This is a genomic window from Sphingomonas sp. Leaf37 (assembly GCF_920939475.1).
Lineage (GTDB): Bacteria > Pseudomonadota > Alphaproteobacteria > Sphingomonadales > Sphingomonadaceae > Sphingomonas.
Window position 1 is genome coordinate 113,500 of the sequence record NZ_CAKLAX010000005.1, and the last position, 57,380, is coordinate 170,879.

At 60.2% G+C, this 57,380-nt stretch carries 50 protein-coding genes and 8 pseudogenes (2 of these 58 only partly in view); 27 read left to right on the top strand and 31 right to left on the bottom strand.

Annotation, left to right across the window (positions count from 1 at the left end):
• The 8 genes from LRA87_RS16765 to LRA87_RS16800 all read right to left on the bottom strand — a co-directional run.
• Positions 1-2,783, bottom strand: the 5' portion of a protein-coding gene (locus tag LRA87_RS16765; RefSeq protein WP_230781750.1) for a strawberry notch-like NTP hydrolase domain-containing protein. Its footprint begins 1,438 nt before the window's first position; 2,783 of the gene's 4,221 nt are visible here — the first part of the coding sequence; it begins with the start codon at positions 2,781-2,783; the stop codon falls past the left edge of the window.
• 173 nt (positions 2,784-2,956) lie between these two features.
• A complete protein-coding gene (locus tag LRA87_RS16770; RefSeq protein ID WP_230781751.1) occupies positions 2,957-3,883 on the bottom strand; it encodes a replication initiator protein A in 927 nt (308 codons plus the stop codon).
• Positions 3,884-4,124: 241 nt separating this feature from the next.
• Positions 4,125-5,459: a plasmid replication protein RepC gene (gene repC / locus LRA87_RS16775; protein WP_230781752.1), complete on the bottom strand. Its 1,335-nt coding sequence runs from the start codon at positions 5,457-5,459 to the stop codon at positions 4,125-4,127.
• Positions 5,460-6,143: 684 nt separating this feature from the next.
• Complete coding sequence (locus tag LRA87_RS16780; RefSeq protein ID WP_230781753.1) at positions 6,144-6,614, bottom strand: MarR family transcriptional regulator; 471 nt, start codon at positions 6,612-6,614, stop codon at positions 6,144-6,146.
• Positions 6,584-7,066: a hypothetical protein gene (locus tag LRA87_RS16785; protein WP_230781754.1), complete on the bottom strand. Its 483-nt coding sequence runs from the start codon at positions 7,064-7,066 to the stop codon at positions 6,584-6,586. Before LRA87_RS16785 ends, LRA87_RS16780 begins: the two co-directional genes overlap by 31 nt.
• A 25-nt stretch (positions 7,067-7,091) precedes the next feature.
• Complete coding sequence (locus tag LRA87_RS16790) at positions 7,092-7,457, bottom strand: hypothetical protein (RefSeq protein ID WP_230781755.1); 366 nt, start codon at positions 7,455-7,457, stop codon at positions 7,092-7,094.
• 27 nt (positions 7,458-7,484) lie between these two features.
• Positions 7,485-7,976: an RNA polymerase subunit sigma-70 gene (locus LRA87_RS16795; protein ID WP_230781756.1), complete on the bottom strand. Its 492-nt coding sequence runs from the start codon at positions 7,974-7,976 to the stop codon at positions 7,485-7,487.
• Between the two features lie 227 nt (positions 7,977-8,203).
• Complete coding sequence (locus LRA87_RS16800) at positions 8,204-8,515, bottom strand: hypothetical protein (RefSeq protein WP_230781757.1); 312 nt, start codon at positions 8,513-8,515, stop codon at positions 8,204-8,206.
• Between the two features lie 1,421 nt (positions 8,516-9,936).
• On the opposite strand from LRA87_RS16800, the gene LRA87_RS16805 reads away from it, so the two are divergent.
• The 13 genes and pseudogenes from LRA87_RS16805 (at position 9,937) to LRA87_RS16865 (ending at position 26,121) form a co-directional block, all read left to right on the top strand.
• Positions 9,937-14,196: an RHS repeat domain-containing protein gene (locus LRA87_RS16805; RefSeq protein WP_230781758.1), complete on the top strand. Its 4,260-nt coding sequence runs from the start codon at positions 9,937-9,939 to the stop codon at positions 14,194-14,196.
• A 1-nt stretch (position 14,197) separates the two neighbouring features.
• Complete coding sequence (locus tag LRA87_RS16810; RefSeq protein WP_230781759.1) at positions 14,198-14,707, top strand: hypothetical protein; 510 nt, start codon at positions 14,198-14,200, stop codon at positions 14,705-14,707.
• Positions 14,708-15,157: 450 nt separating this feature from the next.
• A pseudogene (locus LRA87_RS16815) lies at positions 15,158-16,278 on the top strand (IS3 family transposase).
• Between the two features lie 441 nt (positions 16,279-16,719).
• A complete protein-coding gene (locus LRA87_RS16820; RefSeq protein ID WP_230781760.1) occupies positions 16,720-17,097 on the top strand; it encodes a TrbC/VirB2 family protein in 378 nt (125 codons plus the stop codon).
• A gap of 110 nt (positions 17,098-17,207) precedes the next feature.
• Positions 17,208-17,522 (top strand): TrbC/VirB2 family protein, encoded by a 315-nt coding sequence (locus LRA87_RS16825; RefSeq protein ID WP_230781761.1) that lies wholly within the window; start codon positions 17,208-17,210, stop codon positions 17,520-17,522.
• Positions 17,512-17,808 carry a type IV secretion system protein VirB3 gene (locus tag LRA87_RS16830; protein ID WP_443024903.1) on the top strand — a complete coding sequence of 99 codons (297 nt, stop codon included), beginning with the start codon at positions 17,512-17,514 and terminating at the stop codon, positions 17,806-17,808. Before LRA87_RS16825 ends, LRA87_RS16830 begins: the two co-directional genes overlap by 11 nt.
• 83 nt (positions 17,809-17,891) lie before the next feature.
• Entirely contained in the window at positions 17,892-20,174 is a 2,283-nt protein-coding gene (locus LRA87_RS16835; protein WP_230781928.1) for a VirB4 family type IV secretion/conjugal transfer ATPase, read from the top strand.
• Entirely contained in the window at positions 20,141-21,430 is a 1,290-nt protein-coding gene (locus LRA87_RS16840) for a type IV secretion system protein (RefSeq protein ID WP_230781762.1), read from the top strand. Before LRA87_RS16835 ends, LRA87_RS16840 begins: the two co-directional genes overlap by 34 nt.
• Positions 21,427-22,356 carry a virB8 family protein gene (locus tag LRA87_RS16845; protein WP_230781763.1) on the top strand — a complete coding sequence of 310 codons (930 nt, stop codon included), beginning with the start codon at positions 21,427-21,429 and terminating at the stop codon, positions 22,354-22,356. Before LRA87_RS16840 ends, LRA87_RS16845 begins: the two co-directional genes overlap by 4 nt.
• Positions 22,353-23,039: a TrbG/VirB9 family P-type conjugative transfer protein gene (locus LRA87_RS16850; RefSeq protein WP_230781764.1), complete on the top strand. Its 687-nt coding sequence runs from the start codon at positions 22,353-22,355 to the stop codon at positions 23,037-23,039. Before LRA87_RS16845 ends, LRA87_RS16850 begins: the two co-directional genes overlap by 4 nt.
• A 563-nt stretch (positions 23,040-23,602) precedes the next feature.
• The gene (locus LRA87_RS16855; RefSeq protein ID WP_230781765.1) at positions 23,603-24,172 is read left to right on the top strand and encodes a TrbI/VirB10 family protein; all 570 of its coding nucleotides are present in this window, start codon (positions 23,603-23,605) and stop codon (positions 24,170-24,172) included.
• Positions 24,169-25,152, top strand: a complete 984-nt coding sequence (gene virB11 / locus LRA87_RS16860; RefSeq protein WP_230781766.1) for a P-type DNA transfer ATPase VirB11 — start codon at positions 24,169-24,171, stop codon at positions 25,150-25,152. The genes LRA87_RS16855 and virB11 overlap by 4 nt, the downstream gene beginning before the upstream one ends.
• 141 nt (positions 25,153-25,293) lie before the next feature.
• On the top strand, positions 25,294-26,121 hold the full coding sequence (locus tag LRA87_RS16865; RefSeq protein ID WP_230781767.1) for an IS5 family transposase: 828 nt from the start codon (positions 25,294-25,296) through the stop codon (positions 26,119-26,121).
• A gap of 7 nt (positions 26,122-26,128) precedes the next feature.
• Here LRA87_RS16865 and LRA87_RS16870 read toward each other — a convergent pair.
• Positions 26,129-26,386, bottom strand: a pseudogene (locus LRA87_RS16870) (transposase); the annotation flags it as partial.
• A 38-nt stretch (positions 26,387-26,424) separates the two neighbouring features.
• Between LRA87_RS16870 and LRA87_RS16875 the strand changes: the two are divergent.
• Positions 26,425-27,483, top strand: a pseudogene (locus LRA87_RS16875) (AAA family ATPase); the annotation flags it as partial.
• Here the strand turns inward: LRA87_RS16875 and LRA87_RS16880 are convergent.
• The 3 genes from LRA87_RS16880 to LRA87_RS16890 all read right to left on the bottom strand — a co-directional run bounded on the left by LRA87_RS16880 (position 27,464) and on the right by LRA87_RS16890 (position 29,604).
• Positions 27,464-27,880, bottom strand: coding sequence for a hypothetical protein (locus LRA87_RS16880; RefSeq protein ID WP_230781768.1), 417 nt, complete (start codon positions 27,878-27,880; stop codon positions 27,464-27,466). The pseudogene LRA87_RS16875 and the gene LRA87_RS16880 overlap by 20 nt on opposite strands.
• Positions 27,864-29,288: an RHS repeat-associated core domain-containing protein gene (locus LRA87_RS16885; RefSeq protein ID WP_230781769.1), complete on the bottom strand. Its 1,425-nt coding sequence runs from the start codon at positions 29,286-29,288 to the stop codon at positions 27,864-27,866. The genes LRA87_RS16880 and LRA87_RS16885 overlap by 17 nt, the downstream gene beginning before the upstream one ends.
• Before the next feature lie 91 nt (positions 29,289-29,379).
• Entirely contained in the window at positions 29,380-29,604 is a 225-nt protein-coding gene (locus tag LRA87_RS16890; protein WP_230781770.1) for a hypothetical protein, read from the bottom strand.
• 155 nt (positions 29,605-29,759) lie between these two features.
• On the opposite strand from LRA87_RS16890, the pseudogene LRA87_RS16895 reads away from it, so the two are divergent.
• Positions 29,760-29,939 (top strand): annotated as a pseudogene (locus tag LRA87_RS16895) (IS1182 family transposase); the annotation flags it as partial.
• Between the two features lie 38 nt (positions 29,940-29,977).
• Complete coding sequence (locus tag LRA87_RS16900; RefSeq protein ID WP_230781772.1) at positions 29,978-30,331, top strand: hypothetical protein; 354 nt, start codon at positions 29,978-29,980, stop codon at positions 30,329-30,331.
• Here LRA87_RS16900 and LRA87_RS16905 read toward each other — a convergent pair.
• The 3 genes from LRA87_RS16905 to LRA87_RS16915 are packed head-to-tail and all read right to left on the bottom strand — an operon-like array spanning position 30,303 to position 35,156.
• The gene (locus LRA87_RS16905) at positions 30,303-30,614 is read right to left on the bottom strand and encodes a hypothetical protein (RefSeq protein WP_230781773.1); all 312 of its coding nucleotides are present in this window, start codon (positions 30,612-30,614) and stop codon (positions 30,303-30,305) included. The two genes, LRA87_RS16900 and LRA87_RS16905, sit on opposite strands and share 29 nt — an antisense overlap.
• Before the next feature lie 16 nt (positions 30,615-30,630).
• Entirely contained in the window at positions 30,631-33,165 is a 2,535-nt protein-coding gene (locus LRA87_RS16910) for an RHS repeat-associated core domain-containing protein (protein WP_230781775.1), read from the bottom strand.
• A complete protein-coding gene (locus tag LRA87_RS16915) occupies positions 33,165-35,156 on the bottom strand; it encodes a hypothetical protein (protein ID WP_230781777.1) in 1,992 nt (663 codons plus the stop codon). Before LRA87_RS16915 ends, LRA87_RS16910 begins: the two co-directional genes overlap by 1 nt.
• Before the next feature lie 581 nt (positions 35,157-35,737).
• Between LRA87_RS16915 and LRA87_RS16920 the strand changes: the two are divergent.
• Positions 35,738-36,547, top strand: a pseudogene (locus LRA87_RS16920) (IS5 family transposase).
• 127 nt (positions 36,548-36,674) lie between these two features.
• Positions 36,675-37,840 (top strand): annotated as a pseudogene (locus LRA87_RS16925) (IS3 family transposase).
• A gap of 247 nt (positions 37,841-38,087) precedes the next feature.
• Here the strand turns inward: LRA87_RS16925 and LRA87_RS16930 are convergent.
• Both LRA87_RS16930 and LRA87_RS16935 read right to left on the bottom strand, forming a co-directional pair.
• Entirely contained in the window at positions 38,088-39,209 is a 1,122-nt protein-coding gene (locus LRA87_RS16930) for a tyrosine-type recombinase/integrase (protein ID WP_230781779.1), read from the bottom strand.
• A 325-nt stretch (positions 39,210-39,534) separates the two neighbouring features.
• Positions 39,535-40,251 carry an IS6 family transposase gene (locus LRA87_RS16935; protein ID WP_230781930.1) on the bottom strand — a complete coding sequence of 239 codons (717 nt, stop codon included), beginning with the start codon at positions 40,249-40,251 and terminating at the stop codon, positions 39,535-39,537.
• A 222-nt stretch (positions 40,252-40,473) separates the two neighbouring features.
• Between LRA87_RS16935 and LRA87_RS16940 the strand changes: the two genes are divergently transcribed.
• Entirely contained in the window at positions 40,474-40,641 is a 168-nt protein-coding gene (locus LRA87_RS16940) for a hypothetical protein (RefSeq protein WP_230781781.1), read from the top strand.
• Between the two features lie 11 nt (positions 40,642-40,652).
• Here LRA87_RS16940 and LRA87_RS16945 read toward each other — a convergent pair whose 3' ends face one another.
• From LRA87_RS16945 to LRA87_RS16960, 4 genes are all read right to left on the bottom strand, one after another.
• On the bottom strand, positions 40,653-40,964 hold the full coding sequence (locus tag LRA87_RS16945; protein ID WP_230781783.1) for a hypothetical protein: 312 nt from the start codon (positions 40,962-40,964) through the stop codon (positions 40,653-40,655).
• Positions 40,965-41,362: 398 nt separating this feature from the next.
• Positions 41,363-41,809: a hypothetical protein gene (locus tag LRA87_RS16950; RefSeq protein ID WP_230781785.1), complete on the bottom strand. Its 447-nt coding sequence runs from the start codon at positions 41,807-41,809 to the stop codon at positions 41,363-41,365.
• 38 nt (positions 41,810-41,847) lie between these two features.
• On the bottom strand, positions 41,848-42,189 hold the full coding sequence (locus LRA87_RS16955; protein WP_230781787.1) for a hypothetical protein: 342 nt from the start codon (positions 42,187-42,189) through the stop codon (positions 41,848-41,850).
• A gap of 50 nt (positions 42,190-42,239) precedes the next feature.
• The gene (locus LRA87_RS16960) at positions 42,240-42,692 is read right to left on the bottom strand and encodes a helix-turn-helix transcriptional regulator (protein ID WP_230781789.1); all 453 of its coding nucleotides are present in this window, start codon (positions 42,690-42,692) and stop codon (positions 42,240-42,242) included.
• 263 nt (positions 42,693-42,955) lie between these two features.
• Between LRA87_RS16960 and LRA87_RS16965 the strand changes: the two genes are divergently transcribed.
• Positions 42,956-43,351, top strand: coding sequence for a hypothetical protein (locus tag LRA87_RS16965; RefSeq protein WP_230781791.1), 396 nt, complete (start codon positions 42,956-42,958; stop codon positions 43,349-43,351).
• 503 nt (positions 43,352-43,854) lie between these two features.
• Here the strand turns inward: LRA87_RS16965 and LRA87_RS16970 are convergent.
• On the bottom strand, positions 43,855-44,121 hold the full coding sequence (locus LRA87_RS16970; protein WP_230781800.1) for a hypothetical protein: 267 nt from the start codon (positions 44,119-44,121) through the stop codon (positions 43,855-43,857).
• A 283-nt stretch (positions 44,122-44,404) separates the two neighbouring features.
• On the opposite strand from LRA87_RS16970, the gene LRA87_RS16975 reads away from it, so the two are divergent.
• Positions 44,405-45,640 (top strand): glycosyltransferase, encoded by a 1,236-nt coding sequence (locus LRA87_RS16975; protein ID WP_230781802.1) that lies wholly within the window; start codon positions 44,405-44,407, stop codon positions 45,638-45,640.
• Here LRA87_RS16975 and LRA87_RS16980 read toward each other — a convergent pair.
• The 3 genes from LRA87_RS16980 to LRA87_RS16990 form a co-directional block, all read right to left on the bottom strand.
• Positions 45,569-46,351 carry a fatty acid desaturase gene (locus LRA87_RS16980; RefSeq protein ID WP_230781804.1) on the bottom strand — a complete coding sequence of 261 codons (783 nt, stop codon included), beginning with the start codon at positions 46,349-46,351 and terminating at the stop codon, positions 45,569-45,571. The two genes, LRA87_RS16975 and LRA87_RS16980, sit on opposite strands and share 72 nt — an antisense overlap.
• Positions 46,348-46,677: a hypothetical protein gene (locus LRA87_RS16985; protein WP_329958607.1), complete on the bottom strand. Its 330-nt coding sequence runs from the start codon at positions 46,675-46,677 to the stop codon at positions 46,348-46,350. The genes LRA87_RS16980 and LRA87_RS16985 overlap by 4 nt, the downstream gene beginning before the upstream one ends.
• Positions 46,678-46,828: 151 nt before the next feature.
• On the bottom strand, positions 46,829-47,836 hold the full coding sequence (locus tag LRA87_RS16990) for a phosphatase PAP2 family protein (protein ID WP_230781815.1): 1,008 nt from the start codon (positions 47,834-47,836) through the stop codon (positions 46,829-46,831).
• A 255-nt stretch (positions 47,837-48,091) separates the two neighbouring features.
• On the opposite strand from LRA87_RS16990, the gene LRA87_RS16995 reads away from it, so the two are divergent.
• Positions 48,092-48,286, top strand: a complete 195-nt coding sequence (locus tag LRA87_RS16995; protein WP_230781816.1) for a hypothetical protein — start codon at positions 48,092-48,094, stop codon at positions 48,284-48,286.
• 54 nt (positions 48,287-48,340) lie between these two features.
• Here the strand turns inward: LRA87_RS16995 and LRA87_RS17000 are convergent, their stop codons facing one another.
• Positions 48,341-50,140 (bottom strand): autotransporter domain-containing protein, encoded by a 1,800-nt coding sequence (locus LRA87_RS17000; protein ID WP_230781818.1) that lies wholly within the window; start codon positions 50,138-50,140, stop codon positions 48,341-48,343.
• A gap of 123 nt (positions 50,141-50,263) precedes the next feature.
• On the opposite strand from LRA87_RS17000, the gene LRA87_RS17005 reads away from it, so the two are divergent.
• The 3 genes from LRA87_RS17005 to LRA87_RS17015 all read left to right on the top strand — a co-directional run bounded on the left by LRA87_RS17005 (position 50,264) and on the right by LRA87_RS17015 (position 52,722).
• Positions 50,264-50,506, top strand: coding sequence for an HIRAN domain-containing protein (locus LRA87_RS17005; RefSeq protein WP_230781820.1), 243 nt, complete (start codon positions 50,264-50,266; stop codon positions 50,504-50,506).
• Positions 50,507-51,042: 536 nt separating this feature from the next.
• Entirely contained in the window at positions 51,043-51,567 is a 525-nt protein-coding gene (locus LRA87_RS17010; RefSeq protein WP_230781822.1) for a MucR family transcriptional regulator, read from the top strand.
• A gap of 504 nt (positions 51,568-52,071) precedes the next feature.
• Positions 52,072-52,722, top strand: coding sequence for an outer membrane protein (locus LRA87_RS17015; protein WP_230781824.1), 651 nt, complete (start codon positions 52,072-52,074; stop codon positions 52,720-52,722).
• Between the two features lie 77 nt (positions 52,723-52,799).
• On the opposite strand, the gene LRA87_RS17020 is transcribed toward LRA87_RS17015, so the two are convergent.
• A complete protein-coding gene (locus tag LRA87_RS17020) occupies positions 52,800-53,228 on the bottom strand; it encodes a thermonuclease family protein (RefSeq protein ID WP_230781832.1) in 429 nt (142 codons plus the stop codon).
• A 318-nt stretch (positions 53,229-53,546) separates the two neighbouring features.
• On the opposite strand from LRA87_RS17020, the gene LRA87_RS17025 reads away from it, so the two are divergent.
• Complete coding sequence (locus LRA87_RS17025) at positions 53,547-53,813, top strand: hypothetical protein (RefSeq protein WP_230781834.1); 267 nt, start codon at positions 53,547-53,549, stop codon at positions 53,811-53,813.
• A gap of 48 nt (positions 53,814-53,861) precedes the next feature.
• Here LRA87_RS17025 and LRA87_RS17035 read toward each other — a convergent pair.
• The 3 genes and pseudogenes from LRA87_RS17035 to LRA87_RS17045 all read right to left on the bottom strand — a co-directional run bounded on the left by LRA87_RS17035 (position 53,862) and on the right by LRA87_RS17045 (position 56,132).
• Positions 53,862-54,578 (bottom strand): annotated as a pseudogene (locus LRA87_RS17035) (IS6 family transposase).
• A gap of 56 nt (positions 54,579-54,634) precedes the next feature.
• Positions 54,635-55,329 (bottom strand): annotated as a pseudogene (locus LRA87_RS17040) (IS5 family transposase); the annotation flags it as partial.
• 44 nt (positions 55,330-55,373) lie between these two features.
• Positions 55,374-56,132, bottom strand: coding sequence for a peptidylprolyl isomerase (locus tag LRA87_RS17045; protein WP_230781841.1), 759 nt, complete (start codon positions 56,130-56,132; stop codon positions 55,374-55,376).
• 219 nt (positions 56,133-56,351) lie between these two features.
• Between LRA87_RS17045 and LRA87_RS17050 the strand changes: the two genes are divergently transcribed.
• Complete coding sequence (locus LRA87_RS17050) at positions 56,352-56,852, top strand: hypothetical protein (protein WP_230781842.1); 501 nt, start codon at positions 56,352-56,354, stop codon at positions 56,850-56,852.
• A gap of 124 nt (positions 56,853-56,976) precedes the next feature.
• Here the strand turns inward: LRA87_RS17050 and LRA87_RS17055 are convergent, their stop codons facing one another.
• Positions 56,977-57,380 carry the final stretch of a glycerophosphodiester phosphodiesterase family protein gene (locus tag LRA87_RS17055; protein ID WP_230781844.1) on the bottom strand. It continues 715 nt past the right edge of the window, so the window shows 404 of its 1,119 coding nt (coding positions 716-1,119); its start codon lies beyond the right edge, outside the window; the stop codon is at positions 56,977-56,979.

Sequence of the window (57,380 nt, forward strand, 5' to 3'; positions counted from 1 at the left end):
GCGAGATTGGTGCGGGGCGAGCGGCTTTCGACGCGCTGGCGACCGTGCGCGTCCATGATGACGCGCCGGCTACGCCCCGTCACCTCGGCAACCGCGTCGGTGCCGAAATGCCCGATAATGTGATCAAGCGCGGAGCCGACGACGGGCAGCGCGCAGAGCTGCTCGAGGAGGTTGTCGCGCATCTCTAGCGCCTCCCGGCTGAACACGGGGCGACCCTCCCCGTCCGACATCGGTTCGGAGCGGGTCTTGCCGGTCTCGTCGACGAAGGTCTTCATCTGGCGAACCGGGAAGGCGGCTGTGAGGTACGACATGAGAAACTCCCTCGGCGAAAGTTCGATGTCGAGATTGGCGCGTTCCTCGACGGTCAGCGCGGCCAGTGCCCGGTTGAGCATCGCCTCGGACGTCGAGACGAGCTGGATCACGACGCTCTCGCCGCGGGCGAGATCGGCGCGGATCGCGGGAACGAGCGAGGGCAGCTTCATGCCGATCAGGAGTTGGCAGAAGAACCGCTGCTTAGTGGATTCGAAGATCGACAGTGCGGCCGCCTTGGCGCCGCTGTTATAGGTGTCATTCGAGAAGCTGTCCGTCACACGGGTCGCGTCCAGGGCAGCGCGCAGGTTGCTGTGGATGATCGCCCACGCATCGGCATAGGCGTCGTACACCTCGATCTGGTCGACGGTCAGCTTGTGTTCGAGGATGTCGTACTCGACGCCGGCGAAGCTCAACGCACGCGAGACGTAGAGGCCCTGCATTTTCAGGTCGCGCGCGATCAGCTCCAGCGCGGCGATCCCGCCACGGCGCAGGGAGTCGACGAAGGTCCGGCGATCGGCGAACGCCGTGCCCGGACCCCACAGCCCGAGCCGCGTGGCATAGGCCAGATTGTTGACGTCGGATGCGCCGGTCGCGGACACGTAGAGGACGCGAGCGCGCGGGAGGAGGTTCTGGAGCCGGACGCCGGCGATGCCCTGGTCGGAGCCTTGCTTGGTGCCGAAGCTGCCTTCGCCACCTGCGACACCGGCCATCTCGTGCGCCTCGTCGAACACGATCATGCCGTCATAGTCGTCGCCGACCCATTCGAGGATCTGCTGGAGCCGGGTGCCCTTGTCACCGCGATTGGAGCGCAGCGTCGCATAAGTGAGGAACAGCACGCCTTCGGCCGCGCCTACGGGCGAGCCGAGCTTCCACTGGTTGAGATGCTGGATGTCGAGCGCGAGACCGCCGACAGCGGTCCAGTCGCGACGCGCATCTTCTAGCAGGGTCTCGGTCTTGGAGACCCAGATGTGCTTGCGGCGTCCGCGCAGCCACTGGTCGAGGATGATCGCGGCGATCTGGCGGCCCTTGCCGGCGCCGGTGCCGTCGCCGAGGAAGAAGCCGGTTCGGTACGGACGGCCATCCTCGGACGGTGCGATCGACAGACCTTCCTCAACCGGATTAAACAGGCCGGGTAGGTCACGCTCAAACGCGTCGCCGGCATAGATCAGTGTCTCGAGCTGGGCGTCGGAGAGTGTCTTCGCGTCGACGACAGCTTGGGGCAGGGTCGGGACATAGATTGGCCGCGGCGCTGTGATCGAGCCCATGGCAATCGATTCCACCAGCGCGGTTGGATGCGCCGATGCGCAGCCGATCGCGATGCGGCTCGGCCGGTAGGGCAGGTACACACCGACAGACTCGCCGGTCGGAAGTGGTTCGGCGAACACGGTGTAATCGATCAGGGTCGCGGACTGCGACCGCCCGGCATTTGCGGGTGGTGCGCTCAGGCGCGGTTTGCTCGCCAAGGCGCCAAGAAGCGAGCTGCGCCCGCTGGGGCGGATGAGAAGCGAGGCCGTGCGCGGGACGGGCGCGGACACAGGCGAAGAGGCCTTTACGGCGATCGCCGCGAGCGCATCGGCAAGCGTCGCGCAGGGGATCAGCTCGGCGGGGGTGCCGGTCGCCTTTTCCAGCACCATGATCTTCACAGGTTGGCTGGTGCCATGCTTCGCATAGGCATTCGCCGGCAATTCGAGGTGCAGGGTCAGCGTGCAACCCTCGGTCGCCTTCGCCCAGGCGCGGCTTGAGGTATCGACGCGGTCGGGCAGGATGGCGGCGCAGCGGCCTCCGGTGGCGAGACGCATCAAGGCGGCGCGAAGATGCCGGAACGCTGCCAGTGGGTCGGCGTGGCGACCGATACTGCGCGAGAAGGGAGGATTGATAAGAACGGCCGTAGGCCGAATGCTCGGAGCCAGCAGGTCGTGAATCAGCTCGGCGTCGTGCCGCGTAACCGTAACCCCGGGGAAGGCGGCGCCGAGTATCTCGGCACGAGCCGGATCGATCTCGTTCAGGACTAGGCGAGCACCGGCGCGTGAGGCGAACGCAGCGAGGAGACCAGTGCCGGCAGATGGCTCGAGCACCAGGTCCGTGGGGGCGATGCGCGCAGCGAGCGCCGCGAGGTACGCAATCGGCGCCGGTGTCGAGAATTGCTGAAGCTCGATCTGATCTTCGCTGCGAACAGTGTGGGTCGGCAGATTGGCGACCAGTTCGGTAAGCACAGCGACACAAGCGCCGGGATCGGCGGGAAGGTCTGCTTTTGCGAGGTACATGACCTCAGCGAGTTCGAGCATGTCGTAGGCGTCGCGGAGCGACCAGCGACCATCTGCAGACGAAGCGCCATAGGCTTGCTCCATGACCCACAGCAGCGTGTCGCGCTGGAGCGATCCATTCCTGGCAATGGCGTCGGCGACGGCCTTGGCGGCGGTGATTGACGGTTCGGTGAAATCGAGTTCGAGAGCTGCGGCTGAGGTGCGCATCGAGGGCTTCCTTCTTGTCGCCCGGTGCTCATCACCGGATCAACAAGCCAAAGGCTCCCTCTCCTCTGCACGCCTAGTGCCCGACGAAGCATCGCTACCGCGAAGAAATCTTCCAAAGCCAATCGGGACGCATCTGCCGCAGATAGTTGCGCAGAACGTTAGGCATATAAATATCAGGCGGCCAACGCGGCTCGACCTCCTGTCAAACGATCCTTGGGCTTCATCACGACGACCGTCTCGGGCTTCCCGACCCGTCGGCCTAGTTTATCCCGCGCAGGAACTTCCGGAACAACTTCCCGCACTTCGATTGAGTAGCTGGGCATTTTATTCTCGGCTGCGATCTTCTTCAGCTGACTTTTCAACGTGCGGAGCGGCGACGTTGAGCCGATCTTCGCACCCAGCATTTCCAGAGGCATTTCATATTCTTCATCACGACAATAGCAGTGCGCCAATTCATAAAGACGTCGTTCAATCGAGCCGAGACGAAAATAGTCGTTATGGTAGTCATAGATTCGGCTGTCACGCGAGACCGCGCGGACGAGCCAGTCACAGAGCTGGACGCGCACCGGCATGAGTTGATCGACGCCGCTCGCCGTTTCGCGAGTGGTCGCCTGCGCTTCCGCGAACCAGGAGAAGAAGCCCTTCGTCCCCACGGTGCCGGTTTTGATGTTCGTCCGAATCTGCGTGCCCTGCAAGCGACCGAGCGCTTCGATGAAGCGATCGTAATCACGCTTCGATGGGCGTCCGACTCCGGTGGCCCGGAAGAAGTCGTGTGCATTGAAGGTGAAGACGTTCTGTACTTCACCCCCGGTTCGACCAATATGCTGCACCATCAACGACAGGACGTAGATCAGGACTTCTTTATCCCACATCGTCGCGATACCGCTCGAACTGGGCTTGATCTCGATTTTGACGCCGTCCATCTCGTAGGTCATCGCCTCCATCTGAGGCCGCTTCGCTAACGAGAAGAGTGGAAAGTCCATGATACTCTGCTCGCCACGGACTTTGCCATGCAGCGGGCTGTCGAGATAGTCGAACAGCTTACCCTGGGTGAGAGCGACTTCTCGCGAATCCATCGTCGGGGCTCCCACCAGCTTCACTTAGCAAAGCCGCTTATAGCGGATCGACCGCAAACCTGCAGTCGGATAAGCGACCGCGTTATCGATAGCACGAGGATTTGGAGCGATTTAGCTAGTAAATCGGGGTGTGTTTCACATTTCGGTAGGTGCGGGCCACCGCAAACCCGGTCCGGACTCGTGCTATCGGTAACGCCGTGAAAGCCGTTCGAAGACCAGGTGTGCAGTACGAGCTCCAAGCCTCTGAAAGGATGACGAGATCCCGTCATCGTAGTCCGGCTCCCCGGGAAACCATCCGCGACATCAGGCTCCCGATCGGCGTCGCATCGGTCCCATCGGACATCCCCCGCATCGCGACCGCGCGGCTCGTGTCCTTGAGGCCGTGGAGCGTCCGCCCAAGGTTCAATTCGCCCTTGTCAGCTTTGCTGCTCATTCCGCGAAGATACGCGCCGGGCCGCTGAACCTCGCCGCGCCGGTATTTCTGGATGGTGGCGATGACGGAGGCAGCCGCACCTCGCTGGCCCATGATGCGACAGGCTTCCTTAAACGCGTGATTGCTGACCCCCGACTGGCCCGCAAGCCGCTCCGCGATGGCGACCATCTCGCCCCACGATCGATCGCGGTAGGGTAGACCGGAACAGAGCTCCGGCGCGATGGACATCATGAATTCCGGATCGACACCGTGTTTCTCCAGATCGTCGTCGACTGCAGTTTGAGGTTGAGAGGGGAGGGCGTTCCCATTTCCACTACTCCTTTCCGCCAAGCCGCTACGGGTATCTGCTTTAGCAGATTGGAGTTCGCTTGTAGTTGTAGAGTGGATGTCATCAGATCCATCCCAGCATGAACTATCATCCTGATCGCTACCGGTATTGGGAACGGCAATCTTAGCCGTAACAGCCCCGGCAAGACGACGCGCACGCTCTTCGATCTGCTCCACGCAGGCCGTCAGAAGGCCAGCATCGCGGACGCAACGCATCTGGTCGGTGGCCATCAACGCCAACGCGAGATCGTCACCCGCCTTCAAATCATGAAGATCGGCGTCGAATGCCGTTTGGGCCAGAGCCCTGATATTCCTGCGGGCAGCAGCAAGACGCTTGCGGAGTACTGTAAGTGCAGCGTCCTCTGCGGCTCCCTTGGCCGCACGCACAGCAAATTCTTGAAGCCTGGTGCCGATCGGAGCGAGGACGATGCCGTAGGCCCATGTGATGAAGCCATCGGCCCCGCGGCGTCCACCACGATGACCGTTCGGACTATCCCGAAAGCTGATCAGGCCGAAGGCCTGTGCCTGATTCAAGAGCTTCTGAACCTGTCGGACGGTTACGCCCAGCTTTTGCGCGAGCAGGTCGTTCGACGGCCAAACGACGGGGATTTGTCCACCCTGCCAGTCCTGCGGCTTCGTCCAGGCAAACAGGAGATCGATGACGGAGACCACGCGCAGGGGGACGCCCATATAAGGAGCCGCGCGTTTGAGCGCCGCAAGCGCGTTGGAAGGTGCCATTCCGGTCTCGAGCCCGCAGAATTCATCGACAAGCTTCGTTGCCTTGGCGGCATGCTCGTCAAACCGGCGAAGTCCCCGGCCAGGGCTTTGGGCAGCAGCCATTGTTCGTTCTCCCTGGGAGGGGAGCCCGTGCAGACAAAGCAACACCGTGGCGCCACGGTCGGCGCGTGGGGGTAGCAATATGAAAGGGAGCCAGCTAAGTGAGGGTTCTCACATCCGCCCTAGCAGGCGTCCCGAAAAGCCCGGCTTATTGTCGGGTTTTCATATCCGCACAGCGTCCCCTTGATCGTTGTGGCGCCCGCCCGGGTGGACGGCGGCGGTCAGCGTTGAGCCGATCCACAGCATCGATTGTTAAGCATCACCGGCGGGTCGGTCGTGCGCGTTGAATCGTGCTATCGGTAACGAAGCGGGCGTTATTCACGTGCTATCGGTAACGAAGCGTCGATCTTCGCTCGTGCTATCGATAACGCCGTGCCACCGAGACACGTGCTATCGATAACGCCGTCGCGCTCTCGCTCGTGCTTTCGGTAACGGCGTGAGAATCGGGCGATTCGGCAGCTTCAGGTGACATGTAGCGCAGAAGAAGAGCGTCCTCCTCAGCGCCGCGCCGCGCCACGCCGGGTAGGCGTGGCGGGGAATGGCAGTTGAGTCGGCGAGGAATTGCAAGTTCAGGCTCGAAATTGGCTGACGCCGTCTGTCCAAGCGGTAGATCGAACGGGACTTTTCTGGGCGTTCGATATGTCACTCGTGACAAAAAAAACGGAGTCTAGAGCCCCATAGAAATCGTCAGCCCAATCTCCGATCCTGTATTCGGAACTCGGCGATCTGAAGATCGAGCCACCGCTCCGAAGCAGCAAGAAGGGGAGTAAGCGTGCCGACGATCAGGCGGCGTCCGTCATCGGGATCCGTTTGTCTGACTATGTATCCAAGCGCCTCGAGATGCTCGATATGGCGCAGGGCAGTGGTCGTCGAGCCTCCGCTTAGCTTACATAGCTGGGACACAGCGATGCGACGGTGTTCACACGTAGCCACGTACAGCTCCAAGATCATGTCCCAGCTCGGATCGTAGAAGCGAATCCCGCTAAAGTGGCTCTTCCGTCGACGCCGGCCGGCTAACACTGCCCTGGCTTCTGCAAGCCTGCGGCCGGAAGGCTCTCTCGCGTCCAGCGGCATTGATAGCAAAGTGTCCTCGATCGCCTTGCGTGGAAGCCGGATGACGACGTCGATCAGGTCGTCTCCTTCAGGTGCTGCACCCATAATCGTCTTGATCCATTTCGAAGGTAGGGCTCGGCGTCGCGGGGTAGCCGGAATGTGCCGAGCGCAAGGGCTCCGAGCGCGAGGTAGGCGTATAACCCGAGCCCTGTATGGTAGGCAAAGAGCGGCACCCGTGGCAGCAGGGCGCCGAAGACGCTCATGAAGAGGTTTGCGACCGCAAAACCTGCCGCCCAGATCGGCCAGAAGCGGATCGTCGTTACGCTCAGCCAGAAGAAGCCAGCGGCGACTGCCACATCAATGACCAGGATCGATACCTCACCCGGAGCCCAGCCTTCTTTCGCCGCGATCAATCGAATAGCGGTAGTCGTGGCGACCCCCCCCATGTTGATGAGCGCGCCCAATCGTTCAGGCTTTCCCCCTCGGAGGGCGGCAAAGAGTAGCACCCCGACCATGACGACGTTGAAGATGACCGCGAGAATTATCTCGGCGCTCATAGGATTTCTCCCGGCCCGCCCGCCGTTACCCTTGCGGTGACATAACCTCGGCAATATACGGAGACTCGATCTCCTCGCTCGAAGCAGATGAAGGCTTTGGCAAATTCTCGCCCCAGTTCGTCTCCGTCAGGCCCAGTTGGCGTCCGACCTTCTCGACAAACAGATGCGCTCGCATTGCCATCTGATCCTGACCATCGACAAGGGCCGACAGCGCCGCGACCGTCGCCTTCACTGTGCTCTGGGTCATCGCGGCGGATAGGCTGTGAGCCTCCGTCGCCTCCAGCGTGGTCAGCAGAAATTGCGCCGTATCGCGTGTGGCTAGATTGATTGATCGTTCCGCTCTGCGCAGTTCGTCCGCGATGATCCGGCTTGTGTTCGAAAGTGACTGCATAAGGCCTCCTTGGGCACTGAGCGCCCATCACAGTGGTTTCAGCCCGAGCACGAGGAGCAGCGTTACAATCGCCATGCCGGCCGCAGTCAGGCCCAAGGGAGTCACGATCGAGATGATCGCGGTCCAAAAGGCAACCTGCTTCCAGGTGAGCATATTCGCTGCCGCCCCAGCGGTCGGCAACGGGAGGGGAAGCGGGAAAGTTGGTGGCGCGGAAGGTAGGTCGTTTGCAGGGGGTAAAGGCTCTACCCCTCCGTCATAATCCGCCAAGAGCCGCGCGGCATCAAAACGGGTCGACACACCGAGAACATTGTTGGCCTTTAACAGCTGCTTATCGACCGCCCGGTGGCTGCTACCCGTAACCGCTGCGATCTCCTTCGAGTTGCGGTTCTGAAGCACAAGGCGGAGATAAGACAGCTGACGATCGGTCAGGAGGGCAATGCGGTCCGATGCGCTACCATCTGAAGTAGCAATTGCGGGCGTCTGTTCGACATGGCGTGATGCCGGTTCATTGGTCAGCATGCTCTCGATATCACCCGAAACTAGGACTGATTCGGCTCCATATAACGGATAACTGCGGACGGGACCCTCGATGACGCACATCACGCACGAGTTCTGGCGTCGCGCAAACACACCACACTCGTCGCGTTCGGACGGCCGCGCCGCGTGACCGGATGCTCACTCTCAAGGCAGGCCGAACTCAAACGCACCTCAGCGATCGGCTACGAAAGCGACTTCGCAGGATAGTCCTAGTGAACGGACGGGAATTCGCTGACGGTCGTTGTAATCTCGTGCAAACGAGACGCCCAAAATGAAAGGATCTGCCCCTCGGCAGGACGATCTTCGGCCGTATGGGCGGCGAATTCGGACAGGGTGCGGGCGAGTTCGGTGCCCGTAATTACGCGTTCGCGTTCCAATATCGTGGCCAGAAGTGCCAGCCAGTCGCCATGTGCCTGAACCAGCGCTTCAATCTGAAGGTTAGCCGAACCGCTGCCGGACGAACCCTGTGGAGGGCTTTGGCGCCAGCATATCCTCGTAAACAAGCTTTTGATCAAGGACATGGCGCGCGTTCCATCAATCGCCCGTAGCCGGGACGGTTGAACACGCGGGAACACTGGTAACCGCGCCCCACGTATTCCCCGCACCGACGAACGGTAGCAAGGTCTTGTATTTCGCGGGCCGCCCGACGGAAGTCGGGGACCCAGCATTCGACCGCACTTGCGGGCCAAGGATGGTGTTCAAGCCATGCCCAAGCCACACCGCTATGGCACAAGGCGCAGATGAAAACACGCTGTCATTGTAGAGCCGAGCACACCGGAGGCCGGCGTGGCGCTCATTGCCGAATTGAAATCCTGCATGGCGGACGGGGCGTGCACGCCGCTCGATAATAGAAAGGGAGATTGCTCCCGCTGATCAACGTGTCGGTCGCCATGCTCAACCCGCACCTCCGTACACGTGTAAGAGAGCTCGTTTCATGCAGAGCAAGGAATTCTTACGGACCGACCCAAGAAAGAGCGATGGCCGCCCAAGGGCGGCCACAGGATTGGCTGCCCGGAGAACCGAGACAGCGCTTAGCGTTCCTGTGACGGCAGATCTTGTGGAACGTTCAATATGTCAAAGTCATGTTTGTTCGTGGACCTTTCCGCCGACTGATTGACCGGCCTCAATGTCCTCATCGATCCTGCCGAGGGCAAGGACGACCCCTTGATTCGAAGGCGTCGAGTGGGCGTCAAGCACCGGGGAATCGGCAGCGCAGCCGCATCCAGATCAGTTTCGGCCGCCAGGAGGACTGGCGTTGCGTCGTTACCCACCATGACCACTTCCCTACGATCTTCGTCTCCGCCGTCACCCCGGGCGGGCGTCATCATCTTGGATATGATCGATAATCTTAACTTCAAGCAATCAATACCACGTCAAAACAACCAGTTAAGACTGCATGAGAAAGAACTTCGTCGTTCTGCTGTGTTGGACAGATGGCTAATGTGGTGCTTACCAAGCTGCATGGTAAAATAAAATCAGCAGTCGCGATAAATATGTCGAGAATCGACTTGCTAATTTATTTGCCGAGGAGCAGCATCAGAATAACAGCTGTGGAACGGCTGACCGGAGAATATTATGGACACATTGTCTAGAGCAATGGTGATTATGCTCCTTGCGTCATCTTCTGAATTCGCGCTTGCCTCCGAGACAGCAACGTATACGTACGATGCCAAAGGTCGGCTCGTGAAAGTCGTGAAGTTAGGATCGGTAAATAACGGAGTTACTACCGATTACAACCATGACAAGGCAGACAATCGCATCAACGTAAAGGTCAGCGGTTCGCCGAATACGGCTCCGCCACAGTAGCGGCATCAACACCTTTCTCGGACTGACGAAGCGACAGTCCTATCGGCTGATACTTTGCGCCCGGCCGCGTGATTAAGCGCAGGAAACTCTGCGACTGCTGAATATTCGGTACCGGCATCTTATCGGGAGGCAATCGATGTTGATTGAAAGAAAGCGCCGTGGTCTTCGGCGGTCCATTCTCTGCATTTCGACCATATTGGCGGGGAGCGCGACATTTCCGGCATTTGCCCAATCGAATAGCGATCTGCCTCCAGCTACTCCGGTGGTAGACGTTAACAGCGTTGATGTGGCGTCTGGGCGATATATCAATCGATCGAAAGGCATCGCATTCGGCGATGTAAGCTTCAGCAATGTCTGGAACGGCACTGTAGAGGAAACAACATTTACTAATTTGGTTCGTACAAATACCTTCAATGCATTTGTCTTCATAGATGGTAATTCTTACCGGTTTGTAAATTATGGCCAATCTGGTGGAGACATCACTTACACTCCACTCGTTCCGGACGGGTCGACGCTGACGAGGTTTGCCGATGGCCAGGTGAAGTACACGAATACGGACGGTACTCGATACGAGTTCACCCCGGTGCTCGCCGGAACTAGGGGCATGACGCAAAGTGGGTCTGCTGCCGACGGATCGACCGCGCGATTGGAGAAGATAGTTCGCGCAAATGGCCAGTCTCAGGTCGCTCATTATAGAGTCGCCGTTCTTGAGCAGAACTGTACCGGCGGGGGACGCTTCGGACTGGATAATCCCAATTGTCAACGAACTACCTACCAGCGGGTGCAATCGTTCACGACAAATACGGGAGCTATGCTGAAGGCTATCTATGCCTCGAATAGCCCCGGTTCCGAATTCAACAAGCTGGTCGGGGTGAAAGCGATTAATCTTGGCGAGGATTATTGTGATCCGAACGCCGACAGCTGCTCCAACCTGACCAAGGGTTGGCCCGAATTGCAGGTGATGCAGTCCACCGACGCAAACGGCGTGGTTCACAAAATCTTCCAATCGCCAAATTCCAGTTACCAGGCGACGGTCACCGGCGCAGGCGTATCGAGTATCAACCTGGACGGAGCCGGTAATCCCAATATTCAGATCGGCAAGTACCCCGACAATCGGGTCCACACGCTCACGATCAATGGCAAGACGTCCGCTTACACGTATGCCTTGTCAGGAGCGAACGAGGCGGTCACCGTTACCAATGCCGACGGTAAATCGACGACTTACAACATCGCTCACACCGGCGACAACGTTACCCGCCTAGATTCCAAGACCAATGGCCTCGGTAACACAACAACCTATGCCTATGATTCGTCTGGCCGACTTTATCGAACTGCCTATCCCGAAGGCAATGCGACCACGCTGTCCTTCGATCCTGTTGGCCGAGTAGTCGAGACACGATCCTCGGCCAAACCCGGCAGTGGCGCTGCGGATGTCGTCACAAACGCGGGCTATGTCACCAACTGCACGGTCGAAAGTCTGAAATATTGTCTGAAACCACTTTGGACCGGTGATGCGCGCGGCAATCGTACCGACTACACCTACAGCGCCGATCATGCCGAAGCCACAAAGGTCGAACTCCCGGCACCATCTGGCGGGCAGGCGCGGCCAACGATCGACTATGGCTACACAGCCCTCTACGCGAAGATCAAGGACACGAGCGGCAATCTGGTCAACGCGGACTCGCCCGTTTGGAAGCTGACATCGGTACGTCAATGTGGTGTTGCGGCAACATGTTATGGCTCATCAGCGGAGACGCTGACCGAAATTCAGTATGCCGTCGCCGCCGGCGGCATTAACCTGCTGCCCACCCAAGTCACCGTGCGTGCTGGTGATAATTCGGTCTCCTCGACGCAGACCTATGGTTACGATGCCTTCGACAACGTCGTATCGGTCGATGGACCGTTGCCCGGTAGTGACGACACACGCCATTTCCAATGGAATTCTGACAGGCGGTTGACCGGTAGCATCGACGTGGATCCGGACGGTGGCGGGCCTCTGCCACGGCGGGCGGCGCGCTACACCTACACGGTGGGCAAGCTGACGCAGACGGAGTCGGGCACAGTGACCTCGACGGGGGTGAATGCCTTCGACAGCTTCGTGGTCGCGCAGACGAAGGCGACGGATTACGACGCCTGGGATTATCTGGTGAAGGATACCGTAAGCGCTGGCGGCGTCATACGGGCGGTGACGCAATACGACTATGACGATCTCGGCCGGCCCGAATGCGTCGCAGTACGCATGAACCCCAGCGCGTTCAGCTGGCTGCCAGGCTCGGCCTGCGATCTCGGCACTTCGGCGAGTTTCGGCCCCGATCGGATTACGCGCCAGCAATATGATGCGGCGGACCAGCCAACGATTGTCGAGCGCGGTTACAAGACTGCCGATGTGTCGACGGAAACGACGGCCTATACGCCCAACGGCGCAACTTCGAGCGTAACGGATGGCGAGAACAATCGTACAGCGTACGAATATGACGGGTTCGATCGGCTAACCGTGACGCGGTACCCGGTAGCGCAAAAGGGGGCCGGCGCGGCTTCGGGCGGCGATTACGAGCAACTGGCCTATGACGCGGCAGACAATGTCACCAGCCGGCGCCTGCGCGACGGACAGGTTCTGAGCTACGGCTATGACAATCTTGGGCGCCGGGTGTATGACGACAACCCGAACAGCAATGTCGCGGAGGTGGACGTCAGCTACACCTATGACCTGCTTGGTCGCCTGACCCGGGCGCAGGACCAGAACGGCTGGTACAACGCTTTCGGCTATGACGCGTTGGGACGGACGGTGTCGCAGTCGAGCAACCTGTCGTCGAACGCTCTGCAATATGATGCCGCCGGGCGGATGACGCGCGAGACATGGGGCGACGGGTTCTTCGTCACCTATGACTATCTCAACACCGGTGCGATGACGGCGGTACGCGAGAACGGCGGCTTTGCGCTGGCGAGTTTCGGCTATGATACGCTGGGACGACGGACGAGCCTGACACGCGGCAACGGTACGACGACGAGCTACCATCACGACGGCGCGCTGGCGCTCGACCAACTGACGCAGGATCTCGCCGGCGGCAGCGCCGATGTCAGCTATGGCTTCAGTTACAATCCGGCGGGGCAGATCGCAACGCGCAGCGTATCAAACGACGGTTACGTTTTCACCGGTCACTACAACGTCGATCGACCCTATACCGCTAACGGGCTCAACCAGTATACCCAGTCCGGTCCGGTGATCCCGACCTATGACGCCCGTGGTAATGTGACCTCGGCGGGCAACGGTTCGAGCTTCGGCTACAACACGCGCAATGCACTGACCTGGGGGAATGGCCAGTTCTTCTATCATAACCCGATGGGGCTGCTGACGATCAAGCCTGGAAGCAACCTCGACTATGTCGGTACGCGGGCAGTGTCGGAGATCAACGGCGGCATCCAGCGGCGCTATGTTTACGGCCCGGGCGATAACGAGCCATTGGTCTGGTACGAAGGTGCGAGTACGAACGACCGTCGTTATCTCCATGCGGACGAGCGCGGTTCCATAGTCTCACTGAGCGATAACGCGGGCAACGCGATTCGGATCAACACCTACGACGAGTACGGCATCCCCGGCACCAACAATCTCGGTCTGTTCCAGTACACCGGGCAGAAGTGGCTGCCCGAGATCGGCATGTACGACTACAAGGCGCGGGTGTACTCACCGACGCTCGGCCGCTTCATGCAGACCGATCCGATTGGATACGCGGATGGCGTGAACTGGTATAACTATGTCGGCAGTGACCCGATCAACAAGGTTGATCCAACTGGATTAAGACAGTTCTGTTTTATTATTCCATTTACTTGGTCTTTCGCTGACTATATTATACCTGACAGTAGGCGATCATGCGTCGAAATACCGGATTACCAATCTCCATTTGCAAATAACGGTGGTTTTACCGGGGGATGGGGCTTGGGAACAGGGGGCGGATCCAACTTTTCGTCACAACCGAGAACACGGACGCCGCAGAATGGACAGCCTCATAACTATACGATCAATCGTGATGTTCAGTGTTCGGCAGGAAGCGCTTTCAACAAGTTGAAAGCACCTGGAATGAGTGCACCAGGATCGCCCGCGGCCAGGAATGGCTTCACGCCAAGGATAACTCTCACAGGTAACAATCCAATATCGCAGAGCGTTGATCCGGGACGGATGACGATCACTAATACGACCCTTCCGACACACCAGTTTTATCCAGGGTCAGTAGTTATGCAGGTGGCTCCCTTGGAGTCTGGGTGGTCTAGAATTACGATAACAGGAACAGGGTCGGGGAATGATCCATTCTTGAATGATGTAGTAGGGCTGGCATATTTTGGCTCAGTTGCGAACGCTGTGCAAGAACTGTGCAGCCCCGTCGCATCCAGCTTGAGGTAGGATGGCGATGATAGCGCAGCGCATTAAAGAAAGCCGAGGCCTTCGCCAACTTACGATCTTAGTTTCTGTGCTATCAATTAGCTGGATTCTATCAGGATGCTCTCAAGGGCAACGACCATTCAAAATTGTTCAGCTATGCCTGCAAGATGATAGTGGCGTAAGTTCATTTTTGAGTATGTTGAGGTCGATTGCAGATCAGGAGCAAATGACATTCATAGATAATAGCTCAAGGACTCAAGCTGAGCTTGATCAAGCAAAAAAAGTTGCGGACCAGCTATCCACCAATGGCCGCGCCATTAATGTTGGTATTGAAGGGAGTGGTGGGATTGGTATGACGGCAGGAAATCTAGGTCTTACGAGATACCAAGTTGCACTAGGATTTTCGACGGGTGATAATTCCGAGAATGCTCAGGCTTTCGCTAAAAAGGTAGTGGCCCGTCTCCGGGGCAAGTGGCTGGTGCAAGAAGTACCTTCATCTCAGGGCGCTCATCCGATGAAGAACTGCCCGTGAATAAAATATCATCAACAGCTCCGACTTGTATGCCGTCACGCAAGCCGATTGCTCCGGTCCTGCCTGAAATCATCACTAATTATATGCAGTAAAGCGAAATGGCTATCATATTATCCTTTTTTCTGCTGCTCTCTCTTCTTTTATGGGGGATAGTTATCATTTTCCTCCGCAAATCGAGGATTGCAATTGCAATGCATAGTCATCCTGTTTTAGTTTGGGCATGGCTATGCCTCGGCGGCACAACGATGATAATCCTGTGGCTAACTGGTGTTATTCCATCATTCTTGAGTATGCAGTAGCAAGTATTAGGATAGATTGACATTTTAATGTAGGCAAAACACGGTTGCCGCAAAAGCAGGAGGATGACATTGTTGTCACGGCCCTCAAGAAGTGACCTGCTCCCCAGAAATCATGCCATTGGTAAGTTAGCTCGTCAGATGGAGATGAGCGATGCGGCGAAGCCGATTTACCGAGGATCAGATCATTGGCGTGCTGCGCGAGCATGAGGCCGGCGTGAAGACCGCCGAGTTGTGCCGGAAGCACGGGATCAGTGACGCTACGTTCTACAACTGGAAGGCGAAGTACGGCGGGATGACCGTGTCGGAGGCGGCGCGGTTGCGGGCTCTCGAGAACGAGAACCGCCGGCTGAAGAAGCTGCTGGCGGAATCGATGCTGGACGTGTCGGCGCTGAAGGATCTGCTGGGAAAAAACTGACCCGGTCTGCGGAGCGCTACGCTGCGGTGGAGAAGCTGATGGCCGATCATGGCTTCTCCGAGCGTCGCGCCTGCAGGCTGATCGGGGTCAACCGGTCGGCATGGCAATATGAGCCGCTTCGCGGGCAGGACGATGCTGTCCGCGTGCGGATGCGCGAGATCGCGAACGAGCGACGCCGGTTCGGCTATCGACGGCTGGCGATCCTGCTCAAGCGTGAGGGCAATGGCATGAACCTGAAGAAGGTCTATCGGCTATATCGGGAGGAGCGACTGACGGTGCGCAAGCGTGGCGGCCGCAAGCGCGCGCTGGGCACACGGGCGCCGATGGCGATCCCGCGGGAACCCAACCAGCGCTGGTCGCTCGACTTCGTATCAGATGCACTGGCCTGCGGCCGGCGGTTCCGTATGCTGAACGTCATCGACGATTACAGCCGGGAGTGCCTGGCGTGCATCGTCGATACCTCGCTGTCGGGCCGGCGGGTCGTTCGCGAACTAAGCGCCATCGCCGAACGTCGCGGGCTGCCGTGCATGGTGGTCAGCGACAATGGCACCGAACTGACCAGTCACGCCGTCCTCACCTAGTGCCAGGACACCGGGGTCGAGTGGCACTACATCGCGCCGGGCAAGCCGCAGCAGAACGGCTTTGTGGAATCGTTCAATGGTCGCTTGCGCGACGAGTGCCTGAACGAGCATCTGTTCCCCTCGCTGGCTGCGGCGAGACGGATCATCGAGGCATGGCGGACGGACTACAACACCGTGCGTCCGCACAGCAGTCTTGGCGGGATGGCACCCGCCGAGTTTACGAACCGCCCCCGCCAGGGGCATATGGACACCGAAGCTAAGTTATCAGCGGCCTGAAAACGGGGAGCAGGTCATACCAAGCGTCCCAATGCATCATATTTGTAGGTCGTCGTCTGAGACATCGCAGACGGGGGTATAAAAAGCGCAAAAACCGCTGCCGCACTTTTGATCATCTCGATCTTCCCAAATATCTGCTGAATTGCTAGCCGAGCTTATGGGCGAAAGTCAAAGAGCAATAGTCGCGATGCGCAATGAACCCATATCCGAATCTCTGAGTCTGATTTGAGCATATCCTACGTCGCTTCGCGTAGAATGCCCGCAACGACACTCTTGGATAGCAATAGGTGTGTGCCTAAATTATTTAAATTGCCTGATATTCCGAAGTTTATCATCCGAGACTATGCGGTCGGCAGATCTTGGATCAAGGCAGGTTCCATTGCACCACGGCGCAGTTAAGCGCTGGCTGCAGAGTAAGAAGTAGTCTACCGGAGGGGCATAATGATCGTGGATTCGCTTCCATCCTCGCCTGTGGCGGCTGTTAACTGGGCCACCGAGTTAATGATTGGAACGGTTGGAACGGCAATAGCCGTTCTTGTGGTTGCAGCGATCGGCATGGCGATGTTACGTGGACGCCTGCCGTTCCGAAATGGCGTCGCGGCAATCATGGGCTGCTTCATCCTATTTTCGTCGCGATTGATCGCCGATGGCCTGATAGAAATGAGCAGTGTCGATTCTAAAGATTCTTTGTCTCCAGCGGTCGAGGTACTCCCAGCGTACGTTGCTCCTGTGCCCCCACCGGTGCCCTATGATCCATACGCGGGCGCGTCAGTGCCTGTGCGTCCACAAGACAGCTCCCCTAACCTTTTCCCGCGCTGAGATAAGGAGGCTGTGATGGGACAAAATGTGGAAGGTTGCTCGAAACACGATTGACGTGTTCCATCTATCGTGAGGGATATAAAGCGCACCGCCGGTGCAAGGGGGGATACATGCTGAAGAGCCGTTCAATTCTGGGGAGCCTTGCCGCGCTGACCTGGTCGGCGTCGGTCACGGCTCAGGACAGTTTCTCCGATCCCGCCGGGTCCGGACCCGTCGTCGGTGCCGTCCACTGGCTGCAGGGCACGCTGCTCGGCACCGTCGCAACCGTGATCGCGGTCATAGCTGTCGCCTCCGTCGGCCTGCTCATGCTGACCGGTCGCATGAACTGGCGCTACGGTGCCACCGTGATCCTCGGTTGTTTCATCCTGTTCGGGGCGGCCAGTATCGTCGGCGGCATACAGTCGGCGTCGAGCGTTGGCTACTGACCTGGAGAGCCTCGATCGCGACGTGTTGTTCGTCGGGCTAACCCGCCCGCAGATGTTGCTCGGCGTGACCTACGGCTTTGCCATCGGCAATGCCATCCTCACGACGGAACTGTTCCTCGTGTTCAAGTCGGTATGGGTGCTGCTGTCGGTAGTGCTGGTCCATGCCATCGGCGTGGTCGCCTGCCTCCGTGATCCACGCATCTTTGACCTGTGGCTGGTCAAGGTGCGGCGTTGCCCGCGCGTGCCCAACTATCGTCTGTGGCGCTGTAACGCCTACCGTCCGTGAACAAAGCCGCGCAGGACTGGGCACGCGAGAAGCCGGCGGGCGACCACTTGCCCTATCTCGCACAGATCGACGACCATACCGTCATGCTGCGCGATGGCCGGCTGATGCAGGTGTTGATGCTCGACGGTTTGCTGTTCGAAACTGCAGACACTGCCGAGATCAATTATCGCAAGGCATTACGCGACGCGATGTTGCAGACGATCGGATCGTCGCGCTTCGCGCTCTATCATCATGTAATCCGCCGGCGGGTCGAGCCGCTGCTCGAAGCACGGTTCCCGGATGCGTTTAGCGCCAGCGTCGATGCGGCCTGGCGCGATCGTCTTGCATCCAAGCGGCTATTCTCGAACGATCTGTTCCTCTGCATCCTACGTCGACCGCTGCAGGGGCACGGCGGTATCGCCGACCGTATCGGTCGATGGCTCGGGCGGGGAGGAGCCTCCAATGCGGCCGAGGAGAGTGCCGAACTACGGGCACTCGATGCGGCGCGTGACGCGCTGCTCGCCGCGCTCGGCGCTTACGGCGCCAGGTTGTTGGGCAGCTACGATGGCAAGGGCGGGCCATGTTCAGAGGTGCTGGAGTATCTCTCAGGGCTATACAACGGCGAACTCCGCCCGGTCAGACTGCCGGAAGGTGACGTCGGCCAGTATCTGCCCGCACGCCGGGTCAGTTTCGGCGCTGATACGGTCGAGTTGGGAGCGACTGGCGAGGCGCCGCGCAGCTTCCAGGCGATCCTCTCGATCAAGGATTATCCCGGGCAGACCGGTCCCGGCATGCTGGACGAGTTGCTGCGTCTGCCATTCGAACTGACCGTCACGCAAAGCTTCGGCTTCGTCGACCGCCAGGCAGCGCTCGGTCGGGTCAACCTGACGCTGCGCCGCATGCGCGCGGCCGATGATGAGGCGCTGAGCCTGCGTGGAGAGCTCGGGAGCGCCCGCGACGATCTCGCTGCGGGGCGTGCCGCATTCGGGGAGCATCACCTGACCATTGCAGTGCTCGGCGATACACTGCCGCAGGTCGATGACGGCGTTGCCGAGGTGCAGGCCACGCTCACGGATCTGGGTCTTGTCGCGGTGCGTGAAGAGATGGCACTGGAGCCGGCGTTCTGGGCCCAGTTTCCAGGGAATTTCAGCTACGTGCCGCGCCGCGGTCTCGTCGCCAGCCGCAACTTCGCCAGCCTTGCCAGCCTGCACAACTTTCCTGTCGGCAAGGCCGAAGGCAATCACTGGGGGCCTGCAGTGACGGTGCTCGAGACAACCGCAGCGGGTCCGTACCATTTCAACTTCCACCATGGCGATCTCGGCAACTTCACCGTTATCGGTCCGTCGGGCACCGGCAAGACGGTTGTCCTGAACTTCCTGCTCGCTCAGACACGCAAGTACGACGTCCGTATCGTCTTCTTCGACAAGGACCGCGGCGCCGAGTTGTTCCTGCGTGCCATCGGCGGGCGCTACGATGTGCTGCGCCCTGGCGCGCCTTCGGGACTCAACCCGCTGCTGCTTGATGACACGGCGGAGAACCGCCGCTTCCTAGTCGACTGGCTGTCGCGCCTCGTCGCCGATCCTGTCCGTCCACTCGATAGCGAAGATATGGCCCGGATCGTCGAGGCGGTGGATGCCAATATGGAAGCCCCGCGCACCTATCGTCGGCTGGCGCACTTCGCCCAATTGCTGCGCGGTCAGGCGCGACCCAAAGGCGGCGATCTCGCGTCGCGACTGGCGCCGTGGTGGGGCAGCGGCGAGCGCGCATGGTTGTTCGACAATGCGGACGATCGCACCGATCTCGCCGAGCGTGTCGTCGGTTTTGACATGACCCGGATTCTCGACGATCCGATCGTGCGGACGCCCGCGATGATGTACCTCTTTCACCGGGTGGAAGAGCGGCTCGATGGGACGCCCTCGATCATCGTAGTGGACGAGGGCTGGAAGGCTCTCGACGACGAGGTCTTCACCGCCCGAATTCGCGATTGGGAGAAGACCATTCGCAAGCGCAACGGCATCGTCGGATTTGCGACGCAGAGCGCCGAAGATGCGTTATCCAGTCGCATCGCCTCGGCAATCGTCGAACAGGCGGCAACGCAGATCTTCATGCCCAATCCCAAAGCGCAGGCCCGCGACTATATGACCGGGTTCGGGCTGACAGCGCATGAGTACGACCTTGTCCGCACCATGCCGGACAATGCGCGCGCCTTCCTGATCAAGCACGGCCAGGACAGCGTCGTCGCACGTCTTGATTTGTCGGGGGATCGCGATCTGCTGACGATCCTGTCTGGACGCGAGCGGTCTGTACGCGCGCTCGATGCTATCCGTGCCGACGTCGGCGATGATCCGGCGCTGTGGATGCCGCGACTGCTGGCGGCAGTCGCATGATTGCCTGCTCGCTTCCTGATGCCGATGCTGGCGTAGCGCTACGCCTGTCGAGCTTCCTGACCTGCCAGGCGCAGGCGCTGGGTGAAAACGGCTATCAGGCGCTTGCCGGCGGTCCGATGGTTGCTGGTATGATGACCGGGTTCGTCACGATCTTCGTGGCACTGATCGGCTATCGCTTCCTGCTGGGCTCTGTTCCCACCATGCGCGATGGCATCGGCTGGGCGATCCGGCTTGGTATGGTGCTGACCCTTGCGACCGGGTGGCCTGCCTTTCAGATCTTCGTCTACCGCGTCGCCGTCAATGCACCGAGCGAGTTTGCTGCGGTCCTGCTGCCCGCCAGCGGTCTGTCGGCGGAGAGCCTCGATGTCCGGATCCAGCAGGCCTATGACACGATCCGGCTAGGCTCGAGCGTCAATCCGGCGCTGGTCCCACAAGCGGCACCGGAGGGAGGAGCCAGCGCGGTGCAGGGAGGCGCACCTCAGAGGACGCAGCAACAGCAGCAACCCAGCTTCGGCCCGCTCGGCCAGGCGGCGTTGCCGCAAACAGCCTCCTGGTTTGTCGTTTCGACGTTGGGGATCGCCGGCGCGCTGCGTCTCGTGGCGGGCTTGCTGCTCGCGATCGCGCCATTGGCGATCATGACGCTGCTCTTCGATGCAACGCTCGGCCTCTTCATCGGCTGGGTACGGGCGCTTGCCGGCGCCGCATTGGCGCTGCTTGGCGCGACGATCGTCACCGCACTCGATCTGCTGCTGGTCGAAAGCGAACTTGCCCACCTGCAGGCGGTCGAGCGGGGCGTCACGGTCATTGATCCCCAGGCGCTGACCACCATCGTGCTTGCCTTCACATTGGTCATGCTGACAGCCATCTGGGCAGCGGCCAGAATGGCAGGCGCCTTTAGCTTCACGCTCAAGCGTCAGGATACGTTGAGCACCGAGCGCTCGCACAGCAGTCTCAGCGAACGTTTGAGTTCGACGGCGCCAGCGGCACGCGACAGTGGAAAGAGTGCGACGGAACCTGCTCGAGCGCCGCCCCGGGCGCAAGGCGTGGCCAATGCTCTTGCCGGGACTATGCGACGCGAGCAGGTTGCGATTGCCGCCGGCGAAGCAGTGTCGACCGGGGGCAGCAGCCGGCGTCAGCCGCTGGAGGCCCCCCGCGGGCAGGGTGCCGCATCACCGTCGGCGGCACTTGGCCCTTCAGGTCGCCGATCGATGACACGAAAGACACGCAGCGCTATGCGGCGGGACGGAGCGGCATGACCGAGCGCGAGACGTACTTCAAAGAGGCGCGCAGCTGGGCAGAGGATTCCCGCGCCAGAACTTCACGCTCAAAACAGATCGCCTGGACTATCGCAGGCATCGCCGTCGGCGCCGCGGCCTTCGAAGCGGTGGCGCTTGCCATGCTGACGCCGCTCAAGACGGTGCAGCCGATCACACTGCTTGTCGATCGGCAGACCGGGTTTGTGCAAGCGCTCGATCCCAACACACCTCAGCGGGTCTCTGCCGATGCGGCGCTCACCGATGCCTATCTCGCGCAGTATGTGTCGGCACGAGAAGGCTTCGACCGCGCAACGCTCCAGGTTGACTATCGCCGTGTTGCTTTATGGTCCGCAGGCCGTGCCCGTGCGTCCTACCTGTCCGGCATCGCCGCTACCAATCCAGCAAGTCCGATCCAGTCGCTGCCGGGTGGCACACTGATCTCGGTGCGCGTGAAAAGCGTCTCCCGGCTGCAGTCCGGCGTCAGCCTTGTGCGTTTCGATACCCAACGCGTCGATCGTAATGGTCAGGCAGAGGCACCGCGACCCTGGATCTCGGTCGTTCGCTTTCGCTATTCGGATGCGCCGATGGCGTTCGGCGACCGGCTGGTGAACCCGCTCGGCTTCCAGGTCACTGGCTATCGCCGCGATGCCGAAGCACCGCCTGCGCCCGAAGTCGTCGCGCCCGTCCCGGTCGTGAGCACGCCTAGTGTGCCTGCCGAGATGCCCGTGATCGAAACCCGCGTCAGTCCGCCAATGCCAACCCGGACGCCTGTCCCACGCCGGATGTCGACGGAGCGCGCGCTAGGCGGCGTTGGTGGACAGTTCATCGCGCAGCGGGAAGTTCTAGCCAATCAAATCCCGATGGGCTCGCCGCTTGGCCCCGGCTCCGCTATTCCGGCGGTGCCCGTGACAGGCCAGCAGCCATGATGCTCGCTGCATTTGCCCTTCTCGCAGTAGTTCCGCAGGCGGGAATGCCGTCCGTGCCGATGCCCTTCGCTATGCCGGCCGATCCGCGTATCCAGACAATGGCCTATGACAGTGGACGCGTCTTTGATCTCCGCGTGGGGAGCGGCTATGCTGCAATCGTCGAACTTGCTGGCGATGAACGGGTCGAGACCATCGTCGTCGGCAATGATGCTGGCTGGGAAGTGACGCCGAACCGCTCGGGCAATCGAGTGGTCGTGAAGCCCTTGGGCTCCGCCAACACGACGAACATGATGATTGTCACTGATCAGCGACGCTATGTGTTTGTGATCAGCGCCGATGGAGGCGGGGGAGGTGGAGCCTTCGTCCTGCGCTTCTCCTATCCTGCCGGCCAGCCGGGTGGTCCGCAAAAGGTCAGGCGCGAAGCGGATTATCGCCTCAAGGGCAACACGACGCTTTATCCGATCGCGATGAGCGACGACGGCAAGCGTACGACTATCACCTGGGACCTCAAGACTTCGCTACCAGCGATTTTCGCTATCGACGAGCGGGGACGCGAAGCTCTCGTCAACGGCCGCATGGTCGATGGTGATTATGTCATTGAGGGCGTCGCTAGGCGATATGTCTTCCGCCTCGGAAAGGTCCACGCCGATGCCACGCGGATCGTTATTAAGGCTCGGCCATGAGCCGCAGCGAACCATCGAAACCGTCGGCGGAGCCAATTGGGCACGATCCCCGGCCTGTGGTGCGCTTGCCCCGGCAGGGCTTACCCGGAGCTGTGATCGCGCTGGGCGCCGTTACGCTGGCCCTGATCCTGTTCGTTGTCCTTAACGGCCAACGCCAGCGGCGGGTGTCGATCCCGCAAACGTTGGCACAAGCCGATGGCTTCACGCCTCCGCCACCCCTGCGTGTGCCTGTCCCTGCTGATTCTGCCCCGCCAGCGCCGGCAGCCGTCATCATAACGTCGCCTGCGCCTGTGCTCCCGCCGGTTCGTAACGACCCGCCGCCTGCAGCTGATACGACGACACCCGCTATCATGCCGGCGCAACCAGCACCGTTCGTGCCCTCGTCTCCGCCCGCTCCGTCGGAGCGGACCCGCGAAAAGAAACCGCAAGGTGCGGTCGTATTCGATCTAGGCGCAGAGGCCGTCGCAGTGAGTGGAGTGACGCAGACTTCCAACGCCGCCGGGGCAAATGCAGGACGAAACGGCACGGGCGGGTTCGAAGATGCTCCCGCCAAAGCGACTGCGATGGTGAGCCGCACCGACGTCGTACCGATCGGGACGCAGATTCCGATTGCCCTTGAAACCCCGATCGATACCGCAAAGCCCGGCCTAGTAAGGGCAATCGCGTCGCGTGACACGCGTGGATTTGACGGCCGCCGTATTCTCATCCCGCGTGGCTCTCGCTTTGTCGGTGAGTATCAGTCAGAAGTGCGCTCCGGGCAGAACCGGGTGTTCGTCACCTGGACGCGTGTCGTTCGCCCCGACGGTGTGACCATCCGCCTTGGCTCGCCGGCGGCCGACCAACTCGGCGGCAGCGGCATTCCTGGCAAGGTGAACAGCTTCTTCCTCCAACGCTTTGCCGGTGCCGTGCTACAATCCGCGCTGACTGTGGGCGTGAACCTTGCGTCTCGACCTCGGTCGGGGTCGGTGGTGGTCGGCATCCCATCGGGGCCGATCTCAAACTTAGGGCAGGGGCTGATTCCCAACGACTACCGCCCCAAGATCACCGTCAAGCAAGGTGCGGCGCTCAACGTGTTTGTCGCACGCGATCTCGATTTCTCCGGTCTCACCGCCGGCCAGCTCTCGTCTCAATGAGTGCGTCGGCCTACCTCGACGTCTATCTTGCGCCTTTTCTTGAGCAGCTTGCCCGTCCGGATGTCACCGATCTCTACGTCAATCGCGTCGGCGAACTATGGATCGAAACGCTGCATGGTAGGCTTGAGCGGCACATCGCACCCGAAATCACCGAGGCGCAGCTTTGGCGGTTGGCGCGGCAGGTTGCGAGCCTGACCCATCAGGGGATCAGCCGTGAGCATCCCTTGCTGGCCGCGCGGCTTCCCGATGGCGCCCGTGTCCAGATCGTTGCGCCCCCGGCAACGCGAGAAGGCATGGCCATTGCCATCCGCAAGCATGTCTCCTCCGATCTGTCGATCGCCGACTACGAGCAAGATGGTGCTTTTGCCTGCACATCGGGCGCTGACGCCGCTGATCCTATTGAAGAGGAACTAGCCCGATTGCATGAGGCGCGTGATTGGGGCGCCTTCCTGCGCGCTGCGGTTCGCGCGCGGAAAACCATCGTCGTTTCTGGCGGCACCTCGACCGGCAAGACCACCTTCCTTAATGCTCTGCTCCGCGAGATCGATGCAGCCGAACGCCTGGTGTTGATCGAGGACACGCCAGAGCTGGTGCTGCGGCACAAGAATGCGATTGGATTGGTCGCAGCTCGCGGCGGCTTGGGCGAGGCAAACGTGACGATGGAAGATCTGCTGATCGCCTCGTTGCGATTGCGACCCGACCGAATAATCCTTGGCGAGCTCCGAGGCGCTGAGGCGTCCACGTTCCTCCGCGCTATAAATACCGGTCATCCGGGCTCGTTGACGACCATCCATGCCGACACGCCCACGGGGGCGATCGAGCAGCTAGTGCTGCTGGTGCTGCAATCCGGCGCTCGGCTTCGTCGCGACGATATCCTCGCCTATATTGATCGGGTAGTCGACATTGTCGTGCAGCTTGAACGACGTCACGGCGAACGCCGCATCACGCAAATCGACTGGGTAAGACAAAGAGTGACCTAAATCACAGGGCGGAACTTATAAAAATCTTCTATTCTACTAAGCAACAATGTCACCTGATATACTTAGAGGCCGACCGAAAATTGAGTTGAGCGATTTCAGCCAGTTGTGATTCACCGGGGTTGCGAAGACCACGGAGATCACATGAGCTGGACGGAAACCGCTCGCTGCGAGCATGACAGACGAGCGCTGCGCTCCGCAAGCGACTGCACCGACCGGGAATGGGCGATCATCGCTCCACTGCTGGCCCGCACGACGAAGGTGGGACGTCCACGCCTGCATCGGGGGTGGGATCTGTGGAACGCGATCCAGTATCTCGCGGCGACGGGGTGCCCGTGGGCGCAACTGCCTCGGGACTCCCCGCCGTTCACGACGGTGCAGTATCATTTATACCGGATGCGCGACAGCGGTCTGCTCGACGCGATTAACGCGGTGCTGGTGGCCTGCACACGGGTGGCGGAGAGCCGCCGGGCCGAACCGACTGCAGGTATTATCGACAGCCAGTCGGCGAAGACCACCAGAGCGGGCGGGCCGCGCGGCTATGATGTCGGCAAGAAGATCAAGGGTCGCAAGCGCCACATCGTGACTGATACGGCCGGCAACCTGCTCGATGCCCTGGTCCATCCGGCCCACATCCAGGACCGTGACGGCGCGCCCGGTCTCATCGAGCGATGCCGGGACGCATATCCCTTGCTCGCCCGCTTTTTCGCCGATGGCGGCTACGCCGGACAGAAGCTGCAAACTGCCATCGCGCATCTCGATCGCGTCGCCATAGAAATCATCAGGCGTTCCGATGTCCGTTGCTTCGTCGTCCTACCCCGCCGCTGGGTGGTCGAGCGCATCATCGCCTGGCTCAACCGATGCCGGCGCCTTGCCAAAGACTGGGAGGCCTCCATCGCCTCAACCGAAGCATGGCTCATCATCGCCTCCATTAGGCGAATGAACCGCCGCCTCGCAAAGCTCGAATTATGAGTCAGGCTCTGAGGTCGTGAACGAGAACCTGTCGGACATAGGCCTCGAACCAGTCGCCGTTGATCGGGCCGTCGAGCACCATCGGCGCGGCCATGCCCGTCATGCGCAGGCCCGCGACCAGCGTGGTCGTCTTGCAATGGCCGTGCGGGTAACCCATCCGCAGCCGTTCGCCCCGCCGGCAGCGGCCGTGGCTGCGCGTCATGTTAATCGCCGTCCAGGTCTCGTCGATGAACACCAGCCGCGCAGGCCAAGGCCGAGGGCGCCCGGCTCGTCCTCGTCGGCGATGTCGACCAGCTCGGCAGCGTCGAGGCCGGCCGCGCCTTCGGCCAGCTCCAGGACCACGGCATGGCGACGTTCGTCCTCGACCAGATCGTCCGCCAGACCGACGATCAGACCCGCGAGGCCGTCGAGGCCATGCTCGCCGGCGACGCCGCGAAGGCGTTCGCGGCCCTCGATGCCGGGGGCGGGCGCATCATCGAACAGCCCGACACCCAGACCCGTCAGGCCGTCCTCGCCCGCGACTTCGCCGCGCTATCCCGCGATGACAGGGCCAAGACGCTGGTGCTCGACCCGACCCGTCAGGGCCGGCAGGAGCTGACCGACGCCATCCGCGCCGCGCTGGCTACCGACGGCACGCTCGGCGAGGAGGCGACGGTCGCAAGCGTCGTGGAGCCGCGCGGCCTCACCAGGGCGCAGGCCCGGCTCGCGACCAGCTATCAGCCCGGCGACATCGTCACGTTCCGCAAGGGCGGCAAAGGCCGCCCACGTGCCGGCGTCGGGCACCGCGTCGAGGCCGTCGACCCCGCGACCGGCACCGTGCGGCTCATGCCCGAGAAATCGGCCAAGGCGCGCACCGCCCCCAAGCCCATCGGCCAGCAACCCGCCCGGTGGGGCGCGGACGTCGCCGAGGCCTTCACCGAGGTCGCGCAGGAGTTCCGCCAGGGCGACCGCATCCAGTTCACCCGCAACAACTATCGGGCCGAGCGGCACAATGGCGACACCGCCGAGGTGGTTGCGATCGACCCGCAGGGCGCAAGCATGGTCGTCGAGCGCGAGGACGGGCGGCGCGACATGCTCGACCTCGCCCATCTCGCCGACCGGCATGTCCGGCCCGGTTGGGTGCGGACTATCCACAGCTCGCAGGGCGCGACGTGCGATCGGGTCTTGGCACATCTGGAGTCGTTCAGGGCCAACACCGTCGACGCCGCGTCCGTCTATGTCGCGATCAGCAGGGCCAAGACCAGCGCGGCCGTCTACACCGACAGCCGCGCCGGTCTCACCGAGGCCCTCGGCCTACGCGATGGGGCGCAAGCCGGGGCAGTCGACAAAGAGAACACCGCCTTCAAAGGCGTGCTACTATGATGCCACGCATTGCGTCGTCACTTAATATAATATCGACAATATCTTGAGAAAAAAACAGCTTGATATGCGACATGCTCAAGCCGACGGTCGTGCCGAGTGACTCCTCCTCCAACCATTTCACAAGCCTTGATGCACTTACAGAAACAGCAAAGCTGCCAAGATTATTAGATCTATGCATCATTTCTACAGTTGATAGCATAAACCTTTCTTCCGTTTTCTTATAACAGAAGACATCATTGATTACAATTTCATACGTACCGCGTTCCTCAAAGGAGCACCGAATTGTTAAAGAATCTTTATCATCAGATATAGTGAGAAGATTCGGTATTCCGGCAGGGTTATCAAGTGAAATGTTTCGAAAAACCTCCGCGCCACTCTCATCATGTCCTTGGACCATATCGCACCTCATATCCACGGCCATTGGGCCGCCGGACCTCCACTGTTGGGCGTCCATCCGTGCTCCTCGGCCTCACAATGATTGTTCTGCCGTCTGGCATCGGCCCTACCCGAATGCCATTTCCCTTATCGGACACGTTCTGCGGCTTCGACTTATCGAAATCTTCGTTCGCCTCTTGTAGGCCACCTGGCTTCTCGAACTGCTTAGTAGGCCCTTTCGTCTCCCGACCGGGAGTTGCGCCCTCACTCGGCTCATCACTCTCGTTGCAACTTATCCAAAACCAATAGCATGCGCCGCCGTTTTCTTTGAGGTTGTTCCATGCCTGTTGAGTCTGCTTAGCCGCTTGCTGCGCCCACGCTCGGTTCGTTGCCGTTCCAGGAATAAGAATTGGCGGGATCAGTGTAATTGAGGGTAGCCGCCTACCGCGAACAACGATGTCCTCACCGTCTTGGCCGCTAGGGTCTGTCCGGTTCACCGGATCGTTTGCGACATAGGCGTATAGGTTGATCTGGTCATCGTATCCGATGGGGTCGGTCTGGAGGAAGCGGCCGAGCGTGGGGGAATAGATCCGCGCCTTGTAGTGGTACATGCCCAGTTCGGGCAGCCACGCCTGGCCGGTGTAGCCGAAGCGTCCCACCGGCGCGACGTCGCCATTGGCGGTGTTGCGCGTGATTCCGTACTCATCATAGCGGTTGATGGAAACGGCCGCCCCGTTGGCGTCGGTCAGCGTCACCACCGAGCCCTGATGGTCCGTGAACAGGTAGGAAGGGCTCGACACCTGCGTGCCCGCGAACTGCACCAGCGGCACGTCATCGCCGTCGCCATGGACGTAGCGCTGCTGCATCGCGCCGGAACCGTCATACTCCGCGACCAGCGCGCTGCCGTCGTACAGGAACTGGCGCGTGCCATATCCTGTGCCCGATGTCTGCCACAGCCTCCCGGTCGGATCCCAGGTGAGCTGCGCGCCGTTCGACGCGGAGGTCAGCCGGTTCTCGATATCGTAGCCGTACGCCGTGGCCCCGTCGGATATCAGGTTGCCGTTGGCATCGTAACCGAACACCGCAGGTCCCGCGCTGGTGTACTGGTTCAGCCCGTTGCGCTGATAGTCGCGGGTCACGCTGACATAGCCGTTGAAGGCATAGATATCGTTGTCGCGCGTGCGGCTGGTGATCTGACCCGCCGGGCTATAGGCCAACCCCGTCTGGACGTTGTGCACGCCGCCCGCAAAGCCGTGGTTGAGCTGGTTGACGCGCGAGATGTCGTCATAGCCGTAGCCGGTCGAGACGCTCCACGTGCCCGCATTCACGCCCCAGCGGTAGAGCGCCGCATGCGGGCCGCGGCGCCGGATGCTTTCGCCAACATTGCGGCGGCTGACCGGATCATCACCGCCAATCGCACGGCTGTGCAAGCCTGCTACACGAAAGCTGTGAAGACGAAGAAGACGGTGCGCTGTACCATCGAGATCGACCGGGATGACGAGGCGGCAAGAAGTCCGATCGTCAGCCCCACGGATTGAAGTGTCCGAGTGCTGCAAGCCCGACCACGCCACCGGACAGCCGCCACCACGGGAATCCACGCAGAATAGCAATCGTGAGCGCCGACCTAGGGCGCTTGGCTTTCAGAAACAATTCAACCTGACGAGTAGTAGGGTCTTGCATGGAACGGGCCTCGCCTTTTGACCTCGATAAAGATCGAAGTGAAAGGATCGAGGGTTCGATCGTCATGCCCCATCGGGGATGGGGTAGCCCTTTGGGCTGTAGGCACAGAAATCAGGATGGGGGTCAAGGGGCTGCTGTTGTAGAAAGGCATTCTACAACAGTTCTTAAAACCCTCTTAGGGCCTCTCAATGGCTCTTAGCCGTGCTTCAACTTTTTTTGCATCCACCTTCTCCAAGAACCGGCATGGCCGGTTCCGCGCCTGCGACCTGCATCGCCTGCTGTTCGAGCAGGTGGTCGCGCGGTGCGCCGCGGCTGGGCTGGTAGTGGGGCGCGACCTGGCGGTGGACGGCAGCACGATCATGGCCGACGCCAGCCGCGATAAGAAGCTGAAGGGGGCCGAAACTATCGGGCCGAGCGGCACAATGGCGACACCGCCGAGGTGGTCGCGATCGACCCGCAGGGCGCGAGCATGGTCGTCGAGCGCGAGGACAGGCGCCGCGACATGCTCGACCTCGCCCACCTCGCCGACCGGCACGTCCGACCGGGGTGGGTGCGGACGATCCATTCCAGCCAGGGCGCGACGTGCGATCGGGTCTTGGTCCATCTGGAATCGTTCAGGGCCAACACCGTCGATGCGGCCTCCGTCTATGTCGCGATCAGCAGGGCCAGGACCAGCGCGGCCGTCTATACCGACAGCCGCGCCAAGCTCACCGAGGCGCTCGGGTTGCGCGATGGTGCGCAGGCCGGGGCGGTCGACAGCAATATCAAATACCCTCATTTGGTGCTGACTTAAACCAGTGAAATTCCTTAAATTGCACTGGATAAGCATTCAATCCTGCAACAAGCTCGGCTTCCTCCGACGTTAATTCTCTCTGCATCTCGTCCGTAGGCAGAAGCCAATCAAATCCCACAAGGGAGACCTCATTTTCCTCTAGCTCCTTTGCCAACTGGACCACCGATCCTACAACGTTTTCCGCAGTAGAAGCGACTAACCCATAAGCCGAAGAGTAGCCTCTCTTTGCCTGTTGCGATCCATCAACAGCGTTAACCAGTGCTCGCCCAAGCCATACCGTCATCGACGCTTCCATGTTTTCATTCCGGATAATTGTGGTGGATGACAGGCTTTACGTTAGTTCCGTCAGGATTTTCCGCCTGATAATGCGGCCCCTGTTTGTCGTTCGCGGGACTCGTATCATTGCGGACCCGGCCACCCCTTGGAGCATCCCTGCTAGCGGCTTCTCGTGCGCCCTTCCTCGTGGGATGATCCACGTTGTGCATCTTAGGCTTGCCGCTAGGCCCGATCTGGGAGTCCGGCACTCCTTTTGCTTGGCTTTTTGCCCTCTCTTCTGAAGCGGCGGCAGGCTTGTCAGCCTTTTTATCAGGCGTATCTTCCTTCTTGAAAACGTAATCTACGCCTTTTCGCACAGCGTCCGAGAAGCTCTGGCAAGCACCCGAGAAGTAGCAGGCTCCGCCAATGATGACGGTCGCGCCTACCACCTCGGTTGCCGTGACCTCCGCTATGCAGAGGTCCCAGAGACACTTCCCACTCGGGTCACGCCCGTTGACCGGATCGTTTGCGACATAGGCGTATAGGTTGATCTGGTCATCGTATCCGATGGGGTCGGTCTGGAGGAAGCGGCCGAGCGTGGGGGAATAGATCCGCGCCTTGTAGTGGTACATGCCCAGTTCGGGCAGCCACGCCTGGCCGGTGTAGCCGAAGCGTCCCACCGGCGCGACGTCGCCATTGGCGGTGTTGCGCGTGATTCCGTACTCATCATAGCGGTTGATGGAAACGGCCGCCCCGTTGGCGTCGGTCAGCGTCACCACCGAGCCCTGATGGTCCGTGAACAGGTAGGAAGGGCTCGACACCTGCGTGCCCGCGAACTGCACCAACGGCACGTCATCGCCGTCGCCATGGACGTAGCGCTGCTGCATCGCGCCGGAACCGTCATACTCCGCGACCAGCGCGCTGCCGTCGTACAGGAACTGGCGCGTGCCATATCCTGTGCCCGATGTCTGCCACAGCCTCCCGGTCGGATCCCAGGTGAGCTGCGCGCCGTTCGACGCGGAGGTCAGCCGGTTCTCGATATCGTAGCCGTACGCCGTGGCCCCGTCGGATATCAGGTTGCCGTTGGCATCGTAACCGAACACCGCAGGTCCCGCGCTGGTGTACTGGTTCAGCCCGTTGCGCTGATAGTCGCGGGTCACGCTGACATAGCCGTTGAAGGCATAGATATCGTTGTCGCGCGTGCGGCTGGTGATCTGACCCGCCGGGCTATAGGCCAACCCCGTCTGGACGTTGTGCACGCCGCCCGCAAAGCCGTGGTTGAGCTGGTTGACGCGCGAGATGTCGTCATAGCCGTAGCCGGTCGAGACGCTCCACGTGCCCGCATTCACGCCCCAGCGGTAGAGCGCCGCCACCCGCCCGGCTGCGTCCAGCGGCGTGTGGAACAGTGGCAGCGCGCCGTTGACATCGGAATAGTAAGGCTGACCGGTGTCGTAGCGGTGGTATTGCACCAGCATGCCATCCGGCCATGTCACCCGCGCGCGCCCGCCATCGGCATCGTAGAGGTAGCTCAGCGTCCGGCTGGTGCCGCCCATCGCCGTCGTCGAAGACGCGATCTCGCCGAAGCCGGTATAGCCGGTGGTGACCGCATCGCCTCCGCCCGGACCGTCGTAGCGCGCCGCGGTCTGTAGACCCCGCAGGTCGTAGGCATAGTAGACACCACGCGCCCCGCCCTGCGGGTAGGTCTTGGCTGTCACCCGGTTCAGCGCATCATATGCGTAACTGATCGTGCGCCCGTCGCGCTTCCTCAGGCTCGTCCGGTTGCCGTTCTCGTCATAACCGTACGCCTCATAGTCGCCGCCGTTGACCTGGCCTGCTGCCGACGGGTGTGGGAACACCCAGCTCGCCTGCCGGTCGTGCCCGTCCCAGCCCATCTCCGCCCGGTTGCCGTTGGCGTCTATTACGGCCTTGCGCTTGCCGTTGGGCGTGTACTCGTAGGTCGCGTAATTCTGTTGAAGCGCGGTACCCACCGCTTTTTGCACCTGAACCAGTTGCCCCGCCGCGTCGTGCACGTTGCGAGTGATCCGGTCTGGACCGAAGCTGCCCTCCGGCCCCAGGCCACACGCCCCCGCAGCACCGAACGCAGCCGGGTTCATCCGTATCGCAGTGCACTCAGGACGACCCAGACCGTCATAGCTCCACTGCGTGTACTGCTGCGCGGAGCCGCCCGACGGCGACACCGCCTCACTCACCTTCCGGCCCATCGCGTCGTACGCGGTGTCCACTACCGTCACCACGTTGAACCCGGACCAATAGCTTGGCTCAGTGCCTTCCGACTGCCACGCCGCCAGATATCCCTTCTCGACCCGGGTCAGTCGCCCCGCCGCATCGTAGGTGTTGCGCACCGCCTGATACGGCACACCTCCGTTCGCACCGCCCAGACTCCAGTCCGGGTCTGCAGAGATCGTCCCCGTCACACGGCCCGCCGCATCGTACCGCGTCCCGCTCGTGAAGGGCGATGGTGAGGATTGGGCGAAGGCAGCAGAAGGGAAAAGGAATGACGCCAGCGGAAGCGTGACACTGGCGAGTTGAAGGCCGGACAGGCGTGGGAACAGCCGCATCAGTAGCATGCCCCGAGACCGGCTCTCGGCGACGTCTCCCAGATGCGTCGTCCCTGCCCATCGTAGCCGTAGCAGGTCCGGCGCGACTGACCGTCCGCGGTCACAGTAACACCCCGAACCAGCAGGTTATTGCCCGCCGAACCGTTGTCGGGGCCATAATCGTATGTTGTGACCGTCCGGTCGGCTGCACCGCCCCCGCAGTTGCCGTCGCTGAGATTCGTTGCGGTCGTGCGGCAGGTACCCTCATAGTCCATCACCCACACCGGAGGAGCAGCGTAGAAACCGCCACCGCCATTGGATAGCCAGGCCGAACGCTGGACATAATGCCTCCACTTGACCGGCCTTATGCCATTACTGTCGGCCGGTCCCTGTTCATACAACAGCCCGCCATGGGTCGGGTCATAGGAGAAGTTGGTGACGTTGCTCCGCGAGTCGGTGATCGCCGTCGGCTTCGATCGGGTCGCTGGGGTCGTCCCACCATAATCGCGCGTTTCGATCAAATTTGCTAAATTGGTTCCGGGCTTGGCGATCCTGGTCGTGCGATAAAGGTTGCGATACGAAGTATAGACATATTCCTCAGTATCACCCTCCGGATTTGAAGTTCGCTTGAGCGGCGGGATTTGAAGATAAGGACAGTGGCCACTGGTTGCCGTGGTGTCGCAATAATCAGCACTGGTCACGCGACCTAACTGGTCCTTGACCATGACCGGCCCTGGTGTTGCATAATAATAGGGTGGGGCCATCTGGTCCCATTGCTGCTTGGTATACATACCATAGCGGACCTCGACGGTTCCGCCTGCGGAGTCGGTCAGCTTGCCGCCAGTCACTTCGGCGGTATACGAGCCATCGCCACCGGTATTCTCAAGTAGATCCCACTGGTAGCTGTATGAAGTACCACCTGCGAGCGCTTGATGGGTCACCGCCAAGCTCCGCTGCGGGTAGTCCGCCGAATAGAGATCGTAGCTGTTGATGACGAACGGTGCGCTTTCGCCTGGACGCGTCAGGCTGAAACTATTGGCGCTCGGCTGCGCGAAGGACCAGCTGCCGCCGGCCGGCATCGCGGCGACGGTCTGCACGTCGCCCGCATAGCCGTAGGTCGCCGTCACCGCGCCGATCGGACAGCTATTGTCCGTTGGCTTTGGAGCGACCGCAAGATTGATCACGCATGCCTTGGTGACAAATTCACCCCCGCCGTATTCAAAGAGCAATGCGAAACCGCGATTGCTGACAACGCTTCGGAGTTTACCTTGGCTTCCCCCGCTTTCGTAACTGAGAGTGAAGACCGTGCCATCCGGCTGGGTTACGCTTTCGGCATAAGCGCACGCCTCCATCCAGGTTCCGCAACCTGCCCCCCCCGAAACCGCTGGAAAGACGACCCGTGTTCCATCCCGAGCAGTGAACGTATAGCCACCGGACGCAGCCAATTCGGCATACCCCGCTTTGGCAGCGGTTTGCTCAAACGCGATCGGCTGATAACGTGACCGGAAACCTTCACTCAGCGCGCCGAAATCAACGGTGACGTTGTAATCGAATTGACTCGGATAGCAGGCACCACCGACGGGAACCCGCCTTTCGCGCACCATAATCGACCAATTGTGATTAAAAAATTTGCCGAAGCGTTGGTGAACATTGCCATCCCATCCATCAAACGAGAAGACGCGCTTGAGAGATAGCGCGTCGCCACCGCTGCCGATCGAAAGATCCTCATTCTCAAAGCTATAGCTGCCCGAGCGCATATCGACCCCACCTGGGCTGCTGGCAAAGGCGGACTTGACCGGGGGCGGGGGGCCTGGGGGCGTTTCGGGTTCGCCGCCACCGACACCGCAACCAGGCAGCGCGTTGGTGGTGCCGCCGCCCTTGGCGGACTGAGCCTGCCCGGTGGCTGGGGTTCGGATCTGATCTTCTGCTTGCACGGCGGATGGAACCGTAAGCCCGATCATAATCACTTGAGCGAAAGAGCGACAAACTCCCGTGCCGTTGTTGATTCTCACTTCGCTCTGCTCCTCATAAGCTCATCTTGCAGTGCGGGCTGTCGCATTTGATCAACAGCGCTGGCTAATCACTATCTTTGTTCCACTTTTCTTTCACTGATCGTATTCACCGGAGCCTGGTCACGGCGAGCCGTTGCTGCGCCAGTCACGGTGTACTGGCTGCGATTGCCCGCCGGATCGAAGCTTGTACCTGTGGCAACGCCGCTGTCAGGTCCGCCGCTCGTCGATGAGGCTACCAATCGCCCAAGAGCATCATATTGATATGAAACGGTTTCGGCACCAAAACAGATGCCGCTTGTGCCCAAAAGACCTACTGCGAACGCTGGAAGGATTTTCCGCATACTTACCGCCTCTTAAGAGCTGATAGGCCTGACCAGGTAACAGCTTACAATGTCACTGGTGGTTAGCAATGCAAAACCAAGGCGGCCCAAAGATTTTGGACAGCGGGAACGAGTGGATTGCCGATCTGACGGCGGCTACGCTGACCGCGAACAGGAGGCAGATGACCAAGCGACCGCGCCTGAACCAAGGCCTAGAGGCTGTTATGGACTTGGGAGCGTGCGTGATTCATCCGTCATCGAATGAACACTTGTCGCAAGCCCTATCCGTCTGACGTCAGCGACGAGGAATGGTCGCTGGTTGCGCCGTACCTGCTGTTGCAGCGCGAGGATGCCGGCCAGCGGGAACACGATCTGCGCGAGGTGTTCAACGGTCTGCGCTATATCGTGAAGACCGGCGCGCCGCGGCGGTGGATGCCGAACGATCTTCCGCCCTGGGCGGCTGTGTACCAGCAGACGCAGCGGTGGTTGGCGGCGGGCTGCTTCGAAGCGCTGGTGGACGAGCTGCGTGCGGTGTTGCGTCTGGCGGCAGGCGGCAAGGCCGAACCGACCGCTGCGATCATCGACAGCCGGACGCTACGTTCCACGCCCAAAAGCGGCGAACGCGCCGGCTATGATGGGGGCAAGCGCAAGAAGGGCTCGAAGATCCACATGGCCGTCGACACGCTGGGTCATCTGCTGGCGCTCCACGTCACGCCGGCCAGTGCGGAGGATCGCGGCGAGGTGGAACGGCTCGCGCGTACCGTCTAGGCGGTCACCGACAACGCCGTCGAACTGGCCTGGGTCGATCAAGGCTATACCGGCGAACGGGCCGCCAGCGCGGCAAGCAGGCACGGCATCGCGCTCGAAGTCGTCAAGCTGCCAGAGGCCAAACGTGGCTTCGTCCTCCTGCCGGGACGCTGGGTCGTCGAGCGGTCATTTGCATGGGCGACCCGCTTCAGGCGTCTCGTCAAAGATTCCGAGCGCTATGCCGAAACACTCGCAGGACTTCACATCGTCGCCTTCGCCTGCCTCATGATGAAGCAGGCTGCCGCACTCGCTGCAGGTTCATAACAGCCTCTACGCTCAGGACTCATTGGTCATAGCCAGGAGATGACGGTGTAGCAGCGAGAGCGATGGCTGATCTTCCCTCGGTTTGACGGACACCGATGATAGGTTCTGCGGAGCCAGGAGGTGTATAATGGCAATTACGACGAAGCGTCGGTTCACGGACGAGTTCAAGCGTGAAGCGGTGGCGCTGTGGGAGACGAGCGGTCGGATGCAGACCGAGGTGGCCGCCGAGTTGGGGATTATGCCGACGATGTTGCGTCGTTGGCAGCGCAAGTTGGGGGATGGCAGCGCTGTGCCGGCAAGCCCGGCGGCGAAGCCGCCAGTATCGGCGCTGGCGTCGCCAGCGGATCAGGCGTCTTAAGATCGCGCGGCTGCGGCGCGAGCTGGACCGGGCGCGGATGGAGCGCGACATATTAAAAAAAGCCGTCGGCATCTTTGCGGAGATGCCGCGGTGAAGTTCGCCTTTATCGAGCAGCATGCGTCTACCTGGCCGGTGAACGTCATGTGCCGCATGCTCGGCGTGTCGCGGAGCGGCTATTACGACTGGCGTGGCCGGGCACCGAGCGCGCGAACGACGGCGAACCTGGCGTTCGCGCGCTCGGCTCCAGGCGCGCCATCAGGGGCGCTACGGGTCTCCCGGGATGCATGCCGCCCTGCGGGCGGAGGGCCGGCAGTGCAGCCGTGGCCGGGTCGAGCACCTGATGCGTCGACACCGCATCCGTGCGCTGGCCGGGCGCCGGTTCCGGCCCTGCACCACCGACAGTCGTCACTATCTGCCGATTGCCCCGAACCTGCTGGCGCAGGACTTTGTGGCGACCGCGCCGAGTACGATCTGGCTCGCCGATATCACCGACATAGCGACCGGCGAAGGCTGGCTGTATCTGGCTGCGGTGCTCGACCTGGCAACCCGCAAGATCGTCGGGTGCGCGATACGTGACCATATGTGAACCGAGTTGCCACTCGCTGCCATGATGATGGCCGCTCAGCGGCAGCGTCCAGCGCCCGGCCTCATCTGCCACTCGGATCGCGGGTCGCAATATGCCGCCGGTACCTATGTCGATTACCTGTCGGCGATCCGCGCCGTGCCCTCGATGAGCCGCACCGGCAGTTGCTACGACAATGCCCCGATGGAGAGTTTCTTCCACACCCTGAAGGTCGAACTGGTCCATCAATGCCGCTGGGCGACCCAGGCGGAAGCCCGACAGGCGCTGTTCGGATACATCGAAGGCTATTAGGATGCACTCGGCCCTCGGGTATCTAACTCCCGAGCAAGCCGAGCAGCGCATGACCGGCTAACCCAGAGTGTCCGTCGGACCAAGGGAAGATCACAGCCATCTGAAGCGCCTCAGATACGCTGTCATGCTGCTGACGCTGGCCGTCGCTACCGTAGTGCGGTTTACAGCACATGGAGGTGCGACAAACACGACCGAGCCTGACAATCTTTCCCCTTGGCGGCAAACCGATGTGGCCACCGCACGCTGGCTGGTGATGCTCAATATGAACGCCTGTCCGAAAGTCGCGAGCGGGAGAAGGGAATGTCTGCTTACAGAAACCCTTCACCCGCGTGCTCCCGAAACCGCTCATGATCACGCACATATTCAGCAACCATCTCTAAGGAGGAGTGCCGACTGTGCTCTTTCATTTTGAAGAGATTGGCGTTCTGTCGACCGGCTTCTGTAAGGAAGCCGGCGCGGAGGGAGTGACCGGAGAACAGTTCAGGTGAGTAGCCAGCAGCGACAGCGGCGGCCTTTACCACGAGCGCAACGCCCTGAGCGCTCATAGGCCTTTCGGTCAGACGGCCTTGAGGCGTCAGCTTGCGAAAGACAGGACCGCTGGTGATCCCGGCGATCTCCAACCAGGCGCGGTAGTGCCGAACAGGCTCAAGGCGCCGACCATCTGGAATTGCGACAGTATGCCCTTTGCCTTCTTGGTCAGTCTTCGACGCGGCGATCCGCACGAGAAGTCCGCGGCTGTCCTCAATTACTTGGCTTACTGTTATACCGACCAGCTCCGAACGCCGAAATGCACCGGCCATGCCGATCGCGAGTAATGCGCGATCGCGATAAGCGCGCAGATCTTCACCAATGATCGCGCGCAACATGTCACGTAGCACGTCCCCGTCAGCGGGGCGCTTTTTGCCAGGCAACTCGCTGCGTTTGTCTTTGCGGATGCCACGCATGGCGCGCTCGAGGCGAGCCGCGTCCGGTTGGGAAGTCGGCGGCTCGATATCCGCAGCACGGTGAGCAAAGACGATAGCCGCTAGCCGGCGGCCGATCGTCGCGCGGCCGAGCGGCACCGGCTCTTTGCGCGGCAGTACCGTGCCGCGTTTCGTCCGCCGAGGCTCTTGAGGGGTGAATCCGCTCTCGGCGAGCAGCGTCAGGAACGCCGCGACTGTCGCCGGCGTCGCGGGGAGCGGACGATACCCGGATTCCTGGCACCACGCGCAAAAGAGGCGCCAATCCGACTTGTAGGCACGCAAGGTCGCATCGGCGGACGCGCGCTTGACATAGTCGTCGACACGTTCGCGGTCTTGGGGGGCGAGCTGCGGGAGATAGGGTTCAAGGGACTGAACTCGATCAACGACCACCAGCGCATCAGCCACGATCGCATCCAGGTCTGCACGATCGACGCGAGCCGCTGCATCAATCTGATCATCAATGGTCAAGCCAAGCTCCTGCGCATCACGTTAATTCGACCGGCTTCCGTACGGGAGACCGCGCCGCGCCGTTGAAACGGCTAATCGACTACCAGAAATCACACTAGAATGTAATTAGCAGGAATCAGTGTTATCGCTAATTAGGGTTGGGACGAAGGTGTGTCGGCCGTCCAGAACCGATCGCCAGGACTCGGAACGTAAAGGCTGGACCCGTCCAGCCAAAGCACTGCCGGTCATCTTTAATCAAGCTAGGTGTTTGATCGGTGCTGTCAGTCTAATGCGAACCGCTCTCCACACGATGCAAATAGGTCTTTGAAGGAGACGGGCTAGCTAGCTAGCATCTGCCACTCCGCCACTCCGCCAGTGCAGCGGAGCGTCTTTTCCGGTAGGTCTGTCGGTCGACGAGATGCCGTTCGAGGCTGAAGTGGTTGTGGATGTTGGCGTGGACAGAGGCGAACTTTTGCAGCGTCTTCATATGCCGGAACCGCAGCATCGCTCGCTCTCGTCGTCGGAACGGCAGATGACTGTTCTCCACCCGGTTATTGGCCCAGCGTCCGACCTCCTGCTTCTCGCGGTTGCCCAGCTTGTTCATCGCCGCACCGTAGGTGCGAAGGCCGTCGGTGGTGATCACCTCAGGTGAGCCGTGCCGCTTCAGCGCCTTCTTCATGAAGGCAAGGGCCGCCGCCTTGTCGCGGCTCTTCGTAACGTAGCTCTCCAGCACCTCGCCCTCGTGATCGACGGCTCGCCATAGGTAGACCATCTCGCCGTTCAGCTTCACGTACATCTCGTCGAGATGCCAGCGCCAGTGGCGGAAGCCCCGCATGCGGCTCACCCTCTGGCGGCGGATGTCGCCTGCGAACAGCGGACCGAAACTGTTCCACCACAGCCGCACCGTCTCATGACAGATGTCGATCCCGCGTTCGAACAGCAGGTCCTCCACATTGCGCAGCGACCGTGGGAAGCGCACGTACATCAGCACGACCAGCCGGATTACCTCCGGTGACGAGTTGAAGTAGCGGAACGGTGAGGCAGGCTTGCGGGCACGGGGCATCGTCACGCTCCTACCCTGCCCTCCTTACCGGCCGGTGCATTTGGTTTGACGGAGCCTGCCCGGCACCTATCGCTGGTATGTGGCCTACCACCGCTACTTGCCCGAGGGTGGCGGCTACCCGACCTGATAACCAACCGGCCCATTTTCTGGCAGGATCCGACGAAGCGATGGCGGCATTATCGGATAATCGATAGAGTAGCGATCAAACGTTGGAGGACCAAGTTGCCTGATCCGGATAAAGCGGCGGCTATAAAGCAGGCTGTTTGGGAGCTTGAGGTTGAGCTTCTGGAGGCGATCGACCCTGGCTTCCGTGCGGCATTAGGTGAATTCATTGAGCAGGACTTTAGCGATATTCGGACTGTCGATAATGCGATGCATGATCAGCACTGACATTTACGATCTCATATAAGTTCAATGTATTTAATCAATCCTAGAATTTGATTGCTAGGATTCTTGCCACATACGATCGCGTACGGGGCTTCCACTGTGCGGATGACGAACACGTCGTGCTGCACGTTAATTGCCGCTTTCAGCTTAATAGCAATGGCTTTCAGGGAAAGATCGGACCGGAAGATTGCGAAGCAGGTGGTCTCCGTCCAACAATCTTTCGATATATCATCGATGACTTGTTGAACGGCTTGTTGGCGGCGTGCGGCGGTTGAACTTCGCACCGTCGCATCGCCAATTTTGAAGCTGATCCAGTATGCGCGCATTATTGTTTAGTCCCTGTCGGCTGCCAGCGTTTAAGTGCAGTCTTTTATCCAAGCGGTGATTCTCACGCGTGTTTCGTCGGACAACTTGAGATATGCACGTCTTCGATCTTCTGGATCAGGGACCCGGATGATTTCACCACGCTGCACCATGACACTGATGTGGCGCAGAGCTGTTGTTGGAGGTGCGTTTGCAGCGATACACAGTGACGTAACAGCGATCGTCCTGTCTCGAAGCCCCGCCACGTAAAGATCGAGCAGCATATCCCAGTCAGGCTCAATAAAGAGACTTGAGCGGAGATATTTCCGACGCTTCGCTCTTGCTAAGATAATGTTTTCGGCGGTTTTCAATAGGTCATGAGGCCCATCCGACACGCGAGCAGGGGCGTGAATGTAATCAGTTACGAGCCGACTGATTTCGCGAAGGCGTTCTGTGATCGTTGCTGCCGTACTGAGACGATCAGGATCACGATCATGATGTAGACCCACAACTGTTCCGCGACCGCGTAAGCCATTGGGACGGTCTGCGGTTTGAGGAAGCGGGCCAAGTGCGTCATCACCGCTATGATCTGAAGGGCCGTGATCCAAAGAGGCCAAAACCTCGTGCTCCTTGCCATGATGACGATGAAGGCGATGAGCGTCGCGACATCGACCATGAAGATGCCCGTTTCTGCGCTGTACCAAACCGGGCCACGATTGGCAGCGATGCCTGTCGCAAGCGAACCGATCGTGATGGCGATGATGCACCAACGCTCGGCACTCTCGCCTCGGACACCGACGTAGATCAGCGTGGCGGCAAGGATACATAGGAAGATGACGGGGACAAAGATCAACGCGACGGTCAGCATAACGATACAATAGCCACATTACCGCCGCGTCGAACCCTCTAGGCGATGATCGTGTCGTTCGTCAGCACGGCTTCCATGGGCGGGCAACCGGGCAGACTGCCAATTGCGGTTTCCTGCATGCCAAATTTGGCTCGCGTCAGCACAAGTTCGCGTCGGGTGGCGGCGATGCCATTACGAACTTCCCCTAACGCGGCGACGGTCGCGAATGTGTTCATCATCGCCGAATGAATCGGTAGAGGGCCGACCTGTGCTTCGATTGTACCCTCGGCGAGAGACGCAAGGAAGCGACCGGCGCGGGCAATCGCAACATCAATGGCGCATTCGAACGGAGCGAGTTCGGAAACGATCGAGGCGGCGGCTTCTTGAACGATGTGGGGCATGGTTTTCTCCGGGCGCTGATAGCGCAAGATTGACCAGCTGCTTGTGCCGGTCAGAACATTTCGGAAAGGCTGCTTAAGGCAGCGGCGCATCCGCCAAACACAAGGGCGATGATCGCTGCCAGCACGAGCGAGTAGAAGAGCTTTACGGTGAAAGTCATCTCATTGTGCGGTCTTCCTCCCGTTGGAAACGGCAAAGGGAAGATATGCTTCCCCTCACCGCTACTGTCCGCGAGGAGTGCCGCTTCAACGGGCGGCAGCACCACTATCTCTGGCTCATATATAGGCGGTTCATACATGCCGCCCTCGTACTGGAAGAGGAGACGAGCCGCCTCCGCGCTACGATCTACGCCAAGATGTCGGCGCGCTGCCGCCAGCCGTTGATTGACCGTCACGGGGCTGCGCCCGATGTGCCGCGCGATGTTTTTCACCTCCCAACGGGCGTGAAACAGCCGAAGGCATTCCTTTTGCCCATCAGTCAGGCGATCGAATTTGGTTTCCCCCATATTAAGATGGTTTAGCGCCATTATGAGCGAGAACAATCAGGACAAATTCGATCGCTAGGTTGAAGCAGCGCCAATGCTCGCCTCAATAGCTTGACGGGTGATCTGAGCTACTGCCCGTTTTGAGGCGATCGGCGAAACGGTCGACATCGTCCGTGCGGATCACCCATATGTCGTAGCATAATTAGCCCGGCCGGGTCCGATGTGGCTGCCAGATCGTTGAACGATCTCAGTGTGATAACGCGCGCGGATACGGAGCCAGGAATATGTCACCGAAGGATCTCGTTGATAGCGCTGCCAGCGCCGCTGGTTCTGTTGCTGCGGTCGCCGCCAATTCGGGCGACACAGCCTCGCAACGATCCGCGTTGCTCGACAAGCTATGTCAGGCTCGAGCGGCGTTTGATATGAACCAGTCCACCCAAGCCGGCGGGCAGTGGCTCGTCCCTGACGACGCTGGACGAGTGGCATTCACACCCACCCGCCCGGATGGCCAGCCCATGGTCATAGGCGGGCAGGCGGTGACGTTCTGGAAGGTTGAAGAGCTTCCGGCGGTGCTGGATGCACTCGAAGCCGCAATCAACGCCGGCGAACTCGACCCACAGCTCACAGGATCGACACCTGCAGGGCATTCACTACCACTGGAGCGTCTCGCGCCGCGGTGAACGACGGTTGTTCGTGCCTTTCGCGGATCGACTGCTGCGCTTGCATTGCGGATGAACCGACGTCATCGCCGGTCGGATCGCAGGTTATGATCGTAAAAACCGTCCCCTTCGCCGTCTGCTGCCAGAACCCAGCGACGCCGAATACAGGCTGTTCCGGCAAGGCGAACCACATCTCACCCTTGGTGGGCGGTCCCTCACCAAGGAAATCCCACAGAATAAGATCTACTGCGCGGCGGCCGCCCTTTTCGCGGACGGCAAACGCCTTGCCGGAGTTCGAGAACAGCTCGACCGGAACCTTTTTCGGCCGGGCTACGTCCCGCGCTCACTTAGCGCCCAAGCGCCCGAACAGCGTCACAGGTTCCCTCAATAGGCGTGCGCGGTTGGACGTCAGACCAAACCCAACCAGCGCGCCGCTGTCCACAAGGTGGATACCGCGCCCGCAATCACCGCTGTCCCGACAATCGCCACCTCAACATCGAAAAGGGTCGGACGGCGACATCGCATCACTCGCTGATCTCGTCGTCTTCGTTGGCGGCGCTTCTGGTCACGCCACGGGCCGCCAATATCGCGTTGAGTTGCTTTTTGATGCTCATCCCGGAGGTATGGCTCACGACGTTCGCGTGCCCCTCCCGCAGGAGCCGTTCGCGAATGTCGTTGACGGAATGGCACGCCCCGGTGCGCGCTAGCTGGAATGCACGTTCAACGGTGCTAATTTCCGAGCCTTCGTTCACTCGGCGCTGCGGAGGAATGAGTTGATCTTCGTAGTCCATTCATCCAGCGTGGAGATCCGATGCCCTACTGGCAAGGCACCGCCCGCTCAGCAGCGACCCGCGAGAACATAGTTTTATTTCAACGGATGGCGGTGATCAGATCACGATTGCATCGCAGAGCTCCGGACCCGCCGTACTCGATTACAAATTCGATAACGGCATGATCGATGCTAAGGCTTTAGCGCTCGATCACGCGTATGCGGCGCCTCCGGGGTGAGGATGCCCGGGGTCGAGAACGATCTAAGAGCCTGATGCAGCTGCTTTCCTGCCGATCGGACCCTGCTTGAGCACCGCCCGCCGTCATTTCGCGATCATCGCACCCCCGACCCCAGGTCACGTCAATCCGTTGCAGGCTCTCGGAGCCGAACTGATGAGCCTTGGGCATCGCGTCACTTTTGTGCACCAGGCGGACGTAGCCCCACTTATCAGTCGAACGCAGATGGGCTTCGAGCCATTGTCGATGGTGATCGACGCAGAGCAATCCCTTGCTGAATACAATGCGGTTCTTGCCGCTCCCACAGGTCCCGTCGGTCTTACGCGCATGATCCAGGCAACGGCGAGAATGAGCGAGCGGCTTCTGAAGCATGCTCCGGGCGCGCTGGATAGGATTGGGGCGAACGCACTGATCGCGGACTCCGCAGAGCCGGCAGGCGAGCTTCTTGCTCAATCTCTGGATCTGCCGTTCGCAGTCAGCGTCACCGGTCTACCGCTGCTCGGCGAACCTGATGTGCCACCTCCGTATCTCGGCTGGAAGTATAGCGCCAACGCGACCGGACGGTTCCGCAACCGCGGCGGCTACTGGGTTGCGAAACGGCTGATGCGCCCTGTCACCGATATGCTGGAAGGCTACCGAAGCAATGCCGGATTCTCGCATGGCCAGACCGAAGCCCGCGTCTATGTGGCGCAATGCCCGCAGGCGCTGGACTACGCCCGCAAGCACCTGCCACCAAACTTCCATTACGGCAGTCCCTGGCGTGTCCAGTCATTGGTGGACACTGATCTTCAAGAGGACGATCGGCCGTTGATATTCTGTTCGCTCGGGACGCTCCAAGGCTCTCGATGCAGGCTGTTCGCCACGATGTCGGCGGCATGCGCGACCATCGGCGCGAGGGCCGTGATCGGGCATGGCGGAGGGTTAAGTTCGACGCAGGCTGCAGCCTTGCCCGGCGATCCGCTAGTCCGCGCTTTCTGGCCGCAAGAGAGCGTGCTGCGGCGCTGCTCCGCAGCGGTACTGCACGGCGGCTTCAACACCACGCTCGATGCGCTAGCGGCCGGCGTGCCGATCGTGGCCCTGCCGATCGCATTCGAACAGCCCGGCACGGCCGCGCGCCTGAAATGGCTGGGTGCCGGCGAGGTCGCGTCACCCGGCTTCGTCACGGTTCGCAGCCTAGCCGCAAAGCTGACGCGCGTTATGTCGGACCCGAGCTACCGCCGTGTGGCGGCTAGTTTATCCGTTGAAATGAAGGCCGCCGGCGGGGCCGCGAGCGCCGCCGCCCGGATCGACGAAGCGTTCAGATGACCGCTGCACGTGCGGCAGCCCCCACCACGGAATCATCGGGCTGAGATGATGTTCGTGGTGGTACGTTCCGAAGTTGAAGCAGGTAGCGAGGGCGCCAAGTGGCGAATAGCCGTTTCCCCGAGCGTTGTGCGCATCGGCGAACGGCGTCGCCTCATGCCGATGGGGCAGATAGGTCCCGAACAGGAAAAGCTGAGCTAGCGCGACGAGCGCAGGGATGGCCCAGAATACAACGATGTTCACAAGCGAGGCACCGAGCAGCATGTAGATGATCGCTGCCACTGTGATGCGCGCGATCTGTGCGTGAGTGTAATAGCCGGTGAAAAATCTTATAAACCAAGACCATGCATTGCACGGTCCGGTAGGGTTGAAGTCGGGATCAGCATCCGTTCCGGGCGCCGCGTGATGGGCGTGATGTTTGGGGTAGAGCACTCCGTAAGACAGGCCGGCGTACGCGCCCAGACAGATCGTGCCAACCACAGTGTTCATCGTTGGACGCCCGGGAGCGAATGAACCGTGCATGCAGTCGTGCGCGATGATGAAAAGGCCGGTGCTCAGCCACGCCTGCAACAGGACCAGCACCACCGCCGCAACCGCAGATGCGGCACTCCATTCCCAAAAAAAGATGCCGACGACGTGGATCGTCGTCCACGCCGCCCCGATGAGAAGCGCAAGCAATAGGCTGAGGACAGAGCCGTCGCGACGGCGAATCATTGTTCTACGCGCTCCGCCAGTCGGCGCTTCAGCTTCGCGGGATCCGGTGCGAACAAGAAACCGAAGCTGACGCCCCCGTCCTTCCCCTTTACCGCGTGATGGAGGCGATGCGCCTGCAGCAGCCGCTTTGAATAGCCGCGTCGTGGCACCCACCGCATGCCGAAACGCTGGTGCACCATGATGTCGTGCACGAATGCATAGATGCCACCGTAGATTGTGATACCGAGCGCGCACCACCAAAGCGGCTCCCACCGCAGGCCGGCGACGAACATGCCGATGACAATGGCGGCGAAACTCAGAGCGTACAGGTCGTTCTTCTCGAACACGCCAGATCGAGGTTCATGGTGAGAGCGATGCCAACCCCACCCCCATCCATGCATCACGTATTTGTGCGTCGCCCACGCGAAGCATTCCATGAACACGACCATGCCTACAACTAGAGCGAGCTTCTCAGACCATTGCATTATCGGCTCCGGATTATTCCTCCCGCATCGCAGTTCGAGCGGCAGGCCATCTCCGGACAGAACGAACGATGACAGCTAAAGAGCCGGTCGCTGAAACACTGAATCCATTCAAGGACGCCGCAACGGAAGAAAACGTCGGTGCAATCCACAGCGCCAGTACGGCCAGACCTGCACCTGCAAGCACATCGACAGCGTAGTGACCGCCGAATAGCGGCGTGGCGAAAATCGTGACGGTTGCCCAGATCGGGGCGATGATGCGGCCCCAAGAGGTCTTGCCGACCGCCCAAGTCAGGATGATGGGCAGGGTAGCATGGTAGCTGGGGAAGGTGACGATGCCCATCATCTGCGTGAGATCGATTGTGCGCCAGCTTCCGTCGCGAAGTCCGACGAGCATGCCTTGCTCCCTCCACGCGACGGATGGCCAAAGGTGGATGTAAAGCCCGGGGTCGAAAACGTTGCCGAGTGCCGGCATCAGACCGGAGATCAGTATTGTAACGAAGCCGCTCGCAATCGCGGCGGTCACCGCAGTGCGCAACCGGTCCACCTGGCTGGTCGCGCTCAACACCAGGATGCAGGCGACCATCTGTAGTGTGAGGCTATGGTACGCCAGTCCGCCGATCCAAAGCGCGACCGGGAGGCGATCCGCTGCGGCAAAGAGGAACGGCCAATCGAAACCCATTGCCCGGTCCAAGACAATGAATTGCCTGTCCCACAGCGGTCCGGCACGGGCCGCCAGGCCATAGGACAGAACGACGCCGATCAGCGTAAATAGCGTCATCTGCAGGAAGGCCGCCGCACCTTCGTATAGCGACGGCCGGTTCCGCACCTTCCCGACCAGCATCACCGATAAGAGGCACGTCAAGCCGACTAAAGGAATGAGGCTCTGTGGCATCGCGATCCTGAAGCCCAACCCAAGGACCGTCAGCGTGCAGACCATTGCCATCACGGCAACCAACCACCACGTAACGGCATCACCATTGCTTCGGATTCTAGCTTTCGACATCGTCGACAAACGCGGCATTCTTCACCAAGTGCCCAACGTTGCTCGGGATCAAGACGAATGCAGAAGCTGTCTTGCGCCGAAACCGACTGTTCGAACTAGGCGACTTACCCAACTGCTAGACTGACCGGTTCATCGAACAGACCGGCATCGAAGCTCAGCCATGGCTCGCCCCCTGCAGTGGAGGGGAGTAAAATCCTAACCTGATTGTCATTTGACGGCGCGTTGGCGCGGACGCAGCATCGATCAGCCCGATCACCGGGCGGGAGGATGTTGATGCGCAAACTTCTATTCGCCGCGGCTAGCTTGGGTCTGCTGGTGACCGCCACACCATCGATCGCAGCACCATGCAAGGATGCGAAGGGCAAGTTCACGAAATGCCCGCCCAAGGCTCCCGTGAAGGCGACGCGGTGCAAGGCCGCGAACGGTAAGTTCGCCAAGTGCGGCACGCCTGGCGCGAAGCCAATCTGAGCAGTTGGGGCGGCAGCTTGATCCGCCGCCCCGCGCTTTGCCTCTGGGGTTCGTTTAGAAAGCTGCCGACAGACCCGCGAAAGCGGTAACGCTATCCCGATCATCGCGAAGAGCGTAGCCGGATACGCCACCCCGCAACGACAGAGCGCCGGCAATCTGTCCGTCAACACCGAACGCATAGCTCATGTAGCTGCGGTCAGCGCGCATGACGTCGCTGGTAAAGCTGATCGGCGCGCCGGTCGGCGTGATCGTGAACGTTCGAGGATCGTCGTCGAATTCGCGCTCATAGCCTGCCCGCGCGAACATACGGACGGGCTGACCGGGAACCGATCGCACCACCGCGCCGAAGCGGCCCGTCAGGCTCTCGATCTGCTGGTCGCCGAAGGTCGCTGCCGTCGATAGGCCGCCCCCCTCGGCATAGCCGTCGAGCCGCACCCGGTCGTACTGAACGGCCACGTCAGGACCGAACGCCACGCCGCCACGGGCGAAGAGGTCGAAGGCGGCGGTAACCCGTCCGGCGACATAGTCACCGTCAGTGCGGCCTTCGTGGCTGCGCAGCGCCGGCCCAAGTTGGACCGAGCGCCGGATGCGGCGATAGTCGATCTCGCCATAGGTGCCGTCGGCAAGCAGACGCACCGGCCCCAATTCTCCGCGAGCATAGCCGCTGACCGACCATGCGCGGGGCTTGTAGCTGCCGGCGCCCGCGGCAAAATCACCGGTGCCGCTGGAATAGCCGCCGACAACGCCAACGCCGGATGCTGCGCCGATAGCGAGGTCCGCACCGGCCGCCCCAGTGAAGCCGCGCTCGGTCAGGCCAACGTGCTGAGCCGAGGTCCCGGTGCTGTAATAATGATAGGCCGCGCTGCCGAACACCGACAGCCCACGCCCTAGCCGTTGCGAGCCGCCCCGTTGTGGCCCTTCCATGAGGTCGCGCTGCGCCCGGAACATCGCCTGTGCGGCATAACCGAGCCCGGCGATCTGTTCCGGTGCCTGCACCAAGCTGGCGATCGCCTGTCCCTGGATCCGCTGGGTCATGCCGGCTGGGTGGACGCTGTCAGCGAGGATGTAGGTTTCGTTGGCATTGGGCGCCACCAGCGTGCTGCGCGTGCACGATAGCGACGATGGTACCGTGCAGGCGACGCCGGTGACATTGGTATAGCCATAGGTCGAAGGACTCGAAACGAGTTCGTTGAACAGCCGATCGGTGTCGAAGTATAGCGCGTTGACGTTTCCGGCCGCGAGCGCGCTGGCGAAGGTACTGTTGAATAGCTGGAGCCCCGCGGCACCGCCGGTCTGCACGGCCAGGGTGATGATGCGCGTCGCACCAGCCGCCTGCACTCGTCGCACCTGATCGGCCAGCTGCGTCGCGGCGGTGGTTAGGATGGCGTTGTTAGTGCTGCCAGCCGCCTGGAACGCGAAATAGTCGTTGCCGCCGCCCTGGATATAGACGAGATCGCGCGGGCCGAATTTACCGCCTGCGGCGAGATAATTGCTGATCTGCGTAGTGACCGGGATCGACAGCGCGTTGGCCGCCGTAACGCGAGCCCCGCCGACTGCGTAGTTGGTGCCACCCTGCCCGTAGAAGGGTGCCAGCGGCAGACCCAGGCGCGCGGCAAGCACTTCGGGCGATACCGGATCGGGATTGGTCGTAAAGCTGCCGGCTTCGCGTGGAAGGCGCGGATCAAGCGTCAAATAGTAGCCGCCGTCCGCGAGGCTGTCGCCGAACACGACCATCCGGTCGTAGGATGTGCCCTTCTGCGAGGCTGTCTGTGCGGTGTTCGCCGTCTGGGCGTGGACGGGCAGCGCCGCGACTATTGTACCCGCCAATAGCGCGGCGGCGTATTGCGTCTTCATCGAACCTCTCCCTTGCGGCAGCGGATCGTTGTCCGCTGCTCGGCTGCGACTCTTCGCGTCCGCCGACATCCCGTCAAGCGCTTGCGGTTAATGCGTTGCGGCATTCGTCTCTAAAGGTCGCATATGCAGGAACTTACCCTGGCCGTCATAGGCATCGACTTCCCCAACACGGACGGCAGCAACTGCCGGTCCGAGGCGATGATGACGTTGCCCGGCGAACCGATCGAGTTGATCCCGGAGCCGACGAACAAGCACGACAGCAACGCCATTGCGGTGATGAGCCCACGCGGTGTGCAACTCGGCTACATCAATGCCGAGAGGGCGCCGTACAGCGGCGGGCGGATGGCCCGCGGTGAGAAAGACTAGGCGATCTTCCAGAGACTGGCTGGTGGATCAGCGTTCATTCGCGTTGGCTACGGTGGTGGTGCCCCGACGTTGCCGCCGTCATCGGACAAGTACGGTCAGCCTAGTGCCGATATAGGCCTGGTAGGAAGCTTGCTCGCATTGAAGCTGCGAGCACGACAGATCGCCCTTGTCGCTGCGTAACGTAGCCAAGGGTCGCTCCTCGCCATACCAGGCAGATCACCGCAGGCTTACGAAAATTGCCTTAAGGACCGTTCGTCCGCCGCCAGACGCCAATCCGGGGCCTTAGGTTACCTGGATAGCCTCACGACTACGACGGCGTTCTAACGCGTTTAAGACGGCCAATAGGCGAATTTAGCGTCTGCGGCGGTGGCGGTGATCGTCGATGATGTAACGGCAGTGACTCGACCTTTGTGGTGTTGGTATCGCCATCGTCATGAACTGTCATGCGTTCGGAAGATGTAGTATTTGATGATCCTTATTGAAGGAAAGCTGGTTTGAGTTTATGGGCATAGGCCCCTCATAAGATGAGTAACAGCATGTCTTCCGAATCCGACTCGGCTACGGTCGCTCTCGCCGCCGACCTGACCATTGCTTGGCTTGGCAACACGAACAATCGAGTGAATGCCGACGATGTGCCAGCATTTTTGCAGCAAATGCATCGGACAATCACAGATTTGTCGGCTAGCAAAGATGCCAACGCCACGGCTGCCGAACTCACGAAGGAATATACCCCTGCTGTATCGGCGCGGAAATCCCTGGCCTCGCCAGATTTCATCATCAGTATGATTGACGGCAAGCCTTATAAGACGCTGCGCCGCCACCTATCGACCAACGGAATGACCCCGGAGGAATACCGCGAACGCTTCGGCTTGAAGGCGGATTACCCCATGGTCGCCCCGACATACTCCGCAGCACGACAGGCCATGGCGAAGAAAATTGGCCTTGGTCGCAAGCCGGGCCAGACAAACGCTGTCAAGGTAGACGGGAAAGCTGCAAAGCCTCGTAAGGCGAGCGATGCCAAAGCTGCTGCACAGGCGCACCTTGGTAACTCAAACAGCTGAATAATCCTGGCATTTTAAATAGCATGGTGGGGATCGGCAAAAAAATCAGTCCTCACCAGTTTCGCCGCCAATCCTCGGTATCAAAGCCGTACTCGAGATTGTCGCTACTTGAATACAGGTTTGCATGCCAGATCCTTGTACAGAACGTCAGCGTTGATCAGACGCGGCATGTTTTTGCTATCTTAATCAAGCTACTCCCGCGCGGCATAGCGGCTTTTTATTTTCTTGGATCTGTATCGTCGGATTCTGCATTAAGTGGTGTAAATTTTTGCGACCAATGCTATTACTAGGAGGTCTGTACAGGTACAAATGCGAATTGCAAAAGCTCTTTACTTGGATTGATATGTTCGTTTTAGACATTAAAATCTAACGTTGAGGCGATCGATTTACTTCCGAATCGATCCTATTATATTAAGGCCGGTGTTAATATATTAAGGCCGGTGTTAACCATTGTTGTGTTTAGAAGCCACGCCCGGCGAGTTGGCGGGTACTAGGAGGTTTCTAATGAAGTTCGTTGCTATCGGAACAGCAGCGGTTGCCACACTGATGGCAACGTCCGCGTCTGCCCAATCTGTAAATCCGCTATTTACAGGGGTCCACATTGAAGCACGGGTAGGCTGGGACAATCCGAACATTCGCGCAACATTGTCCGATGGCGTCGATCGAATTAGCCGCAACGCGAGCAAGAGTGGAGCAGTCTACGGTGGAGAAATCGGCTACGATTATGCGCTGAATAATGTGTTGATTGGCGGATACGCGGGCATCGAGGACTCTTCTGCAAAGGAATGCGGCGAACTTTACGGTAATGACAGGCTCTGCCTACGTTCTGGTCGCAATCTCACGGCCGGTATCCGTCTGGGCGTACCAGTAGCCGAGCAGTTTGCTCTCTACGCTAGGGGTGGTTACTCCAACGGTCGTGCGTCCCTCGACTATCAAGACAATGACCTTATTCTTGCCGACGAGAACGAGGGCCGCAATTTTGACGGGTTCCACGTTGGCGGCGGCATCGAAGGCACGCTGACCGGTCGCGTTTACGGACGTCTAGAGTACGTCTACACTGGTTATGGCGACAAATCGGTTATCGCCGATGATATACGCGCGAGCATCGAGCCGAAGCGCCATCAGGTCGTCTATGGCATGGGGATCAGGTTCTAGGCTCTAAGCGTCAGGGGCGATCGAACACAATTTGATCGCCCCGCCTTAGCCGATCTGCTGCCTGCAATGAAGATCGATTACAGCCATACCGCAAGAGCCGAGCCCGGACACGCTCGCAGCACCCGTTTTCCGTCATCCCACTGCGACTTGTAGGCCGCTTGCCCGTGTTGAAGCTGCCAGCATGACAAATCGCCCTTGTCGCTGGACAGGATGGCCAAGGTACGCCCGTAATGATCCTCGCCAACCCGATTAATGCGGATCGTCCCCACCAGAGCGTCAGCTAGCGATCGCGTCGCCGCATAGGGATCGCCATCAACGCAATCTCGACCTTTGCGGCAATGACCGGGCAATTCGGGCGTATCGATGCCTAGCAGCCGTATGCGCTCGCCATTGCATCGGATCGTGTCACCATCCGTGACCGTGCAGCCGCTAACCGTATCGTCGTAGCCAGGTTTGAGGAACGACAGGGTTGAAGGGGGCATTATACCCACGATACCGCCCGCCATCGCCGCGGCCCCAAGAATTGCCGCCGGTAGAGCTGCTCGCCGAAACTGCGCCCGCCGCCGCTTGGTGCGATAGTGCCTCCCCATGTGGATAGGAACGGCGCGGAAAGGCTTATTGAACGACACACCGCGATATTAGCGGCAGCCGGTAAACGGCGAGTAACTTGAAGCTGCGAACGGACTGTCTCGATACCCTCAGCCATGGTCGCAAAGAACCGCACCCGAGTCTCGGCTTCAGAACATCCGCAAACTGGACTTTAGATAACGGAACCGTTCTGGGTTATACACGTATCAGCAACTGTGACTTCATAAGCCGCGGCAATGTCCAATTCTCTTGTCGCAGCCAAGCCCACACACGCGATCGAAGATGATCAGCTTCACGGCGTGATCCTCATCAGCGTAACAGGCTTCTTCGACTTACCGACGTTACGGGATCATTTTGCGGAAAATGGCGCAGTTGTGAAGCAATGGCGTGCAGCGGGCCGGCCGATGCAGGTACTGATCGACGCGGTTGATCTGAAGCCGCACAGCCTGGAGGGTCAGGCCTGCGTACAGGAGGCAACCGCATTGATGGTGCTTTCAGTCTAACGCGAACTGCTCTCCACGAGATGCACCTGGGTTTTTGAAGGCGACAGCCTAGCTGGCAAGCGTCTGCCACTCCGCCAGCGCGGCGGAGCGTCGTTCCCTGTACGTTTGTCGGTCGACGAGATGCCGTTCGAGGCTGAAGTGATTGTGGATGTTGGCGTGGACGGAGGCGAACTTCTGCAGCGTCTTCATCTGCCGGAACCGCAGCATCGCTCGCTTCCGTCGACGGAATGGCAGATGACTGTTCTCCACCCGGTTATTGGCCCAGCGTCAGACCTCCTGCTTCTCGCGGTTGCCCAGCTCGTTCATTGCCGCACCGTAGGAGCGAAGGCCGTCAGTAGTGATCGCCTCAGGTGAGCCGTACCGCGTTAGCGCCTTCTTCATGAAGGCAAGGGCCGCCGCCTTGTCGCGGCTCTTCGTAACGTAGCTCTCCAGCACCTCGCCCTCGTGATCGACGGCTCGCCATAGGTAGACCATCTCGCCGTTCAGCTTCACGTACATCTCGTCGAGATGCCAGCGCCAGTGGCGGAAGCCCCGCATGCGGCTCACCCTCTGGCGGCGGATGTCGCCTGCGAACAGCGGACCGAAACTGTTCCACCACAGCCGCACCGTCTCATGACAGATGTCGATCCCGCGTTCGAACAGCAGGTCCTCCACATTGCGCAGCGACCGTGGGAAGCGCACGTACATCAGCACCACCAATCGGAGCACCTCCAGCGACGAGTTGAAGTAGCGAAACGGTGGGGCAGGCTTCCGAGCGCGGGGCATGGCCACGCCCCTACCCTGCCCTCCTTACGAGCCGGTGCATTTGGTTTGACGGAGCCATCGTAGCGGGTGGCGACGCGTCGCCAGTCCTTCAGCCTGCCAAACATGATCTCGATGCGGCTGCGGCGCCTGTAGCAGCGCTTGTTGTACCTGACCGGCTCGTTGCGGGATCTCCGACCCGGGATGCAGCGCTGGATGCGTTTGGCCTACAAAGCGTCCCTGAACCAGTCGGCATCATACCCGCAGTCGCCGAGCAGCCACTGTGCCTTTGGCATCTCGTCCAGCAGGGCCGCCGCCCCGGTATAATCGCTGACTTGGCCCGCGGTCATGAAGAAGCTGAGCCGGCGGCCGTTAGCATCACTGACGGCGTGCAGCTTGGTGTTTCTCCCGCGTTCGGTGCGGCCGATCAGGCGGCCAAGACCCCCTTTTTAACCAGCAGGCTCGATGCCGTGTGCTGTGCCTTGAGGTAGGTCGCGTCGATCATGACGGCCTTCGATTCGGCGCGCGCGGCAGCCAATCCATCCATCATCTGGAGGAAGATGCCCTTCTCTCCCCAGCGCTTCCACCGGTTGTACAGCGTCTTGTGAGGGCCAAAGTTCTTTGGCGCATCACACCAGCGCAGCCCGTTGCGGTTGACGAAAACGATGCCGCTCAACACCCGCCGATCATCGACCCGCGGCTTTCCAAGACTCTTGGGAAAGTACGGCCGCAGACGCTCCATCTGCTCGTCCGTCAGCCAATATAGGTCGCTCACGTGCGGTCTCCTCACGGAACCTGAATCAGATCGCGACACTCACATCAATGGGTCCTGACCCTAGAGGGAATGCCACTTTCCAATGCGTTCGCGATTAGGGTGGGGAGCCTGTCGTGAATGACATCCTGCTCGACCCAGAACCGGGCGGACCGCGTGTTAGCCACAGTGCGACTTTCAAGACGGATGAGGTGGTAGCCATCGGGTCCACGTACGGGCGGCGTGACGGCGAGCTCGGGCAGTCGGCCTACATGATCAAGGAAAAGCGGGTTCATAGTCACGCCTTTCATGGTTGGTAATATACCGCCATGAACGGCGGTATCCGCATCTTCAGACAGCTTCTCCGCGACCTCTGCGAACGCCGTCCCGGCTTTAATGCGGGCGTGCACCTGATTGGCGAGCGCTAATGCTTCCTGATCAGTGCGCGCTTTACCTTTCGGGCTTGATCCCACGGTGATGAAGATATGGCTGAGCCTGTACTCGTCATAACGTCCTGGGTGCTCCGCGATGCGGGCGATGACGTCAGCGTCCGAAACCACGATGGAATCGATCAGATTTCTACGAGCTGCCTCTGCCAGGATGATTGTCTCGGACGCTGTCAACGCTGTTTGCACGTCGGGCCGCAGTGGCAGCCCCTTCACTCGGGCGAAACGGGCCATACCGATAATCTCGCCGGTTTTTGCACGATCATCTGCGGAGGGCTCAATTCGCTTGAGCAAGACTGGCTCGAAGATCCACGAAAAATCAATGCGAGTTCGCAGCATTTTGCCGATCAGCGCCGCTTCCTCTCCGGGATTTATGGCCAAATGGGTGGTTCTATCCGACGTAGCCTGCATCTGCGAAGCAACGGGGCTGGAACAAAGCATTGTTAACGCAAAACATATTATAGGAAAAATCCTCATTTGCTGCCTCTCACGATGATTTTAACGTCGGCACGTGGATTACCATCTATGGGTAGACCACATAGCGCCAAGTGATTTAAAGAAGGCATTCGTAAAATCTGGGTTATCGCGGGGCAAATCAGGATGAGCGACAATACGTCAAGAAGCATGACTAGACTTTTCCTGTTCACAGCTTCAGTTGCAGTTTGCCTAGGCGGCGGCATGTATGTTTTTCATGATCAAATGAGCGGTGCGTCGTCAACCAGTCAAACACCTAGTATTATTGTTGTCGATACCGCCATATCTTCTGAAAAGGTCGCTTCATCACAAAATGATACTGTCCAACGCGGCTTTGATATGGTGAACACGCCTCTGCCCGACGGCCAAACTGTAACTCGACGTCTGGCCCTGTCGCTGCCGAGCCTGAAGGAGATTGTCACCGAATGCAGTGGTGCGTCATGCACCGTGAGTGCCAAGGCGGCCGGCTCCCGGAACGAGGGCGATCAACAAGGCCTCGAGCAAATGGTGAGCAATGACATTCCGACCGCGCTTTCCCAATCCGGCTACACTCTGATCGAGCCGCTGCAGATTGAGGAAACAGGCGCAGATGAAACACGGATCTTGCTTCGGATCTCGATAGCGTGAGCGGGGGCATCCCAAACCACGACAGTCAGAGACGCGCGATTTCCTCGGGATCATATGGGGCGCCTTTCCTCCGGCCGCTGGATCAAGTCGGGGAGCGTCTTGGAAAGACACTCCCCGAACCAGCTTAATCGTACCGCTTGAGATGACTGTTGCGCTTTCCCTTACCCGCGAGGAACTTGACGACACCGTTCGGATCATCCGACGTGATAAGGCCGAAGTGCTCGGAATTGATGAAGTCGAGGTTTCCGCGTCTATCATCGGTGTCACGACCCGCATCCTGACGCATCACAATGTAGTGGTAATAGACATCCGAAAGCCTGTAGCAGCATTCTCCGGTATTTTTGTAAAATGCATTGGCAACGGGGCCATCCGGGATGGCATGGAAAACGCCGACCCTGTTCCCATTATGCTGAACCTGGTTCTTCTGGTACGACAGCAAGCCATTGTGCTGCTTGACGTTTATTTCGACCGTCTTGGTGACTCGACCCCATTTGTTCAGGCTGTCAGCGACGTTTATCACACCGAGCA

What these genes read in the sequence shown, in the direction of transcription:
- LRA87_RS16805 (WP_230781758.1), top strand. Translation starts at nt 9,937, where the DNA reads ATGTTGATTGAAAGAAAGCGCCGTGGTCTTCGGCGGTCCATTCTCTGC.
- LRA87_RS16970 (WP_230781800.1), bottom strand. Translation starts at nt 44,121, where the DNA reads ATGGACTACGAAGATCAACTCATTCCTCCGCAGCGCCGAGTGAACGAA.
- LRA87_RS16785 (WP_230781754.1), bottom strand. Translation starts at nt 7,066, where the DNA reads ATGAGCGCCGAGATAATTCTCGCGGTCATCTTCAACGTCGTCATGGTC.
- repC (WP_230781752.1), bottom strand. Translation starts at nt 5,459, where the DNA reads ATGGCTGCTGCCCAAAGCCCTGGCCGGGGACTTCGCCGGTTTGACGAG.
- LRA87_RS16835 (WP_230781928.1), top strand. Translation starts at nt 17,892, where the DNA reads ATGCTGCGCGATGGCCGGCTGATGCAGGTGTTGATGCTCGACGGTTTG.
- LRA87_RS16965 (WP_230781791.1), top strand. Translation starts at nt 42,956, where the DNA reads ATGTCACCGAAGGATCTCGTTGATAGCGCTGCCAGCGCCGCTGGTTCT.
- LRA87_RS16845 (WP_230781763.1), top strand. Translation starts at nt 21,427, where the DNA reads ATGACCGAGCGCGAGACGTACTTCAAAGAGGCGCGCAGCTGGGCAGAG.
- LRA87_RS16990 (WP_230781815.1), bottom strand. Translation starts at nt 47,836, where the DNA reads ATGCCGCGTTTGTCGACGATGTCGAAAGCTAGAATCCGAAGCAATGGT.
- LRA87_RS16980 (WP_230781804.1), bottom strand. Translation starts at nt 46,351, where the DNA reads ATGATTCGCCGTCGCGACGGCTCTGTCCTCAGCCTATTGCTTGCGCTT.
- LRA87_RS16810 (WP_230781759.1), top strand. Translation starts at nt 14,198, where the DNA reads ATGGCGATGATAGCGCAGCGCATTAAAGAAAGCCGAGGCCTTCGCCAA.
- LRA87_RS16995 (WP_230781816.1), top strand. Translation starts at nt 48,092, where the DNA reads ATGCGCAAACTTCTATTCGCCGCGGCTAGCTTGGGTCTGCTGGTGACC.
- LRA87_RS16850 (WP_230781764.1), top strand. Translation starts at nt 22,353, where the DNA reads ATGATGCTCGCTGCATTTGCCCTTCTCGCAGTAGTTCCGCAGGCGGGA.
- virB11 (WP_230781766.1), top strand. Translation starts at nt 24,169, where the DNA reads ATGAGTGCGTCGGCCTACCTCGACGTCTATCTTGCGCCTTTTCTTGAG.
- LRA87_RS16960 (WP_230781789.1), bottom strand. Translation starts at nt 42,692, where the DNA reads ATGGGGGAAACCAAATTCGATCGCCTGACTGATGGGCAAAAGGAATGC.
- LRA87_RS16825 (WP_230781761.1), top strand. Translation starts at nt 17,208, where the DNA reads ATGCTGAAGAGCCGTTCAATTCTGGGGAGCCTTGCCGCGCTGACCTGG.
- LRA87_RS16945 (WP_230781783.1), bottom strand. Translation starts at nt 40,964, where the DNA reads ATGCGCGCATACTGGATCAGCTTCAAAATTGGCGATGCGACGGTGCGA.
- LRA87_RS16880 (WP_230781768.1), bottom strand. Translation starts at nt 27,880, where the DNA reads ATGGTCCAAGGACATGATGAGAGTGGCGCGGAGGTTTTTCGAAACATT.
- LRA87_RS17005 (WP_230781820.1), top strand. Translation starts at nt 50,264, where the DNA reads ATGCAGGAACTTACCCTGGCCGTCATAGGCATCGACTTCCCCAACACG.
- LRA87_RS16935 (WP_230781930.1), bottom strand. Translation starts at nt 40,251, where the DNA reads ATGCCCCGTGCCCGCAAGCCTGCCTCACCGTTCCGCTACTTCAACTCG.
- LRA87_RS17020 (WP_230781832.1), bottom strand. Translation starts at nt 53,228, where the DNA reads ATGGCGGGCGGTATCGTGGGTATAATGCCCCCTTCAACCCTGTCGTTC.
- LRA87_RS17015 (WP_230781824.1), top strand. Translation starts at nt 52,072, where the DNA reads ATGAAGTTCGTTGCTATCGGAACAGCAGCGGTTGCCACACTGATGGCA.
- LRA87_RS16800 (WP_230781757.1), bottom strand. Translation starts at nt 8,515, where the DNA reads ATGTCCTTGATCAAAAGCTTGTTTACGAGGATATGCTGGCGCCAAAGC.
- LRA87_RS16910 (WP_230781775.1), bottom strand. Translation starts at nt 33,165, where the DNA reads ATGCGGCTGTTCCCACGCCTGTCCGGCCTTCAACTCGCCAGTGTCACG.
- LRA87_RS17050 (WP_230781842.1), top strand. Translation starts at nt 56,352, where the DNA reads ATGAGCGACAATACGTCAAGAAGCATGACTAGACTTTTCCTGTTCACA.
- LRA87_RS16780 (WP_230781753.1), bottom strand. Translation starts at nt 6,614, where the DNA reads ATGGGTGCAGCACCTGAAGGAGACGACCTGATCGACGTCGTCATCCGG.
- LRA87_RS17010 (WP_230781822.1), top strand. Translation starts at nt 51,043, where the DNA reads ATGTCTTCCGAATCCGACTCGGCTACGGTCGCTCTCGCCGCCGACCTG.
- LRA87_RS16950 (WP_230781785.1), bottom strand. Translation starts at nt 41,809, where the DNA reads ATGCTGACCGTCGCGTTGATCTTTGTCCCCGTCATCTTCCTATGTATC.
- LRA87_RS17025 (WP_230781834.1), top strand. Translation starts at nt 53,547, where the DNA reads ATGTCCAATTCTCTTGTCGCAGCCAAGCCCACACACGCGATCGAAGAT.
- LRA87_RS16955 (WP_230781787.1), bottom strand. Translation starts at nt 42,189, where the DNA reads ATGCCCCACATCGTTCAAGAAGCCGCCGCCTCGATCGTTTCCGAACTC.
- LRA87_RS16865 (WP_230781767.1), top strand. Translation starts at nt 25,294, where the DNA reads ATGAGCTGGACGGAAACCGCTCGCTGCGAGCATGACAGACGAGCGCTG.
- LRA87_RS16855 (WP_230781765.1), top strand. Translation starts at nt 23,603, where the DNA reads ATGGTGAGCCGCACCGACGTCGTACCGATCGGGACGCAGATTCCGATT.
- LRA87_RS16905 (WP_230781773.1), bottom strand. Translation starts at nt 30,614, where the DNA reads ATGACGGTATGGCTTGGGCGAGCACTGGTTAACGCTGTTGATGGATCG.
- LRA87_RS16890 (WP_230781770.1), bottom strand. Translation starts at nt 29,604, where the DNA reads ATGACGATCGAACCCTCGATCCTTTCACTTCGATCTTTATCGAGGTCA.
- LRA87_RS16790 (WP_230781755.1), bottom strand. Translation starts at nt 7,457, where the DNA reads ATGCAGTCACTTTCGAACACAAGCCGGATCATCGCGGACGAACTGCGC.
- LRA87_RS17000 (WP_230781818.1), bottom strand. Translation starts at nt 50,140, where the DNA reads ATGAAGACGCAATACGCCGCCGCGCTATTGGCGGGTACAATAGTCGCG.
- LRA87_RS16820 (WP_230781760.1), top strand. Translation starts at nt 16,720, where the DNA reads ATGATCGTGGATTCGCTTCCATCCTCGCCTGTGGCGGCTGTTAACTGG.
- LRA87_RS16795 (WP_230781756.1), bottom strand. Translation starts at nt 7,976, where the DNA reads ATGCTGACCAATGAACCGGCATCACGCCATGTCGAACAGACGCCCGCA.